At 41.7% G+C, this 47,750-nt stretch carries 50 protein-coding genes and 2 CRISPR repeat arrays (1 of these 52 cut by a window edge); of the genes, 29 read left to right on the top strand and 21 right to left on the bottom strand.

Annotated elements, in window-relative coordinates; genetic code table 11:
* Window positions 1-29 precede the first annotated feature (29 nt).
* Window positions 30-668: a flagellar basal body P-ring formation chaperone FlgA gene (gene flgA / locus PSF42_RS01410; protein ID WP_213914125.1), complete on the bottom strand. Its 639-nt coding sequence runs from the start codon at window positions 666-668 to the stop codon at window positions 30-32.
* A 238-nt stretch (window positions 669-906) separates the two neighbouring features.
* Here flgA and flgB point away from each other — a divergent pair, with 238 nt between their 5' ends.
* From flgB to PSF42_RS01315, 19 genes are all read left to right on the top strand, one after another.
* On the top strand, window positions 907-1,320 hold the full coding sequence (gene flgB, locus PSF42_RS01405) for a flagellar basal body rod protein FlgB (protein ID WP_125890807.1): 414 nt from the start codon (window positions 907-909) through the stop codon (window positions 1,318-1,320).
* Window positions 1,321-1,325: 5 nt separating this feature from the next.
* Window positions 1,326-1,730, top strand: coding sequence for a flagellar basal body rod protein FlgC (flgC, locus tag PSF42_RS01400; protein ID WP_004909868.1), 405 nt, complete (start codon window positions 1,326-1,328; stop codon window positions 1,728-1,730).
* Between the two features lie 12 nt (window positions 1,731-1,742).
* Complete coding sequence (locus PSF42_RS01395; protein ID WP_248468170.1) at window positions 1,743-2,600, top strand: flagellar hook assembly protein FlgD; 858 nt, start codon at window positions 1,743-1,745, stop codon at window positions 2,598-2,600.
* A 27-nt stretch (window positions 2,601-2,627) separates the two neighbouring features.
* Complete coding sequence (flgE, locus tag PSF42_RS01390; RefSeq protein ID WP_102139597.1) at window positions 2,628-3,887, top strand: flagellar hook protein FlgE; 1,260 nt, start codon at window positions 2,628-2,630, stop codon at window positions 3,885-3,887.
* Between the two features lie 15 nt (window positions 3,888-3,902).
* On the top strand, window positions 3,903-4,658 hold the full coding sequence (locus PSF42_RS01385; RefSeq protein ID WP_125890809.1) for a flagellar basal body rod protein FlgF: 756 nt from the start codon (window positions 3,903-3,905) through the stop codon (window positions 4,656-4,658).
* Window positions 4,659-4,676: 18 nt separating this feature from the next.
* Entirely contained in the window at window positions 4,677-5,459 is a 783-nt protein-coding gene (gene flgG, locus PSF42_RS01380; RefSeq protein ID WP_166266893.1) for a flagellar basal-body rod protein FlgG, read from the top strand.
* 59 nt (window positions 5,460-5,518) lie between these two features.
* Window positions 5,519-6,301: a flagellar basal body L-ring protein FlgH gene (locus PSF42_RS01375; RefSeq protein ID WP_375373117.1), complete on the top strand. Its 783-nt coding sequence runs from the start codon at window positions 5,519-5,521 to the stop codon at window positions 6,299-6,301.
* Window positions 6,302-6,336: 35 nt separating this feature from the next.
* Window positions 6,337-7,440 carry a flagellar basal body P-ring protein FlgI gene (locus PSF42_RS01370; protein WP_102139600.1) on the top strand — a complete coding sequence of 368 codons (1,104 nt, stop codon included), beginning with the start codon at window positions 6,337-6,339 and terminating at the stop codon, window positions 7,438-7,440.
* Complete coding sequence (gene flgJ, locus PSF42_RS01365; RefSeq protein WP_272679319.1) at window positions 7,440-8,420, top strand: flagellar assembly peptidoglycan hydrolase FlgJ; 981 nt, start codon at window positions 7,440-7,442, stop codon at window positions 8,418-8,420. Before PSF42_RS01370 ends, flgJ begins: the two co-directional genes overlap by 1 nt.
* A 141-nt stretch (window positions 8,421-8,561) precedes the next feature.
* Window positions 8,562-10,205 carry a flagellar hook-associated protein FlgK gene (gene flgK, locus PSF42_RS01360; RefSeq protein ID WP_248468176.1) on the top strand — a complete coding sequence of 548 codons (1,644 nt, stop codon included), beginning with the start codon at window positions 8,562-8,564 and terminating at the stop codon, window positions 10,203-10,205.
* Between the two features lie 28 nt (window positions 10,206-10,233).
* Complete coding sequence (gene flgL, locus PSF42_RS01355; protein ID WP_125890814.1) at window positions 10,234-11,169, top strand: flagellar hook-associated protein FlgL; 936 nt, start codon at window positions 10,234-10,236, stop codon at window positions 11,167-11,169.
* Window positions 11,170-11,447: 278 nt separating this feature from the next.
* Window positions 11,448-12,135: direct repeats of the CRISPR family, unit length 28 nt; unit sequence GTTCACTGCCATACAGGCAGCTTAGAAA.
* A gap of 155 nt (window positions 12,136-12,290) precedes the next feature.
* A complete protein-coding gene (gene cas1f, locus PSF42_RS01350) occupies window positions 12,291-13,265 on the top strand; it encodes a type I-F CRISPR-associated endonuclease Cas1f (protein ID WP_272679318.1) in 975 nt (324 codons plus the stop codon).
* Entirely contained in the window at window positions 13,262-16,732 is a 3,471-nt protein-coding gene (gene cas3f / locus PSF42_RS01345; RefSeq protein ID WP_272679317.1) for a type I-F CRISPR-associated helicase Cas3f, read from the top strand. The genes cas1f and cas3f overlap by 4 nt, the downstream gene beginning before the upstream one ends.
* A 27-nt stretch (window positions 16,733-16,759) precedes the next feature.
* Complete coding sequence (gene csy1 / locus PSF42_RS01340; RefSeq protein ID WP_272679316.1) at window positions 16,760-18,028, top strand: type I-F CRISPR-associated protein Csy1; 1,269 nt, start codon at window positions 16,760-16,762, stop codon at window positions 18,026-18,028.
* Window positions 18,025-18,969 carry a type I-F CRISPR-associated protein Csy2 gene (csy2, locus tag PSF42_RS01335; protein WP_272679315.1) on the top strand — a complete coding sequence of 315 codons (945 nt, stop codon included), beginning with the start codon at window positions 18,025-18,027 and terminating at the stop codon, window positions 18,967-18,969. The genes csy1 and csy2 overlap by 4 nt, the downstream gene beginning before the upstream one ends.
* Before the next feature lie 3 nt (window positions 18,970-18,972).
* Window positions 18,973-19,995 (top strand): type I-F CRISPR-associated protein Csy3, encoded by a 1,023-nt coding sequence (gene csy3, locus PSF42_RS01330; protein ID WP_272679314.1) that lies wholly within the window; start codon window positions 18,973-18,975, stop codon window positions 19,993-19,995.
* Between the two features lie 8 nt (window positions 19,996-20,003).
* Window positions 20,004-20,639: a type I-F CRISPR-associated endoribonuclease Cas6/Csy4 gene (gene cas6f / locus PSF42_RS01325; protein ID WP_272679313.1), complete on the top strand. Its 636-nt coding sequence runs from the start codon at window positions 20,004-20,006 to the stop codon at window positions 20,637-20,639.
* A 130-nt stretch (window positions 20,640-20,769) separates the two neighbouring features.
* Window positions 20,770-21,037: a CRISPR direct-repeat array (repeat unit 28 nt; unit sequence GTTCACCGCCATACAGGCGGCTTAGAAA).
* Window positions 21,038-21,149: 112 nt separating this feature from the next.
* Window positions 21,150-21,476, top strand: coding sequence for a type II toxin-antitoxin system RelE/ParE family toxin (locus tag PSF42_RS01320; RefSeq protein WP_272679312.1), 327 nt, complete (start codon window positions 21,150-21,152; stop codon window positions 21,474-21,476).
* Window positions 21,463-21,735, top strand: a complete 273-nt coding sequence (locus tag PSF42_RS01315) for a helix-turn-helix domain-containing protein (RefSeq protein ID WP_248468188.1) — start codon at window positions 21,463-21,465, stop codon at window positions 21,733-21,735. Before PSF42_RS01320 ends, PSF42_RS01315 begins: the two co-directional genes overlap by 14 nt.
* A gap of 491 nt (window positions 21,736-22,226) precedes the next feature.
* Here PSF42_RS01315 and fliR read toward each other — a convergent pair whose 3' ends face one another.
* The 13 genes from fliR to fliF all read right to left on the bottom strand — a co-directional run bounded on the left by fliR (window position 22,227) and on the right by fliF (window position 33,181).
* On the bottom strand, window positions 22,227-23,006 hold the full coding sequence (gene fliR, locus PSF42_RS01310) for a flagellar biosynthetic protein FliR (RefSeq protein ID WP_125890816.1): 780 nt from the start codon (window positions 23,004-23,006) through the stop codon (window positions 22,227-22,229).
* A 2-nt stretch (window positions 23,007-23,008) separates the two neighbouring features.
* Entirely contained in the window at window positions 23,009-23,278 is a 270-nt protein-coding gene (gene fliQ, locus PSF42_RS01305; RefSeq protein WP_125890817.1) for a flagellar biosynthesis protein FliQ, read from the bottom strand.
* A 22-nt stretch (window positions 23,279-23,300) separates the two neighbouring features.
* The gene (gene fliP, locus PSF42_RS01300; protein WP_125890818.1) at window positions 23,301-24,044 is read right to left on the bottom strand and encodes a flagellar type III secretion system pore protein FliP; all 744 of its coding nucleotides are present in this window, start codon (window positions 24,042-24,044) and stop codon (window positions 23,301-23,303) included.
* A 12-nt stretch (window positions 24,045-24,056) separates the two neighbouring features.
* Window positions 24,057-24,515 (bottom strand): flagellar biosynthetic protein FliO, encoded by a 459-nt coding sequence (gene fliO, locus PSF42_RS01295; RefSeq protein ID WP_272679311.1) that lies wholly within the window; start codon window positions 24,513-24,515, stop codon window positions 24,057-24,059.
* Between the two features lie 22 nt (window positions 24,516-24,537).
* Window positions 24,538-24,954, bottom strand: a complete 417-nt coding sequence (gene fliN, locus PSF42_RS01290) for a flagellar motor switch protein FliN (RefSeq protein ID WP_272679310.1) — start codon at window positions 24,952-24,954, stop codon at window positions 24,538-24,540.
* Window positions 24,947-25,954, bottom strand: coding sequence for a flagellar motor switch protein FliM (gene fliM / locus PSF42_RS01285; protein WP_195698506.1), 1,008 nt, complete (start codon window positions 25,952-25,954; stop codon window positions 24,947-24,949). Before fliM ends, fliN begins: the two co-directional genes overlap by 8 nt.
* Before the next feature lie 5 nt (window positions 25,955-25,959).
* Entirely contained in the window at window positions 25,960-26,439 is a 480-nt protein-coding gene (fliL, locus tag PSF42_RS01280; RefSeq protein ID WP_125890820.1) for a flagellar basal body-associated protein FliL, read from the bottom strand.
* Window positions 26,440-26,601: 162 nt separating this feature from the next.
* Window positions 26,602-27,969, bottom strand: a complete 1,368-nt coding sequence (locus PSF42_RS01275; protein ID WP_272679309.1) for a flagellar hook-length control protein FliK — start codon at window positions 27,967-27,969, stop codon at window positions 26,602-26,604.
* Window positions 27,970-28,413 carry a flagellar export protein FliJ gene (gene fliJ / locus PSF42_RS01270; protein WP_102139621.1) on the bottom strand — a complete coding sequence of 148 codons (444 nt, stop codon included), beginning with the start codon at window positions 28,411-28,413 and terminating at the stop codon, window positions 27,970-27,972.
* An 11-nt stretch (window positions 28,414-28,424) separates the two neighbouring features.
* On the bottom strand, window positions 28,425-29,789 hold the full coding sequence (fliI, locus tag PSF42_RS01265) for a flagellar protein export ATPase FliI (RefSeq protein WP_102139622.1): 1,365 nt from the start codon (window positions 29,787-29,789) through the stop codon (window positions 28,425-28,427).
* Window positions 29,786-30,514 carry a flagellar assembly protein FliH gene (gene fliH / locus PSF42_RS01260; RefSeq protein WP_272679308.1) on the bottom strand — a complete coding sequence of 243 codons (729 nt, stop codon included), beginning with the start codon at window positions 30,512-30,514 and terminating at the stop codon, window positions 29,786-29,788. The genes fliI and fliH overlap by 4 nt, the downstream gene beginning before the upstream one ends.
* Window positions 30,507-31,499 carry a flagellar motor switch protein FliG gene (fliG, locus tag PSF42_RS01255; RefSeq protein ID WP_004255600.1) on the bottom strand — a complete coding sequence of 331 codons (993 nt, stop codon included), beginning with the start codon at window positions 31,497-31,499 and terminating at the stop codon, window positions 30,507-30,509. The genes fliH and fliG overlap by 8 nt, the downstream gene beginning before the upstream one ends.
* Window positions 31,496-33,181 carry a flagellar basal-body MS-ring/collar protein FliF gene (fliF, locus tag PSF42_RS01250; RefSeq protein ID WP_272679307.1) on the bottom strand — a complete coding sequence of 562 codons (1,686 nt, stop codon included), beginning with the start codon at window positions 33,179-33,181 and terminating at the stop codon, window positions 31,496-31,498. The genes fliG and fliF overlap by 4 nt, the downstream gene beginning before the upstream one ends.
* A gap of 246 nt (window positions 33,182-33,427) precedes the next feature.
* Between fliF and fliE the strand changes: the two genes are divergently transcribed.
* The 3 genes from fliE to cspE all read left to right on the top strand — a co-directional run bounded on the left by fliE (window position 33,428) and on the right by cspE (window position 34,911).
* Entirely contained in the window at window positions 33,428-33,739 is a 312-nt protein-coding gene (fliE, locus tag PSF42_RS01245; protein ID WP_102139625.1) for a flagellar hook-basal body complex protein FliE, read from the top strand.
* A 454-nt stretch (window positions 33,740-34,193) separates the two neighbouring features.
* Window positions 34,194-34,406, top strand: coding sequence for an AAA family ATPase (locus tag PSF42_RS01240; RefSeq protein ID WP_248468195.1), 213 nt, complete (start codon window positions 34,194-34,196; stop codon window positions 34,404-34,406).
* A gap of 292 nt (window positions 34,407-34,698) precedes the next feature.
* A complete protein-coding gene (gene cspE / locus PSF42_RS01235) occupies window positions 34,699-34,911 on the top strand; it encodes a transcription antiterminator/RNA stability regulator CspE (RefSeq protein WP_102139626.1) in 213 nt (70 codons plus the stop codon).
* A gap of 201 nt (window positions 34,912-35,112) precedes the next feature.
* Here cspE and PSF42_RS01230 read toward each other — a convergent pair whose 3' ends face one another.
* On the bottom strand, window positions 35,113-35,244 hold the full coding sequence (locus PSF42_RS01230; protein WP_125890826.1) for an entericidin A/B family lipoprotein: 132 nt from the start codon (window positions 35,242-35,244) through the stop codon (window positions 35,113-35,115).
* A 554-nt stretch (window positions 35,245-35,798) separates the two neighbouring features.
* Window positions 35,799-36,266 (bottom strand): DUF1097 domain-containing protein, encoded by a 468-nt coding sequence (locus PSF42_RS01225; RefSeq protein ID WP_125890827.1) that lies wholly within the window; start codon window positions 36,264-36,266, stop codon window positions 35,799-35,801.
* A gap of 486 nt (window positions 36,267-36,752) precedes the next feature.
* Here PSF42_RS01225 and PSF42_RS01220 point away from each other — a divergent pair, with 486 nt between their 5' ends.
* The gene (locus tag PSF42_RS01220) at window positions 36,753-37,253 is read left to right on the top strand and encodes a hypothetical protein (protein WP_272679306.1); all 501 of its coding nucleotides are present in this window, start codon (window positions 36,753-36,755) and stop codon (window positions 37,251-37,253) included.
* Window positions 37,254-37,388: 135 nt separating this feature from the next.
* On the opposite strand, the gene PSF42_RS01215 is transcribed toward PSF42_RS01220, so the two are convergent.
* The gene (locus PSF42_RS01215; protein WP_272679305.1) at window positions 37,389-38,327 is read right to left on the bottom strand and encodes a YadA C-terminal domain-containing protein; all 939 of its coding nucleotides are present in this window, start codon (window positions 38,325-38,327) and stop codon (window positions 37,389-37,391) included.
* 732 nt (window positions 38,328-39,059) lie between these two features.
* Here PSF42_RS01215 and def point away from each other — a divergent pair.
* A complete protein-coding gene (def, locus tag PSF42_RS01210; RefSeq protein ID WP_102139319.1) occupies window positions 39,060-39,569 on the top strand; it encodes a peptide deformylase in 510 nt (169 codons plus the stop codon).
* Window positions 39,570-39,622: 53 nt separating this feature from the next.
* On the opposite strand, the gene fliT is transcribed toward def, so the two are convergent.
* The 3 genes from fliT to fliD are packed head-to-tail and all read right to left on the bottom strand — an operon-like array spanning window position 39,623 to window position 41,861.
* Window positions 39,623-40,012 (bottom strand): flagellar protein FliT, encoded by a 390-nt coding sequence (gene fliT / locus PSF42_RS01205; protein ID WP_102139318.1) that lies wholly within the window; start codon window positions 40,010-40,012, stop codon window positions 39,623-39,625.
* Entirely contained in the window at window positions 40,002-40,400 is a 399-nt protein-coding gene (gene fliS / locus PSF42_RS01200; protein ID WP_272679304.1) for a flagellar export chaperone FliS, read from the bottom strand. The genes fliT and fliS overlap by 11 nt, the downstream gene beginning before the upstream one ends.
* A gap of 18 nt (window positions 40,401-40,418) precedes the next feature.
* Window positions 40,419-41,861, bottom strand: coding sequence for a flagellar filament capping protein FliD (fliD, locus tag PSF42_RS01195; RefSeq protein ID WP_272679303.1), 1,443 nt, complete (start codon window positions 41,859-41,861; stop codon window positions 40,419-40,421).
* A gap of 506 nt (window positions 41,862-42,367) precedes the next feature.
* Between fliD and PSF42_RS01190 the strand changes: the two genes are divergently transcribed.
* Window positions 42,368-43,498: a FliC/FljB family flagellin gene (locus PSF42_RS01190; RefSeq protein WP_272679302.1), complete on the top strand. Its 1,131-nt coding sequence runs from the start codon at window positions 42,368-42,370 to the stop codon at window positions 43,496-43,498.
* A 222-nt stretch (window positions 43,499-43,720) separates the two neighbouring features.
* Here PSF42_RS01190 and PSF42_RS01185 read toward each other — a convergent pair whose 3' ends face one another.
* Complete coding sequence (locus tag PSF42_RS01185) at window positions 43,721-44,125, bottom strand: GNAT family N-acetyltransferase (RefSeq protein ID WP_272679301.1); 405 nt, start codon at window positions 44,123-44,125, stop codon at window positions 43,721-43,723.
* A gap of 382 nt (window positions 44,126-44,507) precedes the next feature.
* Here PSF42_RS01185 and PSF42_RS01180 point away from each other — a divergent pair, with 382 nt between their 5' ends.
* From PSF42_RS01180 to nanR, 4 genes are all read left to right on the top strand, one after another.
* Window positions 44,508-45,407: an N-acetylneuraminate lyase gene (locus tag PSF42_RS01180; RefSeq protein WP_272679300.1), complete on the top strand. Its 900-nt coding sequence runs from the start codon at window positions 44,508-44,510 to the stop codon at window positions 45,405-45,407.
* A gap of 54 nt (window positions 45,408-45,461) precedes the next feature.
* Complete coding sequence (locus tag PSF42_RS01175) at window positions 45,462-46,937, top strand: MFS transporter (RefSeq protein WP_248468207.1); 1,476 nt, start codon at window positions 45,462-45,464, stop codon at window positions 46,935-46,937.
* A 1-nt stretch (window position 46,938) separates the two neighbouring features.
* Complete coding sequence (locus tag PSF42_RS01170; RefSeq protein WP_272679299.1) at window positions 46,939-47,418, top strand: YhcH/YjgK/YiaL family protein; 480 nt, start codon at window positions 46,939-46,941, stop codon at window positions 47,416-47,418.
* A 90-nt stretch (window positions 47,419-47,508) separates the two neighbouring features.
* Window positions 47,509-47,750: the beginning of a transcriptional regulator NanR gene (gene nanR, locus PSF42_RS01165; RefSeq protein ID WP_272679298.1), read on the top strand. It continues 493 nt past the right edge of the window; only the first 242 of its 735 coding nucleotides appear in the window; its start codon is at window positions 47,509-47,511; the stop codon falls past the right edge of the window.

Raw genomic sequence — 47,750 nt, 5'->3', positions numbered from 1 at the left:
TAGACTTATGTATGTTCATCGGCCAATCTTTATTTTAATGCCACTTGAACACTGCCATTTTCGAGCGCTTCCCCATTCACCACTTGCCCATTTAATAAGCGCACTCGGGTATTTTGGCCAGCCGTGGCATTATTAATCGCACGGCCCTCATATTTCACTGAAAAATTATCACCATTGGCGAACACAAATACCGTTTGCCCCGCTTTTATTGCCCATGGCTGCCGCGTCATTGATTTTGTGAATGTTTGTCCGGCAGGAATATTACGCAAGGCAATCGCTCCGCGAAGTGCGATTTTATCGGTGCTCGCACCTGCAGGTAGCTTATGTAATAAGCCCTTTTTGGTTCCGATATCAACAAACTGTATGGATTCCCCTCTAGTTATATTACGTGTGGCCACGTAATACTGGCCTGTCACATTCACCGTTAGCTGAATAAACTGTTTTTTCTTGCCACATTGTACGGGGAGGGAAACATTTCCCATATTGCGTCCACCAATCGGTGGGTTGATTTGAGGGTGCTCACAAGTCGGCCAACGCTCAATTGGGGTTTTAATTTCTATTGAAATGTGCGTTTTCTTGCCATGAATTTGGTGAAAATAATGGTTAATATCTTGGGGTAACGACGCTTGAGAAAGCGCTGGAGTAAGCCCTAACAAACTGATTGCCATATATAATGGCATTTTTTTAGCGTAATACATCCCGTTGTCTTCCCCCCAACAAACAAACTTTTTCACGATTGCAGTTTACGCAGCTCCGTAATAATGAATGAGCCAAATAGGTCAATTATTTTGCCTTTATCTCGCCATTAGATTTTTTAGTAGGCCGCTAAGATATGCGGGTCGAATTTTAATTTTTACTCGCGAACGCCCAAATCCAAGGATCGCGTTATTTCCATTGAGGCCCACTATGATTGATAAATTAAACGCCACGTTTGCTTTCCAGCAACAGGCTTTGTCAATACGCGAAGCAAGGCAGACCGTATTAGCTTCAAACATTGCTAATGCCGACACTCCCGGCTACCAAGCACGTGATATTGACTTTAATCGTCAACTTCAACAAGCCATGGATAAAGGTGTGGTAGGGGGAAAAGGCGTGACGCTCGCGGTGACTTCAAAAGGGCATATTGAAGGGCGGGGGATCAAAACGCCCAATATTGACCTGAAATATCGCGTGCCTTACCAAACCTCAATGGATGGTAATACGGTAGATATGGATATTGAACGCAGCCAATTCGCAGATAACACCCTGAAATATCAGGCCGACCTTACATTCATCAATAGCCGCGTCAAAAGTATGCTGGCTGTCTTACAGCAAGGGTAACCTTCATGGCTTTACTGAGTATTTTTGATATCTCTGCATCGGCATTGACCGCGCAATCTCAACGCTTGAATGTCAGTGCGAGCAATATGGCAAACGCAGAAAGTATTGCAGGGCCAGATGGCCAGCCATATCGTGCAAAACAAGTTGTTTTTCAAATGGCACCGCAAGGGCGCCACGAAGTGGGGGGCGTGCGTGTGAGTGAACTGATCGAAGACCCAACGCCACCCCGAATGGAATATAAGCCGGGTCACCCGTCAGCGAATGAAAAAGGCTATGTGCAAATGCCAAATGTCGACATGGTTGGTGAAATGATCAATACCATTTCAGCCTCCCGTAGCTATCAAGCTAACTTAGAAGTGATGAATACAGCAAAAACCTTGCTGCAAAAGACACTCACAATAGGCCAGTAAGGGAGCGTTTTCATGGGAATTGCAGCCACAATGTACGACTCTTTGGATAATACGACAGCCGGTCCTGAGCCAGCTGCGAGCAATGTGCCAAAGAAAAGTCAAAGTGACGATATGCGCGACACTTTTTTAAAAATGATTGTCACGCAGATGCAAAACCAAGACCCAACAAAACCAATGGAAAATACGGATTTAACCAGTCAATTGGCACAAATTGCCACGCTTGAAAGTATGAATAAACTCAGCGATAGCGTGAGTGGCATTTCTCAACAAATTGGTTCAGGTCAGTCATTACAAGCCACTCAGCTTGTCGGAAAAGGAGTGCTTATTCCGCGCAATGAAATTATTTTAGCGCCTCTCAAGAAAGAGAGTACCGGCGAAGACAGCTCGGTCACTAAGCCATCAAACCCGCTTCCAGACGAAGGCATCAGCCCAAATAGTCCTTCAACGTTTGGGCTTAGCAACAAAGATGCGATTGAAGGTGAAGAGGGCGCTGAAGCGCCGCAATCTGAATATATTTCCTCGCCGTTTGGTTTCTTTTTACCGAAATTGGCGGACAACGTTGAAATTACTATTCGCGATAAAAACCGAATGGTTGTGCGAACCATTACCTATGATACGGAAGTTAAACCCGATATCTATGATATGGCGTGGGATGGTCGTGATAACAACGGCAACTTGGTCACGGATACAACAGGAAAATATTACTTTGATGTGAAAGCCGTCAGTTCGGGGGCTGAAATCGAAGTGACCAAACTGGGGTATACCCGTGTTAACGGTGTGACCCCAGGCTCTGACGCACCATTACTTGATGTTGGCATTGGGCAAAGTGTCCCGCTGAGCAGCATTTTCAAGGTTTATCCATCTTCTTAATTTACCCCCAATACTCATGGAGAAAATATGTCTTTTTCACAAGCAGTCAGTGGCTTAAATGCAGCCTCAGCGGGGCTTGATTCAATTGGTAATAATATTGCCAACTCCGCAACAAATGGTTTTAAAGGCGCGACGACCTCATTTGCCGATATGTTTGCAGGTTCAGGCGTTGGCTTAGGTGTCAACGTGGCCGCAGTGACCCAAAATTTTAAAGATGGCCCAATCACGCGTACGGATAGAGCGACAGACGTTGCCATCTCAGGTAATGGTTTTTTCCGTGTGCAAGACCAAAACGGTGACACTTACTACAGTCGTGATGGCCAATTCTTACGCGATAAAAGCGGTAATTTAGTCAATAACCAAGGGATGGTAGTCACAGGTTACCCCGCGAGTGTTGATGAAAAAGGCAATGTTACCATTCAAAGTGGTGGTGTTCCTGCTGGTTTGAATATTCCAACGGATATGATGGATGCAAAAGCGTCGGAATTAGCGAAATTAACCATTAACCTGAACTCAGAAGATAAAATCAAAGATAAACCTTTCGATGTAAACAATCCCGATGATTCAGCAACTTACAATTTCAGCACGACTATGACGGCGTATGATAGCCAAGGTAACACGCATGAAATCTCCGTGTACTTTGTAAAAAGTGCGGATAATGAATGGAAAGTGTATGCCAAAGATGCGAATGACAAAGTTGCAACGCAATTAATCAATACTGAGGATGTAGACGATACCGTTGTTGTTCATAATAAATTAATTTTTGATGGTAACGGGCGTTTGTCAGCACCGACAGATGCCACTTTTGATTTTAATTATAAAGGGCTAAATGGCGCAAATGATGGTGTTCTTCGCGTTGACCTAAACAAAACTCGCCAACAAAAAGTCAGTGAATCTTCCGTTAGTGCCATTGATGTGAATGGCTATCCAGCCGGTGAATACACCACCTTTAAAATTGAAGATAACGGTTTAATTACCGCTAACTATTCTAACCAACAAAAACGCGTGGTTGGCCAGGTGGCATTATCCGCTTTCGCAAACCCAAATGGTCTGGTATCCCAAGGTGGCAACGTTTGGGCCTCTTCCAATGCGTCAGGTAACCCGATGGACGGCGTTCCGGGTGTCGGCCAGTTCGGTAAATTAACCAGCGGTGCGTTGGAGTCTTCTAACGTGGATATGAGCCAAGAGTTAATTAGCATGATTGTGATGCAGCGTAATTACCAATCAAACGCGCAAACCATCAAGACACAAGATCAGATGTTACAGACGCTGGTTAACTTACGATAAAACAAGAGGGTGGCCATGGATCACGTCATTTATACCGCGATGGGAGGAGCGCGTCATGCGCTGGAAAACCAAGCGATTGTTTCAAATAACATTGCCAATGTGTCAACTGCGGGCTTTAAAGCACAATTGTCCGCAATGCGTGCAGTCCCCGTGAATGGTGACAGTGAGCAAACCAGAACGCTGGTGGTCGCTACTACCCCCGGTGCGGATATGAGCCAAGGGCCACTCAATTATACGGGTAAGCAAACCGATGTTGCGTTGAATGATAAGCATTTTTTGGCTGTTGAGTTAGCCGATGGCACAGAAGCTTATACCCGTAACGGTAATATTCAAGTGTCTAGTGAAGGTGAACTTGTCATTGGCGAGCGTCGCTTACAAGGTGATGGCGGGCCAATTAACGTTCCGCCAAATGCAGAATTAACCATTGGTGCAGACGGGACAGTTACTGCGCTGTTAGCCACTGACCCGCCAACGATGTTAGGGCAAATCGGGCGTTTGAAAGTGGTTGAGGCACAGCCTCAAGACTTGATCCGAGGTGAGGACGGTTTGTTTCATTTATCACCACAAGGGCAAGCGGCAAATGGCAATGTTTTGCCGCAAAGTGAACGAGGAATTGTCACTGCGGGGGTGATTGAAGGCAGTAATGTCAACGCCGCAGAAGCGATGGTTTCCATGATTGCCAATGCAAGGCACTTTGAAATGCAAATGAAAGTTGTCCGAAGTGCTGATGAAAATGCACAACGGGCGAACCAACTGCTCGCTGTTAGCTAAATACAGTAAGGAATTATTATGATCCGCTCATTATGGATTGCTAAAACAGGGCTTGATGCTCAACAAACTAACCTTGATGTTATTTCGAATAACTTAGCCAACGTTAGTACCAATGGTTTCAAGCGCCAACGCGCTGTTTTTGAAGATTTAATGTACCAAAACATTCGCCAACCGGGAGCCATGAGTTCAGAACAAACTTCGTTACCATCGGGTTTGCAAATGGGAACGGGGTCACGCCCGGTTGCCACAATGCGTATTCATGCACAAGGCGCATTAAATAAAACCGGAACAACGACAGATATCGCGATTAAAGGCCAAGGTTTTATCCATGTGCAAATGCCGGATGGTACGGATGCCTATACGCGAGATGGGGCATTACAACGTAATCAAGATGGCCAATTAGTGACATCCAGTGGTTACCAAATTGTCCCAGCGATTATGATCCCCGATAACGCTAACAGTTTGACGATTGCGCGTGACGGCACGGTATCTGTCACTGTGTATGGAGATACTCAACCGCAGCAAGTTGGCCAAATTACATTAACCACCTTCATTAATGATGCTGGTTTAGAAAGTATGGGTGAAAACCTGTATATGGAAACCGCCAGTTCGGGTGCACCAAATGAAAGTGCACCGGGTACCAATGGCGCCGGTTTACTTTATCAACATATGTTAGAAACCTCTAACGTCAATGTGGCCGAAGAGTTGGTCAACATGATCCAAACTCAACGTGCTTATGAAATCAACAGTAAGGCGGTATCCGCTTCTGACCAAATGTTGCAGCGCTTAACGCAATTGTAATTGGTAAAAATAACTCATTGCGATAGTGATGAGTTATCTGTGAGAGGGATCTCTTCGTGATGATAAAACGTACACAGCAGCAAAAGAGTAACATGATGATTGAAAGCGGCACGATTTCTCAACAGCAAAAAGCAGCGTTGTTAACGCGTTTCATAACGCCTAAACAGGCAGGGTTACTTGCCATTTTGGTCTTAGTTACCAGCGGTTGTGCACAAATCAAATCGCGTCCATTAGTGGACACCCAAACCACGGCAATTCCAACAGCACCAACAGCCCCTGCACCGAATGGCTCGATATTTCAAAGCGCTCAACCCGCTTACTATGGTTATCAACCATTGTTTGAAGACAGGCGCCCTCGTAATGTTGGCGATATTTTAACCATCAACTTACAAGAAAACGTGAGTGCGAGCAAAAACTCCTCTGCGAATGCGAATCGTAGTGGAAAAACAGGTTTCTTAGCCGCGATATTACCAGGTTTTATGCAAGGGTGGATTGGCGGTAAAAACACAGAATTAGATATTAAAGGTAACAGTGATTTTAGTGGCAAAGGCGGTGCCAATGCCAATAACACCTTTAAAGGGACGATCACTGTCACTGTAGACCAATTATTGGCGAACGGTAACTTACATGTGGTTGGTGAGAAACGTATTGCGATAAACCAAGGCACGGAGTCGATTCGTTTTTCAGGAGTGGTTAATCCCCGCACTATCGGTTCAGACAATCATGTGAGTTCGACACAAGTCGCAGATGCACGTATTGAATATGTGGGTGACGGCTATATTAACGAATCGCAAAACATGGGATGGCTACAACGCTTTTTCTTAAATGTTTCCCCTTATTAATTAAACATTAGCGAGAAAACAGCCGAGATAATTCAATGAAAAACAACGTATTAATTTTGCTATCACTATTTTTTTGCTTCGCTTTCTCAGCACACAGTGAGCGTATTAAAGATTTAACTACCGTTCAAGGCGTGCGGGATAACGCCTTAATTGGCTATGGTTTAGTTGTGGGTTTAGATGGGACTGGTGACCAAACCATGCAAACGCCGTTTACGACACAAAGTTTGAATAACATGCTGTCGCAAATGGGGATCACCGTGCCACCGGGTACCAATATGCAATTGAAAAATGTGGCTGCCGTTATGGTCACTGCGAAATTGCCTCCGTTCGCACGTACAGGTCAATCCGTGGATATTGTTGTTTCCTCCATGGGTAACGCGAAAAGCTTACGTGGTGGTACGTTGCTGATGACACCGCTCAAAGGGGTTGATGGGCAAATTTATGCGATGGCTCAGGGGAACATCTTAGTGGGTGGTGCGGGTGCCAGTGGCGGCGGTAGCAGCATTAAAGTCAATCAACTCAATGGTGGCCGTATTACTGGTGGAGCCACTATCGAACGCGAATTACCGAGCAGTTTCGGGCAAAGTGGTGCGATTAACCTGCAATTAAACGAAGATAGCTTCACATTGGCACAAGATATTGCAGATGCAATTAACCGAATGGGCGGTATGGGAACCGCGTCTGCGTTAGATTCAAGAACAGTGCAATTACTGGTTCCAGCTAATAATCGTGACCAAGTGCGCTTTTTAGCACGAGTGCAAGAACTGAATGTACGTGCGCCAGTGGCTGAAGCGAAAGTGATCCTCAATTCACGCACCGGTTCTGTGGTGATTAACCGCAGTGTCACACTAGATAGCTGTGCTGTTGCGCACGGTAGTTTAGCCGTCACGGTAGAGAGACAAACTCAAGTGAGCCAACCGGATACCCCATTTGCGGGTGGGCAAACCGTGGTGACTCGTAACACCAGTGTCGGAGTACAAGATAGGGGCGGAGCATTGCAAAAAGTCAACGCCAGTGTGCAATTAAACCAAGTCATTCAAGCGCTGAATACACTCGGTGCAACACCGAACGACCTGATGTCGATACTGCAAGCGATGGAAAGTGCAGGCTGTTTACGCGCGAAACTGGAGATCATCTAATGAGTAACATGCAGCTATTGCAAGGTGCCGCATTTGATTTACAGTCGCTGGGGCAGTTAAAAGGTGAACTGAATAAAAATTCGGCGCAAGGGCTGCGCCACGTCACGCAGCAACTTGAGGCAACATTCGTTCAATTGATGCTAAAAAGTATGCGTGACGCACTCCCACAAGATGGTTTATTTTCCAGCGACCAAACACGCATGCTCACCAGTATGTATGACCAGCAAATCGCCCAAGATCTGTCGCAAAAAGGCTTAGGTTTTGGGGATATGATGTACCAGCAGCTTACGCGAGACCAGCACACTTCAAGTGAGCCAATACCCAATAGCCTGCTACCGTTAGATGAAAAAACAGCGCAATCATTACCGCCATTTAATATGGAACAAATGATGCGCCACTTTGCCCCAATGGGCGATGCGTTATCGGCACCATTCCAAAAAATCAAAGCGTTATCGCTAAATAGCAGTAATTTTATTAGCCGCTTAATTGAACCCGCAAAAGCGGCAAGCCAAAAAAGTGGTATTTCACATTTTCTGGTATTGGCACAAGCGGCATTAGAAAGTGGATGGGGGCAGCGCGAAATTCTGAAATCAGATGGAAAAACCAGCTATAACCTATTTGGGATAAAAGCGGGGAAAAACTGGCAAGGGCCTGTCACGAATATTATGACAACAGAAGTGATTAACGGCAAAACCATCAAAATGCGTGATGATTTTCGCGTTTATGGCTCTTATGAAGAGGCGATTGCCGATTATATCAACCTATTGACCGAAAACCCGCGTTATAAAGATGTCAAAAAAGCACCGACACCAGAGATTGCCGCGCGTCGTTTACATCAAGCTGGATATGCCACAGACCCCGGTTACTCGGACAAGCTTATCACCTTGATTAATCAAATACGCGGCCATCAACCGACAAGTAGCTTCTCGACGTCAAGGGCGGTTCAGGCTTACACCATCGATTTGAACGATATTTTCTAAAAATACGGAATTATTGCGAGTTTGGGCTAAATAAATACGCTGAATTTCCGATAACCAAATATGCTCTAAATACTTTGCGTTGCTATCGCTTTCATTGTGTCAGCCAATGGGGGCGACGAGCATCCAGAACAGGAAAAGCTTATGCTGAACAATGTAATGAATAATGCGCTCAGTGGTGTGAACGCTGCACAAGGCGGGTTAAGTGTGATTTCTAACAACTTAGCCAACGCAGGTGTAGGTTACTATCATCGCCAAAGTGCTGTTTTCGGGGAGAATCCCGGTACGATGACACCTAATGGCTATTTTGGTAACGGCACTTATTTCAGCCATGTTCGCCGTGAGTTTGATGAATTTGTCAATGCGCAGTACAGCCAATCCCGCGCGCGTAGCGGCGACTATGAGGCGTACGTTAAGAACTGTAATAAAGTTGATGATTTGCTTACTAATGATATTGAAGATATCTCGAGTAACATTGGCAGCTTTTTCACCGCGTTAGATGCGGCCAGCAGTGATGCCAGTGATAAGACGTTGGTTGATGTTTTTTTAGGCAACTCAAATGCATTATTGAGCCAGTTTAAAGAAGCAGATCGTCGTTTGCAGGAAATGGAACGGGATACAAATCATCAGATAGAAAACAAAGTTAAAGATATCAATATCTATGCTGAGAAAATTGCCGGTTTAAACCAGCAAATTTCGCGGATCCGTTCTGTGAGTGGTTCCGAGCCAAATGACTTACTGGATGTTCGTGACCGTTTAGTCAATGAAGTTAACTCATTGATTGGTGTCAAGGTTATTGAGCAAAACGGAAACTATAACGTGACGTTTGCTAATGGTTTACCGTTGGTCACGGGTGAAAAAGCGAATCGCCTAGAAGCCGTTCCGTCTTCTAAAGATGATAGCCGTTTTAGTATAGGTTTTGTGGGCGCGAATGGGCAAGCACGTGAAATTCCTGATGAATCATTCCGTGGTGGGGAACTCAGTGGTATTTTGCGTTCTCGTCAAGAAGTCATGGACCCGGCTTATCAAAAGCTCAATAAGTTAGCATTGGTTTTTGCGACCAAATTCAATGAAGTACACAGCAAGGGGTACGATGCCAACGGCAACACCGGTAAAGACTTTTTTGAAATTGGTAAAGGTTCTGTTGTTAGTAACACCCATAATAGTGGCAAAGCGGATTTTGATCTCAGTTATAGCGATGTGTCTAAAGTGACAGGCAATAACTACGAAATGCGTTTTGATGGCACTGAATGGAATGTCACACGTTTACCCGAAGGCATTAACGTTCCGGTTGATTCAAATACGGCAGGCACACTGAAATTTGATGGTTTAGAAATCAAAATCAGCAATAGCACTGGTATGTCAAAAGGCGACTCATTTCTGGTGAAGCCAGTGAGTGGTGTGATCAACGGTATGCAGGCTTTGGTGAGCAATGCATCCGATTTTGCAGCCGCGGGAAGTAAAGACAGCGGCCCTGGTGATAATGAAAACATTAAACAACTGGTGAAATTGCAAGATGAAAAACTCATTGATGGTAGCTCCACATTTTCTGATTTCTATGCAACGTTAGTGAATGATGTGGGCAGCAAAACCAAACAAGCGCAAATTGATTCTGAAACACAGAACAAAATGACAGAAAGCTTCTATGAACAAGAGCAAGCTATCTCTGGCGTAAATATGAATGAAGAAAGTATTCAGATGCAGAAAATCCAACAGTTTTTCAATGCCAATGCGCAAGTGTTAAAAACGGTGGATGATTTATTTAACGCATTGATGCGTGCATTCTAAATATTAGCGATAGAATAAGGATTTAGCGATGCGTTTAAGTACCAATATGATTTACCACCAACGCTTGCAAGACATGAATAGCGCGCAAGCGCGTTGGATGGACGCCGGAAGCCAATTAGCGTCTGGTAAACGTGTAAGCAAGCCTTCTGATGACCCGCAAGCGTCTTCGCAAGCGGTGCGGATTAACCAATCAGAGAACCGAAATCAACAGTATGTGGCGAGCCGTGGATTTGCTAAAACAGGAATGACCCTGCAGATGAGTATTTTGACTCAGATGACAGATGTGACCACGCAAATCGATACCACCATTATTCAGGCATCAAACCAAGGTAGTTTAAGCGATAAAGACCGTAATACCTTGGCAGAACAACTCACGGGTTTGAAAGAGCAGTTAGTGGCGTTGGGTAACTCGACAGATGGCAATGGCCGCTATATTTTCGCGGGTTTTAAATCAGATAAACCACCATTTGAAATCGATGCTAACGGCGAAGTGCTTTATCACGGTGGCGACAAAGCGATTATGCAGAATGTGGCGAGTGACCGTGAGATGACGACTTATTTCACTGGCGCGCAAGTGTTTGATACGGACAGTAAAGGTGTTGTGAATATTTTCAAATCACTGAATACGGGTATTGAGTCACTGAAAAAACCACTGCAAGGCGCACCACAAGCAGATTTAGACCAAGCGCAATCTGAGTTGGGTGAAGCGAACCGTGCCATTAAATCGGCATTAGATCAAATTTCCAATATTGAAGCTAAGCAAGGTTTACAATTACAAGAAATTGATAAATTGAATTTTTTAGCTGACACGCGCTCGATTCAAAACGCAGCCCGTAAAAGTGAGTTGTTAGAAACTAATTGGACTGGCACCACCACAGATTATTATAAAGAAAAAGCGATGTTTGAAGCTTCACAAAGTATTTTCAAAGACTTAAATAGCATGTCGCTTTTCGGCAGCCGTTAATTATTTAATATTCTTTTTACTCACCGCGCTTTGGAGCCATTCAAGCGCGGTTTTTTGTTTGGTTTTTTTAGTCACCACTTCAAAGTTTGAGTTCACTATTTGTGTTTTTCATATTGCATAAATTTGCGTTTGTTTTACCCTAATTTGACCTTTGATTTTTGCTCTTTAAAAATCCATTGACTAAACAATAAGTTACAACCAGTACTGAAAATAAAGGTATTTTTCATTTTTTAAAGCTAGCACGTTGTTTTTATTTGTTTTAATCTACGAAAGTTATAGTTCACTGCCATACAGGCAGCTTAGAAAAAACCAATTCTGCCCAGCATTCGCCATTGCTGGTTCACTGCCATACAGGCAGCTTAGAAATTTAGGTTGTAGCGGGGAACCTGCTCCAGTGCGTTCACTGCCATACAGGCAGCTTAGAAATCTGAATCCGATAGGTTGCGGCTTCGCATTTCGTTCACTGCCATACAGGCAGCTTAGAAATCAAAGAAGTTCTAGCAACAAACCAACCTCACGTTCACTGCCATACAGGCAGCTTAGAAATTGTTACCCGCTCTTGGTTTTACTTCCGTGAGGTTCACTGCCATACAGGCAGCTTAGAAATCAAAGAAGTTCTAGCAACAAACCAACCTCACGTTCACTGCCATACAGGCAGCTTAGAAAATTCGGCACACTCACAAACATAGTTTCAAAATGTTCACTGCCATACAGGCAGCTTAGAAATGCCATTGAAATGAATGACGCCATGATGAGTGGTTCACTGCCATACAGGCAGCTTAGAAATCGTACTGAAGAAAATCCAGGCTTTACGAAACAATCACTGTCATACAGGCAGCTTAGAAACTGACTTGGCAGATTGCACATCTTGCGATAGTGTTCATTGTCATACAGGCAGCTTAGAAAACGGCAACGCAAGCCGATTATGAGTGATGGAAGTTCACTGCCATACAGGCAGCATAAAAAAATTATCAAAGCGTTTTTTTTACGCACCATTTTGTGAAACCCTTCGCAGATTGGACTTTAGTCATGGATTAAGGCTTGTTTAGTGGGAGAAAGGTTATTTTAATAGGATTAATTGATTTAAAAATCTTATTATTTAAGGACGAAAATTAGCTCATATGGATGATTTTTCACCGAATGACTTAAAAACTATTTTACATTCGAAACGGGCCAATATGTATTACTTGGAACATTGCCGGGTAATGCAAAAAGATGGTCGAGTGCTCTATTTCACCGAAGCCAAAAACGAAAATCTCTATTTCAATATCCCAATAGCAAACACCACCGTTTTGTTACTGGGAACAGGAACCTCCATCACTCAAGCTGCGATGCGAATGCTATCCCAAGCAGGGGTGCTTGTTGGTTTTTGTGGTGGTGGGGGAACGCCACTGTATATGTCCACCGAAGTTGAATGGTTAACACCACAAGGAGAGTATCGGCCAACGGAATATCTGCAAGGCTGGTTATCCTTTTGGTTTGATGATGAAAAACGTTTAGCAGCAGCTAAAGTACTACAGCAATCACGCATCAAATACTTACAACAAGTATGGCAAAGTTCACGAGAACTCCAGAACGAGGAGTTTATCTATCACGATAATACCATTCAATCCGCATTGAACACCTTTCACCAACGCACTGACGCAGCTCAAGATACACAAGAATTATTACTCACCGAAGCCCAACTGACTAAAACCTTATATAAGTACGCAGCGAATAATACAGGGCAAACGAATTTTACTCGTCAGCACCAAGCGACGGACAAAGCTAATGACTTTTTAAACCATGGTAATTATCTGGCTTATGGGTTAGCTGCAAGTTGCTTATGGGTATTAGGTATTCCTCATGGCTTTGCTGTGATGCACGGTAAAACTCGTCGTGGGGCTTTAGTATTTGATATTGCTGATTTAATCAAAGATGCCATTGTATTGCCATGGGCGTTTATTTGTGGCAAAGAAGGAGCGAGTGAGCAAGAATTTCGCCAGCAAGTTTTGCAATCTTTTGTTGAGCATCAGTCCCTTGATTTTATGTTCGATACCGTTAAATCACTGGCTTTGCCAGCAAAGAAAAATCCACAACAGGCCATGCCACTATGATGGTTACCTTTGTTTCCCAGTGTGAAAAACATGCCTTAAAGCGAACTCGACGAGTGTTAGATGCATTTGCGAACCGAATTGGTGATAACACTTGGCAAACGCTGATCACTCAAGAAGGCTTGCAAACGCTACAAAAATTATTGCGGCGCAGTGCCAGCCGCAATACTGCGGTGAGTTGCCACTGGATACGCTCTCGATCGCGCAGCCAGTTACTTTGGGTGGTTGGGAATAAAAGTAAATTTAATGCACAAGGGCATGTTCCCGTTAATCGAACAGAAAAATCCCTACTGGGTAGTGAACGTGAAAATAATTGGAGGTATTTGCCACTCATCAATGGGTTTGCTCGGTTGGCCGCGTTGCTCCATGACTGGGGAAAAGCTTCGCGACTTTTTCAAGACAAGTTAAATCCACATGTTAAAACCCATTTTAAGGGGGATCCCCTGCGCCACGAATGGGTATCTTCATTGCTATTTAGCGCGCTGGTAAAAAGCCAAGCCGAACCACAACGGGATGAAAGCTGGCTTGACGCGTTAGTTACCTCCTCATGGCATGAGCAGCAACTGCAAGCTTGGGTAAGGGAAAACAATCAGTGCGAAACACCACTGAGCCAATTACCTGATGCCGCTTCACTTCTGGTTTGGTTGATTGTTTCACATCACCGATTGCCCTTTTTGGCTAGTAAACAAGCTCGTTTGCGATATGAGGGTAAAAGCTGTGATTCATTAGCCGAATTATTAAAACTGGTGGATAAACAGTGGGGCTATCAAAATTATTATGATGAGGCTGAATATTCACAGCGTATCCATCAATGTTTCGAATTTCCTCATGGGTTATTGAGTGAGTCAAAAATTTGGCAACAAGCGCTCAGTCAGGCGGCAGAACACCTTAAACATCAACTGCCACTGTTGAATGAAGCACTCGAAAATGGCTGCTGGCGGCTAGTCGCAGAACAAGCACGCTTGTGTTTGATGCTAGGGGATCATAATTATTCCTCAAAAGAGGCAGACTCAACATGGCAATCAGATATTGCACTTTACGCGAACACGCAACGAGTCAATAAAGATGTTCAGTACAAACAAAAACTCGACGAACATTTGCTGAATGTCGCTAATATTGCAGCCAATGTGTCAGAATATCTTCCTTTTTTCGAATCTGAACCGCCAGTCGCTAATGATATTCCTGAATTAAAACATAATAAAAATGCGACTGGAAAATTCAGTTGGCAGGAAGATGTGGTTAATACCATCAATCAGTATCGGGATGATCAACACGATAAAACGCAAGGGTATTTTATCGTTAACATGGCGAGTACTGGCTGTGGCAAAACAGTTGCCAATGCCAAGATTATGCAGGCACTCGCGGAAGATAAACAAAGTTTACGGTTTATTCTTGCTTTAGGGCTGCGCACATTGACACTACAAACTGGGGATGAATATCGTCACCGTTTGGGGCTAGAAGATGACAACCTGGCCGTATTGATTGGCTCTAAAGCGGTACTAAAACTGCATCAAGAACATCTCAGTGAGCAGATGTTTATTAAGGATGCTCATCAATTAGCCGAGTTTGGTTCTGAATCTCAAGAAAGTCTTTTTGATGATGAAGGGCTCGAATTGAACTGGCAAGGCAGTTTACCAGAAGAAGAACTTTCGACTGTATTAACACGACCAAAAGACAGGGCATTGCTCTATGCCCCTATCTTAGCCTGCACCATAGACCATATGATGGGAGCAACAGAAACCACTCGAGGTGGGCGCTATATTCTTCCCTATCTGCGCTTAATGTCATCTGACTTAGTTATTGATGAAATTGATGATTTTACGGGAGATGATTCTAAAGCCATCGGGCGTTTAGTCTATTTAGCGGGCGCATTGGGTAGAAAGGTCATGATCTCATCCGCAACTATCCCCCCTACATTGGCTCTTTTCTATTTTAAGGCTTATCAACTGGGTTGGCGGGTTTATGCGCTTAGCCAGCAAAAATCACCGCAAGTGGGCTGTATTTGGGTGGATGAGGGACAATATGACAGTAAAAAAGATAAATGTACCCACTCATGCCATATTGCAACGATCACTGCGGCAGATGAAGAAGAAACACTCAATTATTATCGCCAATACCATCGTACTTTTATTGAAAAACGTATTAAGACGCTTAAATCACAAGTTGCACGACGTAAAGCATTTATTGTACCTATGCAAAAGGAACAAGGTTCTGACCAACAAACACACTATTTTTCTCACATTCAGCAAGGGATCTTAAGGCTGCACCAAGCGCATTCATGTACTGAAATGCAAACTCAGCTTCAAGTTTCCTTTGGCGTCGTGCGTGTCGCCAATATTCCGGTTTGTGTTGCATTAACCCATCATTTATTAGCGAGTGAATGGCCGGACGGGGTAGAAATTCGCACCATGGCCTATCATAGCCAGCAAGTGTTGCTATTACGTCATGAGCAAGAAAAACACCTTGATGCCGTATTGAAGCGTAAAGAAAAAGTGGGAGAGCAACCTAATGCTTTCCAAAATCCAGTTATTCGGCAGCATATTGACCACGTTCACCAGCAAGGCCAAGCGAAACACCTTATTTTTATTCTAGTGGCGACGCCTGTTGAGGAAGTTGGACGTGATCACGATTTCGATTGGGCGGTGATCGAACCTTCATCTTATCGCTCTATCATTCAGATGGCAGGGCGGGTTCGTCGGCACCGAGAGGGGGAAATAACCGACCCCAACGTCGCTTTGCTGCAATACAACTGGAAAGGATTCATTGAAGAAAAGCCGCAGGATGTTTTTTGTAAACCGGGTTATGAAAATGGCAATCTAAGTCTTCGTTTGTCCACCCATGACTTGTGTGAGCTAGTGGATGAACAGCAACTATTAAAATCTGTCGATGCAGTACCTAGAATTCAACAAATCGCGAATTGGAAAAATCAGCAAAATAACAACTTGGCTTGTTTAGAGCATGCATTCATCGAACAATTGATGGGGGATGTGGCAGAAACGCCTATGTCTAAAACAACTGTGAAAACGCGATCTTCTCATTTATCAAAAATAGAATTATCTAAAAATAGGCCGCCTGTGCTTTGGGGGTATACCTCTGGGGCTTTGGGGCTAACAGCGCTTTCTCAGCAATTTTTTTCATTTAGACAAAGTGAGCCGACAATTTGTTTATCTCTAATTTTATCAGCAAAAAATAAACTGCATTTTTGTGAATATGAGAAGGACAGTGGTTGGGTAAAAATTGATGGGGCATACGGGATAAATTTGCAACCACTTGCAGAGTCATTAAAACGCAGGCTATGGCTAGTGCGCGATTATCAGCAATCTTTAGAAAACCGTGAAAATGAATACCAGTCAGCGGAACAGCTTTCTCAGCGCTATGGGGAGATCAGTTTTATACCACGTAAAAAAAGTGGCATTCATTTTTATTATAACGACCAAATGGGACTCAGCACGTTTAATAATTCCAAGTAAAAACTCCAGTCACAAGGACCATTTACTATGTTAGATCCAGCAATAGAGGCCTTTTTTGCAGAGCGCAAAGAGGGATGGCTTAAAAAAAATACAAAAGCATCAATGAGTGACAATGAAATGCGGCAATTGCAACAGGAATGTGATGCCATTTTTTCATTGCCACAATGGTTGCCGAATGCGGCAAAGCGAGCAGGGCAAATATCGTTATCAACCCACCCCTGTACTTTTAGCCACCCAAGCTCTAGAAAGAATAAAAATGGTTATGTTACTGCGATATTAGCGAATTCAGCTTGGAAAAACGAAGGGTTTTTACGCACTGGAAACGTGATTGTGCAAACGGATGCATTAGGTAATGCAGCAGCCCTTGATGTGTATAAATTTCTTACGCTTGAATTGCAAGATAGCAAAACATTATTGGCTCATATTGAGGATGAAACCGCATTAGCAAAAGAGTTGCTTAGCCATGGAAATGAACACTACCAAGTTCTTAGGGATGGGTTTCTTGAGATGATTGGGGTAGATAATACGGTAGTGACTAGTTCGAAAATCAAACAAGTTTATTTTCCTGTTTGGCTAGAGGATAGCGAATATCACTTATTATCACCATTAACACCATCAGGCTTAGTTTTCGAACTGCGTAAACGCATTGATGCTATTCGATTTTCTGAACAAACTAAAGCACTGCGAGACTTAAAACGTAAAGGGGAATTTAGCGACATTGGCTATCAAGAGATTTATGGTCTTACAACCATTGGCTATGGGGGAACTAAGCCACAAAATATTTCCGTGCTCAATAACCAAAATGCGGGTAAGGCTCATTTGTTACCCTCACTCCCTCCTAAAATAGCGCAACGAAAGCTGCGTTTGCCTACCTTCGATTTCTTTTCAAATACATTGGACCCTTGGCAGGTAAAAGAAAGCTTAGAGGCTTTTCATCGCTTAATTTCACTACCAAAAGAGCAGCGTGGTAGCCGTTTTATTGAATATCGTGATAGACGTATTCAAGAATACTTAGACTACATTATGTTAACTATGTGGGAAGTCCGGCGTGAATTTGAACAAAATGGTATTCAATTACCAGCCCAGCTTGTAAAAGAGCAACAGATTTGGTTGTTTCCTGATCAACAGCGGCGCAATAACTCAGATGAATGGTTAGAAGGGGTGATTGCCCTTATTGCTCAGCAATTTATGTGGCATTACAAAAAAGTGTTGGGGAAAAAAGCGATTCGTTTAGGGAATGATGAACTTGCGGCTATCGCGGAAGTTATTGCCCTCAATAAGGAGCTATTACGATGACGCCAACTTATATACTCAAACTTCCTCGCATCAAAATACACAATGCCAATGCGTTATCTAGCCCTTATACCATTGGCTTTCCTGCCATGACGGCTTGGTTAGGGTTTATGCATGCCCTAGAACGAAAACTCCGCGCTGCAAGTGAATTGGATATTATTCTTGATTCTCTGGCCGTGATCAGCCACCGCTGTGACTTACAAACCTACCGTGGCGCTAATGATTATGTGAGTTCCATTGTGGGGACGGGGAATCCATTAAATAGCGATGGGACTCGTTCAGCATTTATCGAAGAAGCCCGTTGCCACTTAGAGGTTTCTTTATTGATTAAGTATGCCATTAACCAAAATGGTGAGATTGAAGCACTGCCTGAGCATTCAGCCATACTGGATATGATCCATGACTTGGTAATGACAATGAAATTAGCCGGGGGCGATATTCTGTCACTGGCGAAGCCAACGACACATATCCTGCCGTTTGAAGATGCAGATGGAAAAGATAGGCAAGCTTTACTGAATAGTGTCATGCCCGGCTATGCCCTGATTGAACGTCGTGACTTAATGATTGAGTCTATGGATAAAGGACAAGATGCAATGGATGCCTTACTGGAACATGTGGTTGTGGAAAATAATTGTGTTGAAGTTGAAGAGAAAAATGGGCACAAGGCGTCATTTGAATGGCGGACTCAACGTAAAACAGCAGGCTGGATTGTGCCTATCTCAACAGGATATCAAGGTATTTCCCCGTTAGGGCAAGCAAAAAACCAGCGAGATCCAGAAGTCCCTCACCGATTTGCAGAAAGTATCGTCACACTTGGCGAATTTGTTTTGGTAAACCGTATTAACAACATCAATGCAATATTATGGGAATACGGCTATGACGAACTTAATAACCTTTATTTATGCCAACAAGTGGCAGCTAACTTTATTTTGAGTGGAGAGTAACGAATGGCGAAGAATAATGATGTTGCATCGGTTTTAGCATTTGAGAAAAAATTGGTTCCATCGGACGGTTATTTTTATGGCACTTGCTGGGATAATAAATTGCAATTTTCACCATTGTCGTTACAGGAAAAATCTGTACGAGGGACGATTTCAAACCGCTTAAAAGGCGCGGTAAAAAATGACCCGTTGAAGCTCAACTCTGAAGTAGAAAAAGCCAACTTACAGACGGTGGATGCCTGCGCGTTAGGGACTGAACAAGATACTTTAGTTCATCAATTCACTTTAAAAGTACTTGGTGGCGTTGAAACCCCATCGGCTTGTAATAACGCATTATTCAAACAAAGCTATGCAAAAGCGGCTAAAGATTACATTGAAAAGCAAGGCTTCCAAGAACTAGGTCGCCGTTATGCACAAAACATCGCCAATGGGCGCTTTTTATGGCGCAATCGCGTGGGAGCTGAACAAATCGAGGTGGTTGTCAACGTCCTCAATAAAGGGCAGCCCATGGAATGGGTGTTTGATGCCACACAATATAGTATTCATCAATTTGATGCTAAAGATGAAAAAATCACACAGTTGGCGGAAAAAATTTCGGCGGCCTTAGCCCATCCTCAAGGAGCCTTATTACTGGAAATCACCACTTATTCTCAACTCGGTAAAGCGCAAGAAGTCTATCCAAGCGAAGAGTTGGTGATGGATAAAGGCAAAGGGGATAAAAGTAAAATTCTCTATCATGTGAATGGGCATGCTGCGATGCACTCACAAAAAATTGGTAATGCTTTGCGATCGATTGATACATGGTACCCTGCGTATGGTAGCGAAAGTGGCGCCGGGGCTATTGCAATTGAACCCTATGGTGCGGTGACTAACCTCGGTACGGCTTATCGCACACCAAAAGATAATCAGGACTTTTATACTCATTTTGATAAATGGGCTCGGGGTGAAAAACTGCCACGTATTGAAGATGAACACTATGTAATGGCGGTTTTAGTGCGTGGCGGTGTATTTGGTGAAAGTGACAAATAAGGTGGGCTATGAATTATTATCAGGAGGTCACTTTATTGCCGGACACCACTATTCCATTGGATTTTCTCTGGCAAAAAGTTTATCAGCAAATACATATTGCGCTAGTGGATAATAAAACGTCTCAGGGGCAAAGTGCGATTGCAGTTGCCTTTCCTGAATACGGTAGCGTGGGGTTTCGCTTAGGTAGAAAAATTCGTTTGCATGCGACAACACAAGGTGAACTTGAACAGTTAAATGTGCAAAAGTGGTTAGTACGGTTAATGGATTACGTGCATATTAAATCGATTCAAACCGTACCTGAACAGCATATTCAAGTCAGTTATATTCGAAAGCATGTAAAAGGCCAGCGCCGAATTGAAGCTGATATGCAGCAAAAAGCACGGTTATGGTCCGAAAAGTCAGGGCAACCATTAGCACAGTGTTTACAGGCGTTGTCTGCGAGCAAACCGAAAGCGAACAATCGCTTGCCATTTCTTTGGGTTGAAAGTTTACATGCCAGAGATAAGCAAGCAGACAGCCGACCTTTTCCTTTGTTTATTGAACGGTTAGACGCAGGGCAAATGCAAGTTGGGGGATTTAGTTGTTATGGTCTGAGCCAAATAACGGGTGATACTGTTTGTTTAGCAACGGTTCCACATTTTTGACCTTTGTTTTTTGCTCTTTTAAAATAAGCTAATAAATCAGTAAGTTATAATTATCAGCAAATAAAAGGGTATTTTTCAATAAATACCCTTAACTGATTGTTATTACTTTATTTTTATTTTAAAGTGCATAGTTCACCGCCATACAGGCGGCTTAGAAATTTGCCCACAAACAGCAAAACACGCTCAATTTGTTCACCGCCATACAGGCGGCTTAGAAAATTTGCGCCTTCACCGTACATCACGATTGCATGTTCACCGCCATACAGGCGGCTTAGAAATAGAGTCAGACAGAGAAAGCCTTAACAATATCGTTCACCGCCATACAGGCGGCTTAGAAAACTACGATGTAAGCATGGACATTAAAGAGTTGGTTCACCGCCATACAGGCGGCTTAGAAATGCATTATGACAATGTATTTACTGTGGTTGGTATGTAATACAGACGATACAATGGAATGTGATTTGCACTAAAAGACAATTTGCATTACAGTGCAAATTGCGATGAGGGAATATGTATACAGTAAAATATCATTCTGAGGCTGAAAAAGAAGCAAATGCACTACCTTTAAAAATCAAGGTAAAATATGACCGTCTAATTAAAAAATTAGAGTTATCAGCTAATAACTTAAGAGAGCCAGCGACTAAATCGCTGGGAGAGGGTTTATTTGAAATAAGAACCATGGGAAGTGAAATAGCTAGGGGGCTATGGGTTTATCACAAAGGTAAAACAATTTTTATGCTCAGGATCTTTATCAAAAAGTCACAAAGAACCCCAAAATCAGAGTTTTATTTAGCTAAGAAACGTTTATTGGAGCTACTAAACGATGAAAACACATAAAGAGCTACATGATGAATGGATGACAGATCCAGAATACCAAGCTGCTTATGAAGAAGAAATTAGAACTGAAAAATTGCAGGCAATGCTTAAGGAGTGGAGAGAGTCAGCTGGGTTAACGAAAGTTCAAATCGCTGAAATTATAGGGGTTAATCCATCAACGATCACAAGGTTGGAGAGTAATGTGAATAATGCGAGCATTAAAAGCATTGTAAAGTATGCTGCTGCATGTGGTATTAAACACCCAATAATAGCCCTTTAAGATTATCTGTTTTTATTATAATGACTGCACTGGCAGCTAAGAATTCAGTACTGACATGGTAAGTGTAGAAAAATAGTTCACCGCCATACAGGCGGCTTAGAAATTATAAGAAAATACCCATTATTTATTATTGTCTACGCTATTTTAAGATAAATTTTATTTACTTTTAATTAGTCATCCCATATTAACTTTTAATCTTTACGTCAAAAACAATTCATCTTAGATTTCTCTGCGTACCGCATTAATTAAGTAAATAGATAACTGTCAATTGACAGCTTAGAAACGAAACAAGTAATGGGTATGTTCACCGCCATGCAGGCGGATTTTTATGAGAATCGCCCGAAAAAAGTAATGGGTATAATATGTCGGTTTAATAATAGGAGAAATCAATGAATATTGAATTCAAAATAAGTTTTTATAGCTTTACCTTAATAATTAGAATTACCAAATGGTTTTATTAACTAATTAATTCATAACATATGTATCGATACTCAAACAAACAAATTAAACATCAATGATAGCTGCTCGAAAGCTTGGTGGATAAGTCGTTCGGTATAGCGGGGAAGGATCGAAATAATCACCCCTAACATACTGATACCAATGGTTAAGGTGAGGGGGAAACCCACTACAAACACCGACAATTGCGGTGTCATGCGGTTTAGAATACCTAGGGCAAGGTTAAGAATGAGAAATAGTGTAATGAACGGCAGTGCTAACATTAACCCATTAATAAATATAGTATTAGCGAATTGAACAAATACCCAAAAACCATCACGATTTAATGGGGCAGTTTGAATTGGGATAAGCTCAAATGAATTGACCACAATATAGATAAGCCACAAGTGCCCATCGAAAGCGAGAAATAATAAAATAGTGATGACGTTAAATATGCGGCCTAAAATCGGCATGTTGGGCCCACCTGTCGGGTCAAAAAAGGTGGCGAAGGATAACCCCATTTGTAAACCAATCACCTCCCCCGCATGGCGCACAGCAGCAAACGCCATTTGCATTGTTAAGCCCATCGCAATACCAATCACCATTTGCTGCACAATAACCCATAACCCCATGGCAGAAAATAAGGGAATATTCACAACAGGAAGTTGGGGGGAAACAATCAAGACGACAAAAAAGGCCAATGCGACGCGAACTTTGGTAATTGCCTGTTTTTCATTAAAAAAGGGCGCTGTACCAAGCAGCGCCAAAAGGCGTATGAAAGGGTAGAAACCTTGGCTTAGCCACAATGTGAGCGTTTCACTGGTAATGGTTAACATTGTTAGCCAATAATAAACGGTAAATTGCTCAACAACGAGCGCATATAGTCGATGAGCAAATTCAACATCCAGGGCCCTGCAATAATGATCACAGAAATGACCGACAAAATTTTAGGAATAAAAGACAATGTCATTTCATTCACTTGCGTGGCGGCTTGCAGTAAGCTGATAATTAAACCCGCGGCTAAAGCGGCTAATAACAAAGGAGCCGCTAGCATCAGTGCGATTTTCATCGCCTCTGTTCCCATCGCCATCACTGATTCAGGTGTCATGACTACTCCAAGTAAAATAAACCTAATTAAAAAAGCTTTGCGATAATGAGCCAAGCAATAATTGCCAGCCATCGACTAATACAAACAGCATTAATTTGAATGGCAATGAAACTGTTGCGGGGGGAACCATCATCATCCCTAATGCCATCAAGACACTAGCCACCACTAAGTCGATGATTAAAAATGGAATAAAAATGGTAAAGCCAATTTGGAATGCGGTTTTGAGTTCGCTGGTAATAAAAGCTGGCACTAAAATACGTAAAGGAACATCTTTCGCTTCTTGAATTTCACCCACTTTCGCTATTCTTGCAAACAGGGCTAAGTCAGATTCCCGTGTTTGTCCTAACATGAAGGTTCTTAATGGTGCGGTTCCTTTCTCTAAAGCCGTTTCGAGGCTAATTTTGTCTTCGCTAAACGGTTGGTAGGCTTCGCGGTAAACTTGGTCAGCAACGGGGGACATCACAAAAAAGGTTAAAAATAGCGCCAAGCCTAGCAAGACTTGATTGGGCGGTGCGGAGGGCGTTCCGAGTGCGTTACGCAATAAACCTAAAACAATAATGATGCGGGTAAAACTGGTCATCATTAACAATAAGGCGGGAATAAAGCCTAATAAAGTTAAAAATAACAGTGTTTGAACAGGTAAAGACCAAGTTTGCCCACCATCAGCAAGGGAGTGACTGACGATCGCAGGCAGCGCCGCAGAGGCGGAATTTGGCAATAAAAACAAGAGGGCAGTAATCGTAAATAGAGATTTAAAAGATAACATGAGCGTTTCCGATTACTTATGCATAGGTGTCACTGAAGCTGAAAATCTTGCAGCCTCTTGTTTTTTCTTTAATAAAGACTGAAATGTGAGCGGTTCAACTGGCAATACCGTTGTGTTCTCAGGTTCTGGTGAGTACTGGTGTAAGAGGCTGATATTGTGTGCGGTGACACCTAATACCAAACACGCATTGTTCACCTCGACAACCACAACTCGCTCTTTATTACCTAATGAGCAGCTACTTTTGACGTTTATGATTTGCGCTTTACCCATTTTCTTTGGCGCAAATCCTAATTTTTTCACCAACCAAGCACCGGCTAATATCAATAAAATGATCCCCCCCAAAGTGCCCGATATCTGCGTTAAGCTATTATTGTGGTCAATAGCCGGTACATTAGGTTCACTGGGGGAAATGGTTGTTGATAAAAAAGGCACAGATGTTGGTGCCTGCTCAGCTTGATTGGATATTGCCATTATTAGCGACTCATGTTGTTATTTAACGACTTAAACGGCGCATACGTTCGGAAGGCGTAATGATGTCAGTAATACGAATACCGTAATTATCTGAAACCACGACCACTTCACCTTGTGCGATTAAATAGCCATTGATTAAAATATCCAATGGTTCACCCGCTAAGCCATCCAGAGACACCACATAACCTTGGGATAAGCTCAGTAATTTTTTTATGGTCATTTTAGTGCGACCCAGCTCCACTGAAAGGCGCACTGGGATGTCCATGATCATATCGATATCGGACAATTGGTTTAGTGGGTTTTGTCCATCAAAGTTATCAAAAGCCTGTGCACCAGCTGAGGCGGATTCCGCTTTTTTTTGCTGTTCCAGCGCTTCAGCCCATAGGTCTTCACTGTCGTGATTGGTTGATGCATCAGGAGAATTCTTCGCCTCACTCATTGGTACTTTCCTCATCTAGAGTGTTTAATACAGGGTTAATCAAATGTTCTACACGCAATGCATACTGGCCATTTTGAGTACCGTATTGACTGGTTAATACGGGAACGCCATCAACATTAACGATGAGACGGTCAGGCTTCTCAATTGGGAGCACATCCCCTTTTTGCAGTTGCAGTAAACGAGAAATTCGCATTGGAATGTCAACAAAGTTGGCGACCAATTCAAGTTCAGAGCGTTTCACTTGGGTAACAAGGTTGGTTACCCAAGTTTCGTTTTCTTGGTGACCTTGTTCCATTGGTGGGTTAATTAAGCGCTCACGCAATGGCTCAATCATGGCGATCGGAATACAAATACTGAATTCACCAACGGTATTGCCTATCTCCACTAAAAACGGTGTGGTGACCACGATGTCATTTGGGGACGTCGTGATATTGGTGAATTTGACTTGGATTTCAGAACGCACATATTCCACTTCAATATCGGCAATCGGTTTCCATGCATCGCGATAAGCCCCTAAGGCCAGTTTCAACATGCGATTGATAATGCGTTGCTCAGTATTGGTGAATTCTTTACCTTCTTGGCGCACCGGAAAACGGCCATCTCCACCAAACAGGTTGTCGACAGCGATATAAACTAACGCAGGCTCAAAGGTAAACAATGCTGTGCCCCGTAATGGCGGCATATGAATTAAGTTCAAGTTAGTCGGGACAGGTAAATTACGTGCAAATTCGTGATAAGGTTCGATTTTAATCCCACCCACCGTAATATCTGGGCTGCGACGTAACATATTGAACAAACCCATACGAAATTGGCGAGCAAAACGTTCATTAATGATTTCGAGAGACTGCATTCGTTCCCGAATAACTCGGCGTTGAGTATTCGGGTCGTAAGGGCGAACATTATCTTTCCCTTGCGTCTCTGGTACAGGCGTACTGCTTGATGGCGCATCGTCATTAAGCAGCGCATCAATTTCGGCCTGAGATAAAATATTATCGCTCATGAATATTACCGCAGAATAAAAGTAGTGAATAACACATCAGAAATATCCTGATCGGTATCCCCCGGGATCAGGGTAGGGGTGAGGGTTTGCTTAATATCTTTCATTAACTGCAACTTACCTTCATGTGTCTCGATATTTTTTGCTTTTTGCTCCGAAAGCAGCAGTAACAACCGGCTACGGACTTCAGGGAGATATTCATGAAGCTGTTTACGCGATTTTTCATTCGCGAGTCGTAAAGTCACATGGATATAGAGCACGCGATCAGGCGCATCAGCAGCACCAGTTAAATTGACGGTAAATGGCTCTAATTCCATAAAAATAGGTTGTGGCATATTCGGACGCTTTTCTTCCTCACTATCCGTTTGTGCACCTTGTTGTGTCGTCCACCAGGTATAACCCCCAAACCCTGCGCCAGCAAGGGCTAGAAGGGCAAATAGAATAATCAACCCTTTGTTGGAACTGTTTGATTTTTTGCTCGACGACATTTAGCTGAATTCCTGTTTCTTGGGTGCTAAACCCAGATGGGTTTTTACGTTATGATCTCTAGCATTATGGCTTGGTTGCCAAGAGTTAAAGGAGTGAAAAACGAAACAAAAAGGCGGTAACTCGGCGCTTTAGCTAGGAAATTACCGCAATTTGTTTGTTTTTTATGCAAAAGTATTAATGCCACCTTGTCGTAATGCGGTAGTTATTGGTGAAGCAGTTGCATTTGCTTCGCTAATACCAACAGCTCCCATGGATGGATGTGTTGCTTGAATTTGTCCATCTGGTTGGTGGGTACCTTGTTGCGGATTATCTGACTGATGGTTCAAATTATCTTGACCGACAGAGCCCTGAGCAAGGTGGATGCCGCTTTCTTGTAGTGCGCTACGCAAAACTGGCATCATGGATTCCATAGCGGCTCGCACATGACTGTGCGGGGAGACAAAGTGCATCACGGCTTGGTTATCTTCGATACGTAAATGTACATTGAGTGAGCCTAACTCTTCTGGATGCAAACGAATTTGTGCCTGAGATACCCCTTGGCGAGAGAAAAACAGCATATGTTGGCTTAATTGCTGCTGCCACGCTTCGCTGCCTAATTGACTGGCTAAATGCATAGTTGGTGTTGCCGTGGGCGCATTCATTGCAGCGGCCTGTGTGGTCGTTGCCGTTGGCATCATACTAACTGGCATCGTTGTTGTGTGCTGTGAAGATGCGGTGGTAAACGCACCCGTTTCAGTTTGTAGCGTAAATGCACCTTTTGCGGTCTGGTTTAGGGCATCGCTTGATACGTTTTGTAGGTTCAATATGGGCTCTTTATCACTCACTTTTTTATTCAATGGCATAAAATCCGCAGTTAAATTTTTGCCACGTATTTCGCGTTGGTTATCAAGGGGAAAATGAGATTGGTCACGACGCTCTTCTTTTTCATTCTTAATAAATACCCCAAGTTCCGGGCTGTCTTCTTCGCCTGCTAACTGTAGCTGTGAACCTTCAAGGTGTTTGCCATCATCGTCATTAATGATGCCATTGGTATTATCCGTTAAATGCTGCATTTTTTGAGTAAACGCGCCTAACACTGGATGGGATTCAGTTTTGATTGCCGTATTCGCCACCGTTTGCACTTGGCCAGTTAATGACTGTTTTAAGTTATTTAGCCACGCTTGCTCGTTGGCATCTTTGCCTGTCAATAACTCAGTATTAAGTGCAGTTTGCACGCTATCGGCACGCAGGCTACGGCTAAAATTCAGTTGTTCAATCGTGTTTTCAGCATTTTTTTGCCCAACTTGGGTTTGTTCAACCGTTTCTTTACTCGCTATTGCCAGTTTGTTGTCAACAATGTCTTTGTTAAGCGCTTCTTCATTGACTGGTTGATTGGCGACATGTTGTTTTTCAATCGGTTGCTGGTTATCAAGCATGGCTTGGAAGGGAAGCGCAGGGGCTTGATTTTCATCAGTGCGCGATTCATTTTGTTGGGTATTATTGTTTTTAGTTGATGACGCAGTTGGCACATTCAGGGCATTGATATCCATTTATTGAGGTCTCCGTAAAGTCGCTCGCTGAGCAAACTCGTCCATTTGTTTTTGTTCTAAGCGGTTTTGACGTTGGTATTCAGTATGTTCAGCACGTTGAATTAATGTGTCGAACGCATTGACACGCTGTTGTTTTTCTTGCCAATGACGATTAGCTTCACTAACGCGTTGTTCCCATAAATTTAGCTGCTGTTGCTGTTGTTCGATGGTCAGCTCCAATGTGACCAAAAATTGCTGATAATTCTGCCACTTATCCGATTCCATACCCGTATGTAAAGTTTGGTTGAGCTTTTGACGATACTCGGATTGGTAGTTTTCCAACATATTCAGTTGCTGCGCCATTTGTGTATGGGTTTGGCGCACTTGGGCTAACACCTTAGCCGCTTCTTCTGAGGCTTCGACGGCTAAGGTGAGTAATGTTGTTAAGGCATTATTTTTGGCCATTTATCCCCTCGTTATTCGTTGGGAACCACTTGAGTGAGCTGATCACATGCGGTTTGATAGTCACATCGTTCATCAATATCCTGCTGCAAAAACGTCGACATCCGCGGATAATACTGAATTGCCGTATCTAACATAGGGTCACTGCCCATGGCATATGCGCCTACGTTAATTAAGTCTCGGTTACGTTGGTAACTGGAGGTTAACTGTTTGAAACGTTGTATTTTTCGGTAATGCTCTTTAGGAATGAGTTCAGTCATTGCTCGGCTGATGGATGCCTCGATATCAATCGCAGGGTAGTGCCCTGACTCTGCCAAGGAACGTGAAAGGACAATATGGCCATCCAAAATCGCCCGAGCTGAGTCGGCGATCGGGTCTTGTTGGTCATCTCCCTCAGTTAAAACGGTATAGAAGGCTGTAATTGACCCACCATTTTTCCCATTCCCCGCACGCTCAACTAAAGCAGGTAATTTGGCAAAAACAGAAGGTGGATAGCCTTTGGTTGCAGGGGGCTCGCCTACGGCTAACGCAATTTCACGTTGCGCCATACTGTAGCGGGTGAGTGAGTCCATAATCAGCAACACACTTAAGCCTTTATCGCGAAAATACTCTGCGATACGCGTGGCATAAGAGGCGCCTTGCATGCGTAATAGAGGGGACACATCGGCGGGTGCCGCAACGACAACAGCACGTTTTAAGCCATCAGCCCCTAAAATATTTTCAATGAAATCTTTAACTTCACGACCACGTTCACCGATCAACCCAACGACGATAATATCGGCTTGAGTAAAGCGCGCCATCATGCCGAGTAATACACTTTTACCTACACCAGAGCCAGCGAATAGGCCCATACGTTGGCCTCGACCAACCGTCAATAACGCATTGATTGCCCGAACACCGACATCCAATACACTGCTAATAGGCGTTCGTTCCAATGGGTTTATGGGGGGGGTAATTAAAGGGGCGCGTGTTTTTACCTCTAATGGGCCTTTCCCGTCTAATGGGTTGCCTTGGGCATCAAGCACTCTGCCTAATAATTCATTACCAATGGGTAATAAGCGGCTGGTTTGCCCGTCATCTCCGGTTGATTGCGCATAAACACGCGCACCAGGAGCGATCCCCTCGAGGTCAGCTAATGGCATCAGTAGCATTCTTGGGCCGTTAAAACCGACGACTTCACAGACCACCTCGTCTGAGCCGCCATTAATTGAGCGCTCAATAAAGCAAGTTGCCCCTAAAGGCATTTTAATGCCTTCGGCTTCCATCACTAAGCCGGTGATTTTTGTGAGGCGGCCATAACGGCGCACCATCGGGATCCCTTTCATCCGCGACTCTAAATCGTCCAACGAGGCAATCCAGCGTCCCAATCGTGCAGTCATGAAAAGCTCTCCGGTGCATATAAACGGCACAACTCTTGCCAGCGTGTCGCCACAGTCATATCGATTTCACCGTCTTCTGCGACGACTCGGCAACCACCAATATGCAATTTAGGATCTGCTACTAAGCGCCAACCATTTAAGTTGAGCAGGGAACCGAGATGCTGTTCAATCAATTCAAAATGATTTGGGTTGACGTGCAGTTCAGGCTGCCCTGCAAAAATCGGTTTTTGCTGCAGTAAGTGGCTGATTTCTTCCAGCAAAGCGGTGCCATCACAGACGGTAGATTGCCCTAAGACTTGCTTCGCTGCGGTTAAAGCTATCTGCAGCAGCTTTGTGGTCACCACCGTATCAAAGGTATCAAGTGAATAATTAAATTCAGACAGCAATTTTTGCCATGTTTCAATCACGGGTTGTTGCATAGCGAGCGCTTGCTCACGCCCTTGTTCTTCTCCAGCTCGCAAGCCTTGCTCAAAGCCTGCTTGGTAACCTTCTTGCTGGCCTTTTTCATGCCCTTGTTGGAAACCAGTGCGCTGAGCATCTTCTTTAATGTTATCGAGCAAGTTAATTTGCTCTAACACTTCTTTTGGCTCAAGGCACGGGACTTTTGGCGCATCAGGCTCAGGGACATCGCTTAGTGCAGGGATACCTGAGTTGAGGTCCCATTGATTAAGCTCACGCAGTTGCCAAGGCTGCCATTGGTCATTTGGAATTGTTGACTTAGACATAGACATCGTCTCCACCACCTATAGCGATTTCGCCTTTTTCGACTAAACGGCGAACGATAAGCAAAATAGCTTTTTGTTCGTTTTCCACTTGGGACATACGCACAGGAGAGCGCGATTCCAAATCGTCGCGCACGATTTCTGCAGCACGAGCGGCCATATTGTTGAGGAAGTGGTCGCGCAGAGCTTGGTTGCTGCCTTTCAGGGCAATAACCAGTGAGTCTGTCGAAACATCCTGCAAAATACGTTGAATGCTGCGGTTGTCCACCTCGATAAGGTTTTCGAATAGGAACATTTCGTCAATAATGCGTTGAGCCAGTTCACCATCGTAATCACGCATTGCATCGATAACGCTTTCTTCTTGCTGGCTTTTCATCAAGTTGATGATTTCTGCCGCAGTTCTCACGCCACCCATTTTGCTGCGTTTGAGGTTTTGGCCATCCAGTAAGTTGTTCAATACCTCGGTTAATTCCGCTAATGCAGCAGGTTGAACCCCCCCAAAGGTGGCGATACGTAACATAATATCGTTGCGTTGGCGCTCTTCGAATAATTCGAGGACATCCGCTGCAAGGTTGCGTTTTAAGTGAACCAAAATGGTGGCGATAATTTGTGGATGTTCATCACGGATGATATCGGCAACGGTTTGGGGTTCCATATAGTTGAGGCTTTCGATCCCTGAAGTCGTTTCTTGTTTTTCAAAGATATCCTCAAGTAGGCTTGCAGCGCGTTCTTCGCCAAGTGCTTTCACCAATACAGAACGCAGATAGTCATTCGTGTTGATATTGAGAGCCGCGAATTGGATCGCTGACTCTTCAAATTCCGTTAATACTTCTGCCAGTTCGTTATTTGAGATTTGGCGCATGTTTGACACCGCCATACTCAATTGTTGAACTTCTTTAGGATTCAGGTGCTTAAAGACTTCTGCAGCCTGATCTTCACCGAGAGTCATTAACATCACGGCGCTTTTTTCTGTTCCACTTAAACTCATTGGGATTTTCCTAACCACTGACGGATAACCATTGCCACGATTTGTGGGTCTTTTTCTGCCATTTCACGTATGCGTTGGCTTTGGATCTCAGCGCTAACGCGTTGACGAGTCAGGCGACGGCGTGTTTGCTCATCCATTTCTTCATCAATCGCTTCATCAACCACGAGCGGAGTTTTCAGTTGTGTAGCAACAAAAACCTCAGCTTCGGCTTGGGCTTGCTGTGTTTTACGGTATTTAACCCATTGTGGTTTGATACCAAAACGCCACATAAACCAAGCAATAATGGCAATAAGCAGTATTTTTCCGTAATCCAGAAGCTGAGCAATAAATTGTGGGCTTTCAAGTAACGAAGGCATTTCTTCAACTGGGGTTTCATTGGTAAACAATGAATTCGTAATGTTGAGAGAATCCCCACGTGCAGTGGAAAAGCCCATTGCTTCGCGTGTTAATGCTTCAATTTGTTGCAGCATCTCTGGCGGCAATGGCTTCATTTCTGGACCATTTTCACCATCTTGGGAATGGTAATTGACAATAACTGCGACCGAGAGCCTATCGACGACACCAATTTGCCGTTGAGTGTGACTAATTTTGCGATCGACTTCGTAATTTGTGGTTTCATCGCTTTGTGAGTTCGAAACGCTATTACGGTTATTTGCCGTTTGAGCGCCATCTTTATTGTCTTTATTGGTTTCAATTGGTGCATTTGGCGCACTAACGGGTTGATTGGAAAGCGCACCGGGCACTCCACCTGTTCCGCCATTGTTATTTTGCATACTTTGGCTGTTTTGGCGGGAACGAATAGCAGCGCTGTCTGGTGTTTGGTTGGGCTTATATTCCTCTGAAGTTTGCTCAACTTTCGAGAAATCCATTTGTGCGGTGACTTGGGCATGAATATTGGCACGACCGACTAACGGAGACAGAATATCTTCGATGCGTTGTTTGAGATGGGATTCCATCTCTTTGGTCATTTTAATTTGTGCGCTGTTTGCCGATTGCTGGCTATTATCGTTATTGGTGAGTAAGCGACCCGCTTGGTCAACAATAATGACATTACTGGCGGTTAGGCCTGTTACGCTACTCGATACCATATGGACAATGGCGCTGATTTGTCCCTCATCAAGCATTCTTCCCGGTAATAAACCGACCGTCACCGAAGCGGTTGGTAGCTTTTGCTCTCGCACAAATAAGGTCGGTTTAGGAATGGCTAAATGCACCCGAGCACTTTGTACTGGGCTTAGTGATTCAATAGTTCGAGAGAGTTCACCCTCTAATGCGCGTTGGTAGTTGATTTGCTCACTAAATTGGCTGATACCAAATTGTTCTTTATCTAATAATTCAAAACCGGTATTGCCGCCTTTGGGTAAACCTGATTGAGCGAGTTTTAAACGTAATTCATGCACTTTATCTGCAGGAACTAAAATAGCGCTACCATTATCAGCAATTTGATAAGGCACATTCATCTGAGTTAACTGGCCAACAATATCGCCACCATCTTTAGCACTTAAATTGCTAAGAAGCACACGGTAGTCAGGGCTGCGTAACCAGAGGAGAAGGGCGACAATAATTGAAACAGCCGCAGCCGCCGCAATCATTAACGGTATTTTAGGATCAGCTTTAATCCTTTCAACTATAGAGGCAAAACCCTTTTTGGCCTCCCCCGTGTCTTTAGATGCGGCACTCATAAATATTCCCTGCTTGGCAGACTACTAGACGGATGAAAATACTTTTGGTGAAACAATGTTATTTCCCTCTTCGTAACGTCACTTTTTCACTTTGCTATTATTTCTTGTTTTTGAGGGTTCTAATGACGGAATCAGCCTATAAAATTGGTGTTATTTATCGGCTTCAAGTTAAAAAGGGTGTGATAGGGTAAACTGGCCAATATAGGTTAGTGAAAAATTCACAGTAATTAATGAGAAGAGAATCGAATGACAGTTCAAGCGATTGAAGGGGTTATTTCACAATTAAATGTCGTGGCAACCCAAGCCACTAACCCAATTAAACCAGCAATTGAGCCTGTTGGATTTGCGGATCACCTGGTTGCTTCGGTAAATCAAATTAATAAAACGCGTAATGATTCAGCGAAGCAAGTTGAAAACTTTACGTTAGGAAAGCAAGATATTTCCTTGAATGACGTGATGGTTGATATGCAAAAAGCGAGTTTAAGTCTGCAAATGGGAATTCAGGTGCGTAATAAGCTGGTGGCAGCGTATCAAGAAATTATGTCTATGCCAGTGTGATTTAGCTATCAGTTTGAATATGATAAATTGATTGCCTTGCTATTACTCTTTTGGGGAAGTGGTGGGGCATTTTTATTGCCAATAATAATTGGTTCGCATATTGTAATTAGGTACTAAAGTATAGGAAGAACAGTATGAAACAAATTATTGATAAGTGTTTTGTTATGGTTTCATTCGTGATTGTTGGGTTATCATTTGTATTTGCTGGCGGGCTTCCGTTTGAGCCAACTGATAAAAATAGCCAATCATAATTATAATGGATTACAAAACTAGAAAGCTGCGTGATGCGGCTTTTTTGTTATCTTAAATCCTACTTTATATATTGTTATGGGTCATTAACACTCATTTTACCAACGAAATATCGAAATAATAATTTAGAAAGCTGGGAAGTGCTGGTATGATCAATAAGTATTTATACTTATTATTTATGCGAGCAAAAACACAAGCAATCATTATGAAACTAATTACCGCACTATTTTCTCTTTTCTTAATTACAGGCTGTACATTCACACCTTCTTTTGAACCTAATAAATCAACATGGCCTAAACCGCATAAAGATATCCGCTCATCGGAACAAATAAAAGCTGATAGAGAAGCGGTTCGTGAACAACAGCGAGCCGTAATGAGAGGTGAAAGACCGGACTATGGTGTTTTTGATAGGTACTAAACCTGAAAGTGTGCCATTTTCAAACTTTAAAAGGTTCAGATAAACAGCAAGTTATTTGTTTAGTGAACTGAGGTTAAAATAAAATTTGCCATTTAATTATAAGTGTGGCTTAATGTGCTCACTGGTTTGGATGTACAGGCCTATTTATGTTAGTCAGTTTTAAGATGTTCACCATTAAGCGTTATCTCAGATACCTCTTCATTGCGAATTCCTTCTAATTAATTCCCATAAGTACCACAAGAACAAACCGCAACATGCCTTATGGCAATTTTAAAATATTAAAGGAAATTCTATGTCTAATACAATGACTGGTTCAGTAAAATGGTTTAACGATGATAAAGGTTTTGGCTTCATTACACCTGCAGATGGTAGCAAAGATGTATTTGTTCATTTCTCTGCAATCCAAAGCGAAAGCTTCAAAACTTTAGCGGAAGGCCAACAAGTTACATTCACCATTGAAAATGGTGCGAAAGGCCCTGCAGCAGCTAACGTTATCGTTAAATAACGATAAATTAAAAGCTAAGCATTCAAAACCTCGCCAAGTGCGGGGTTTTTTCGTTTTGTTGTGTGCACTTTTCAATAAGTATTAAATTAATATCACTTATAATGGATATCTATATATCAAACAGTGAAACTGTCACCGTTTGATATACATGTAATTTTTACTAGAGAGGTGTTCATGTTTAAGGATGTTGACTATTAAGGGTCATTCAGCTGCTTTTTGTATGGCTTCGCCACCCGCTTCTATGTCTTCACCAACCCCTTTAGTGGTATTACACGCACTTAAAGAGAATACAACCGCTAATGAACAGGCTAAAAAACAAATTTTTTTAATCATATCTTCTTCCTTTCGTTATGTTCAATTACAGGCCATAAGATATTTATTGTTCAAGTATAGCAGATGGATCAGAATGCAATTTTAACTTCACGTAATTTTATGATTTAATAATGCAAATTCCACCAGGCTATCATCCTATTTTATCTCAATTTCCAGTTTTATAATCCAGTGATTCAGTTATTAAAAGTGAATCACATTAATTTTTTTAAAAAATAGGGGTTGTCTATTTTTGATAAAAGAAGGATGCAGAAAAATCCGAATTACACTTTGCAATTGTATTAATGAATGTTGATAAGGTCGATATTTGACCAGTTATATAAGCTTGGTTAATGTAAAATGAAGCTTAATCTCAGAGGATTATCATTTTATTAACAATATTATCATTATTATATTTGTAAATATAAGTAAAGGTACTTAAGGTTCCTATCTGGTTAATTATTAGTTAAATCAAAATGTTATATCTTGCCGTTGAGGAAATTTAATGTAATATCGAATTCGTTTGAAATTCCCTTGGTTTCATTGATTTATTTAAACCGCCATATTGGCGGTTTTTTTTAGCCGTTATCTGATGAGAATTTTTCAAATAACCAAAGTCCACTCCTCTTCATTGCAAAACCAAATAACACCCCGATAAGCAATGATTGAATGGTTACCAACCAAGCACCTTCAGCAGCAAAAATAGTACAGGTACCGACAAACGTACCGGGTATATAAGAAAGCCACTGTTTTTTCGCTTGTATGCACATCAAAAAGGCAACTATACCGGTAACAAAGTACCCTACAAAGTGAGGTAATTGTTGCAGGTAGCCACCGCTATGAAGGATCACTAACCCCCAAAATACGCCGCTACTGACAGTTAATGCGGTAATACCTAAGCCTTTAAGCCCATCTTTGGGGTAAGCAAAATACGCAGTACAGCCTAAAAAGCCGGCCCAGCCGATTAAGCCTAAGCTATCAGCAACCCAAGCCCATACTCCAGAAAGAATGGCGGTTGTTAAAGAAAGACAAAATAGTAATTTCACAATATATACTTTACGTTATGGTTATTTATTAATAATGCCGCTAATGAATGATTATCTGCAGTTCACTTATCAGTGACAAAAACCATCAGTGACAAAATCGAACAGCTACAAAATCAATTCATCATAGAGCGGAGTTGTAACGATTCAGCTATGTTATTATTCAAGGGCCATCTAGGGGTTTTAGGTATTACTAGAGGGGGAACTGATTAATAATATGGTGGTTATCTGTCATTGTCGTGACACTGGGGCTGTATAAAGCAGAGCATTGTATAGAGCCAGCGGAAATCTGGCAATGAGTATACGCTGATTTATATGTTTTAACTTTATCTTATTGATAATGATTAATTATATGTGAATTTCGTGTTAAGCAAATCACTTGAAATTTGAAAATCAATTTGTGAGTGAGTTACTGGTTGATGGTTTTTTTACTTTAATTTAACCACGTCCCCCTGTAGCATAAAGTAAATTGGCGAGTGAGGTGAGAGTATGAAATGGATGATAGCTGGGGCTGCTGCGCTGTTGTTGGTCGGGTGTGATGATACATCGACTGCGCCATTTGGCTTAAACTGGGGTCAAAGTATGGATAGCATCAGCTTTATTAAGGCGGGGGATTGCCAAGTCAGCGGTAGTAAAACGGTTTGCACTTTTGGGCAACAAAAGCCGTTTAATGATTGGAGCTATGAAAACCAACTCACTTTTGATGGCGGTGCACTCATTCAAGTCGCAACCACACTGGTTGGAGTCGAAGATTATGCTTCACCCAAACCCGATTTTGCTAACTTTCAACAAAAGCTAGAAAACGAAATGGGCTATTTGACAAAACTGGGCTTTAACTCGCAAATTGCCAGTGAAGTTCTCACCCAATGCCAGTCTGAAACCAGCTGTAATAAAGTGAGTGAGTCATCGAACACGCGTATTGGTATGTCTAACCTTTGGGTTACTATTAACTCAACACCAATCGCGATTGTGACTTATCAGCAAAATTAATTTTAACTCAGCGCGAGTTAATTTAGATATAGGCCAATTAGGGCGATTAAAAATAGTACCAATATATCATTGGTACTATAGGTTAATGTTATATAAATAATTTATAAGGTTATATGAAAAATAGGCGTTAGAGAGTTACCAACCGAAGGCCACACCCGCTCCGATAACGGCAGCATCTGAATTGTTCCAAGAAACAGAACTGCGTAAGTTGATATTTTCTTTTAATTGATATTGAGCGCCAGCAGCAATTGCTGAGCCATTTTTGTAATTCCCCACGCCAACCCCAGCACTAAAGCGGGTATTTGTTGCGTAAGGGATATTGCTCATTGCAGCAACGGATGCAATACCCGCATTGGCTTCTTGGGCACGCTTATCTATTTTGCTCTCAAGCTGGCTGACCCGATGGTCAAATTTATTTTCTAACTTTGTGAATTTAACTTCGTTCGCTTTTTGTGTTTTTGCTGCATCACTTTTTAGAGTCTTGATTGATGACGTGTTTCCAATGACTTTTTTATCGAGATCCTGAATATTAGTATTTAATTGTTCAGTGACTTGGTCAGCTGCATTTACACCAATTAATGCACCTTGTAAAAACAGTTCCACTTCTTTTAATTTTGAGTCAAATGCATGGTGTTTTTTTTCTCTGTCTTTGTTTATTGATGTAACTTGGTCATTAATTAAATCAGTGTTGTTTTGTATTTTATCAGCGTTAACATTGTAATAAGCAAATATAGAATCATCTATGGTGTCTCGTAATTTTGCTAACTCATTTCGTATATTCGCAGTTTCTGATTTAAGCCTATTGTTATTATTTTTCTTTAACTTCTTAATGTTATTATCGAAATCTGAATTCATTTGGCTAACGTTGTCTTTAATTTCATTAATTTGTCTATTGATGTAAACGATCCTTCTAGTATTATTATGAACACCTTTAGTATTATTGCTAATCCCTTGTGCATTGATATCACTTAATGTTGGCGCGGGCTTTGTCTGTGTAGTGTCGGCTGCTGCATTATAAGTCAAACTGCTGAGTAATATGGCCGCTAAATAACGGACTAATGCTTTCTTTTCCATGTGTTAATTTCCGTATTATTTAAATTATTATCTAAAGAAGAGTGAAGAGGGGATTTGTTTTCTCAACTTATTTATAATAGGGGCATTTCTTTGGCGGGTAAAATCGATTTTTTAAATTATATTTATTCGGGATATTCGTGTTTGATTGGAATAAATACAGTGCTATCTATTTTTTATATGGAATATAGGATTATTTATTTGAATGGATTATAAAATGCAATACTTATTATTTTTTATATATTAATTTAATTTAAAATAATCTCAATGTAGCCTAAATATAATTCGATGATAAAACTGTAAAATACAAAAAAGTAAAATAGTAAAGCGAACAAGTAAAGAAATGCCATCAGAGGGGGGAGCCCAAAATGGCAGGAAGTCGACAAAAGAGCGCTCTTTTTTCTATTTTAGATGTTTTTTTTCCAAATAACGTGTTATTTTTCTGTAAAATTTTATGTGTCTGGTGTTGCATCAGCAGATAGGTTAAGTAGACTAGCGTTAACTCATTGATGTTTAAATAAAATTATCTTTCTGGTTAATAATGCCACTTTTTGCATGTTGTTGATGAAATAGAAAGACGATAATATTTTGTCTGTTCGCCATACTTCACTGGCAGGGCTGTGACGGCAGTTAACGGCGTTAAAACCGTGGTTATTGCATGTCGTCACTGTAGTTTAAAGTATTTTGAATTATTGATATTTGAATAAAAGCAATCGAATTTATAGGGTTTAAATTATGGCAGTAAGAGAAATTATTGAAATTCCAGATGAACGACTGCGCATTAAATGCAGCCCAGTGACAGATTTCGCTGCAGTACAAACCTTAATCGACGATTTGTTAGATACCATGTACAGCACCGATAACGGCATTGGCCTCGCTGCTACGCAAATTGCTGAAACTAAATCCATTATGGTGATTGATATTTCAGAAAACCGTGATGAGCCGATGGTATTTGTTAACCCTGAGATTGTCGAAAGTGAAGGGGAAACCAGCTACCAAGAAGGGTGCTTGTCAGTACCGGAGATCTACGCGGATGTAGAGCGTTTCCTGCGCGTTAAAGTGAAAGCGTTCGATAGACACGGTAAAGCGTTTGAAGTGGATAGCGACGAGTTCTTAGCGATTGTCATGCAACATGAAATCGACCACCTACACGGTAAAGTGTTCCTCGATCACTTATCACCGCTAAAACGTAATATGCTGTTGAAAAAACTGAAAAAGCAGCAACGCTTAAAACAGCAACAGTAGGCTGTGATCCGAAAGGGAAGAGGGTGTCAGGTTTGTTGGCCTGACACTTAAATTCATTCCATGGGGCGAACGACTAACGGGGTGTCTGGCTCATCAAATTGGCCATAGCTATTATTGAGTACCCGTTTTTGGTCTAATTGCTTAATTTCTTTGCTTAAAAAGTTTAAATGCTGTTGTAAATATTCTTTAGTAACACGTTCATTTTCGATAATTTTATGCAGTAACTGAATAAACTCTTCAGTGATGGGCTGCTGTTGTTCGAACGCTTGCGTTAACTCGGTGAGGTTTTCCACCGCAAGGACATATTCTGTCTCTCGGGAGACCAACGTCTCCCATTCCCCGGATTGCGCTAAGGCAACTAAATTTTCACTTAATACTAAGACATTACGGTATATTTCTTGTAAATCGATAGGATTTTTATTGTCCACCTGATTATCTTTCATCCACATTTGCACCGATTTGTTGCCACGCAGAGGCGATATCGGAGAGTAACTGGTAAACTTCTTGGACATAAGCCACGTTGTTTTCGAGGTTGGCGCGAAGTAACTGCATTGTCATGTACTCATACAAACTTGCTAAATTTTCCGCAAGTTCGCCGCCAGCTTCATAATTTAACGACTGCTTTAACCCTGTGTCAATGATGTCGATAGCTTTTGAGATTTCTTTACCTTTTTCCGCCACCTTATCCTGCTGCATAAAAATTTCCCCGCGTTTTAGGGCACTTAGTGCCCCTTTAAACAGGATTTGGATCAGTTGGTATGGGGTCGCGTTGGTGATTTCACTCTCCAAGTCGACCTGCTGATAGGCTTGCTGTGCGTGTCGTTGATACATGTTTTTAACCTAAAAGTATTAGCCTAATAATCGGCCTAATGAATTACTGGTGCTGTTCAGTGACGTCATCATTTTATCGAGGTTTTGGAATTGACGACGGTACATGTCCATGGTGTTTTCGATTTGTTTATTGGTCTGCTCAATGCGTTTGTCTAAGCTTTTCTTTTTCTTTTGGATACCATCGGTGGCGTTGTGCAGGGTACCTTCTTTGCTGTCCAAGGTGTCTTTCAAGTAGTTAAAGTTTTCAGTACCAAAACCGGTTTCTTTACCGTCACCAGCAAAAAACACTTTGACGCTCGATGGGTTTTCTTTGAGGACTTTATCCAACACTTTATTATCAATTTCTAAGGTGCCATCCAGTTTTTGCTTAATCCCCATTTTGCCGAGTGTATCAATTTCACCACTGGCTTGGGGCATACGAACTTGGGTACGTAGGGTGCTCTGGATCATGCGTAAAGTGGAATCACCAATCAGCGGGCCATTGGTTTTATCTGGCGCGGTGCCTTTTTCCGTTGGCGTGTATTTGGTGAGTTCTTTGGCTAATGTTTGGAATTCGTTATAGGCATCCACCCACGCTTTAATTTTACCTTTGGCGGGTTCGATATCTTCAGAAACGATCAGGTGGTCAGCTTTACCGTCTTCGCTTTCTTTTTTCAGCGTTAAGGTTAAACCGGGAAACAGGTCTTTGGCTTCATTGGTTTGTGATTCTAATTTGAAGCCATCAATTTCCAGTAAGGCGGTTTGTGGGGCTACTTTTTGCACCATACCATTATCTGCATCGGTATTTAAGGTAACCACACCTTTATCATCAATAACTGACTCAACATTTAGTATCTTAGCTAGCTCATCATCGCCTTCCACATTGATGCTAATACGGTTTTCACTACCTTCTTTTTTAGAAGTGACGACAAGGTGGTAAATATTGTCTTTGTCTTTAATGACCGATGCAGAAACGCCTTTATCGGTTTTATTGATGGCATCCGCAATTTCTATCAATGAAGTGTGCTCGTTATCCAATTTGATAACGATTTTATCTTTATCTTCTTTTTGTGATGGTTGCGTGATGGTAATGGTTCGCTCAGGTGCACCATTGCCCAGCAATTCTTTATTGCTATTGTTAGGTGTGCCTTTGGTGGCGATAGTTTGCGCTTTTGCTAACTGAGTGACTAACACATCATGTACACCCGCTACCGCTTTACCATCGGTTTTCACGTCAAAGGCTTTATATTCACCATTGACTTTGGTGGTGCTGATATCGCCGTATTTTTTTAAGTCCTCGGCGGCTTTTTTTAGTTTTTCTAAGGACGATTGCATTTTGCCAAAGGCGCTAATTTGTGCATCATAACTGGCTTTTTGGGTGGTTAATGGCTCTAAACGACGGCGCTCCATTGCTTCTAATTGGTCCATTTGTACGTTTAAATCTAAGTTCGACCCGATACCGAGTGTGGATATGCCTGCCATGTTTTCTCCTACGCTATTCTCGTCATCCTTCAAGCTGCAGGGGTGTTGACTTCGTTCAGCTAGCCGAATCACATACTTGTGTATGCTCATCGGTCTATCTTCACTTGTCGCCTACCTGCAACCCGAATGATTTAGAGTCTATGCCTGTGTTATTAACTCTGAAATAAAATTTATTTACAGTCTTATCGGCAAAACGGAGCAAAATTTTAGACTATTCTGAAAAAGAGTGATGGCGAGAGCTGATAAGAGAAAAGTAGGTAATTATCCCTATTGAAATTAAATAATAAGAAAATTAATAAAAATTAATGGGTGCGTTAAAAACGAAAGTGTTAAAAAATAATGGCATTAAAAGCGGGTTGTAAAGCCATTTCCAACCTGACAGATAAAAATTTTCATCAAAAAGCCTAAAGGGGACTTTTTTGTAGCCGATAACCTAGTTGCTGACGAAATTCATCAAGTTAAGCATTTTGGCTTAACACATTAATTTGAATAATAAGGATCACATCATGGCACAAGTTATCAACACTAACATTTTGTCTCTGACTACTCAGAACAACTTAAACCGTTCACAAGGCGTATTAGGTTCTGCAATTGAGCGTTTATCTTCCGGTTCACGCATCAACAGCGCTAAAGATGATGCGGCTGGCCAAGCAATTGCTAACCGTTTTACTGCAAACGTCAAAGGTTTAACTCAAGCTTCACGTAATGCTAACGACGGTATCTCTATCGCACAAACGGCTGAAGGTGCAGTTAACGAAATCAACGATAACTTACAACGTATTCGTGAATTAACAGTTCAAGCGAAAAACAGCACTAACTCAAAAAGCGATGTGACTTCAATCCAAGAAGAAGTGACTGAACGTTTAGCTGAAATTAAACGTATTTCTGACCAAACTCAGTTCAACGGTATCCAAGTTTTAAAAGAAGGTAAAACCATGGATTTCCAAGTTGGTGCTAATGATGGTGAGACTATCTCATTAGAAATGAAAAAAATGGGATTAAAAGAGCTAGAAATTGAAGGTTTTAAAGTACCAGGCGCAGCAGATACTATTCTTAAAGATAGTCCTAAACTGACACCAGCAACAGCAAAAACAGCATTAAAAATTACTGATGCAAATACTGATGTTGCTATCGGCAAAGGCATTGCAGATAACACTAAAGATTTGGAAATTTTTGAAACAGAAAGCGGTTCATTAGTTGCTAAAGACACTGACGGCAAATTTTACAGCGTTAAACAGGATTCTGTCTTAAAAGATACGGCTGACCCAACACAAGGTGCAACAATCACACTGAATGCAGATACTGAAATCAGTGGTCGTGTTGGTACGCAAGCACAAATTGATGCAATGCCTCCAGCTCCAGTTGATGAATCACTGAAAACTTTAGATGATGCGTTAGCTAAAGTTGATACTTACCGTTCTAAGCTGGGTGCGTTCCAAAACCGTATGCAATCAACCATCAACAACCTGAACAACTCTGTTAACAACTTAAGCGCAGCACGTAGCCGTATTCAAGATGCTGACTTCGCTACAGAAGTTTCTAACATGAGCCGTGGTCAGATCCTGCAACAAGCAGGTACTGCTGTGTTAGCACAAGCTAACCAAGTTCCACAAGGTGTTCTGAGCCTGTTACGTTAATTCGTAATTGGTGAGTTATAAAGGCCAACATCGCTGGCCTTAGACTACCGACAAAGCCCTAACTTATTCGTTAGGGCTTTGTTTTAATAAGGCGAGTACCAATAACAAGCTAACCAATAGGTTAAAAGAACCTTCTTGTTATGTTTATTTACGGTGGTTTTGTGGTTTAGGGAACATACCAAGTTTGTCGTTAACTAAGTCAAACACTAAAGCTAATATCTGCTAATCAGTGTTAAATTTTTTCGTCATGCCTTCCGATTTCGGCCCTACAGATTGGTATCCCATTTTTTGATAAAACTCAGGCTTATCCGCAATCATAGAGACGTAAGAACCTTCTAAGACGGCCGAATTTAAATAGCCTTCAATATGCTCCATCACCACTCGTCCTAAACCTTTCCCTTGCCAATTAGGGTCAACCGCAATATCCACAATTTCAAAATTACAGGCACCATCCCCAACCACTCGCCCCATCGCAATTAAAGTCTCACCATCTCGAATCGAAACAGCAAATAAACTATTAGGTAAACCGATTTTCGCCGCAGAGAGTGATTTCATCGATAACCCGGCTTTAATACGTAAATCACAATATTCTTGTGCAGAGGGGGGAAACTTTTCAATTTGGTACATGCTATTTTTTAACCTTATGTTTTTAATCGTTATTAGAGATGGGGGAGCGGTTGAAATACATTTTTTATTTGACGACTTAAGCTAGATAAACGCCGTAGTATTAAAAAACGACCTATTCAAAACCCATTTGTAGTTTATCAAAGATCCTCATTTCACGACAAATGGCACTCTTATATCTTTTGGCGACTCAAGACTAACTACACCATAGTAAATTCATCTTAAATCACCTTATATATCAGTTAGATGATAGCTTGTTTTTACAATTCTCTTTTTACTTAAATAGATAATTAATGTCGGTTCGATCACATTAATTAACTATTCTTGTGATCATCTCAAACTAATTATGGTGTACTAGGTATACAAAATTAACTAGGGGATTACGATGAACGCAAATCTAAAAGGTATTTATTCTGCACTATTAACACCATATCGCAGTGATGAAAGCATTGATGAAGCGTCTTTGCGAAATTTAGTTCAATTTAATATGCGACTTGGGGTTGATGGCCTATATGTGGGGGGATCAACAGGGGAAGCGTTTATTCAATCTGTTGATGAACGTGCTGAAATTCTAGAAATCGTAAAAGACGAATCCGCAGGAAAATTAAAACTTATTGCACATGTCGGGTGTATTAGTACCAAAGAAAGCGAATACTTAGCGAACATTTCATCAAAGCTTAAATATGATGCAGTCTCTGCGGTAACGCCGTTTTATTACCCGTTTGGATTTGATGAAATTGCAGAACACTATAAAAATATTATTAGCTCAGCAAATGGCTTGCAAATGATTATTTATAATATCCCTGCTTTAAGCGGTGTTAAATTAACACGTCAGCAGATCCTAGATTTACTTAATCTAGATAAGGTGGCAGCGATAAAGCAAACATCAGGTGATTTATATCAACTTGAACAAATAAGAAGGGATGCGCCAAATAAAGTTATTTATAACGGCTATGATGAAATATTACTGTCTGGCTTAGTTGCAGGTGCTGATGGCGGGATAGGAAGTACATATAACATCATGGGGGCGAGATATTGTGCAATATTAAAAGCCTTCAAAGAAGGTGACATTACCAGCGCAAAACAACTTCAATCAGACTGCAATGAAGTGATTGATACATTAATTGAAGTGGGTGTTTTTAAAGGATTAAAACAGGTCCTTAAAAATATGGGCGTTATCGAAAACGCGATATGTAGAAAACCATTTAGCCCAATTAACCCAAAGCACCATGAAAAATTAACGTTAATTAGTGATACTCTTTCTAAAGAGCTAAACCTTAAATAATAAATATATTAACAATGAAAGGTGTTGGAAAACACCTTTCTGAGGTTACCTTTTATGTTAAATAAAATAGAACTACCCTGGTATAAGCAATTAACAAAAACACAGTGGAAAGCGTTCTCAGCGGCTTGGATAGGCTATGTGTTAGATGGTTTTGATTTTGTCATTATCACGCTAGTATTAACAGAAGTAATACAAGAGTTTGATTTATCTACAGTACAGGCAGCAAGCCTGATTAGCGCAGCATTTATTTCTCGATGGTTTGGGGGTTTAGCTTTAGGGGCGCTTGGCGATAAGTATGGTAGAAAGATAGCCATGGTCACAAGTATCTGCCTCTTTTCGGTAGGGACATTAGCTTGTGGTTTAGCGCCAAGCTATACGGTACTGTTTATTGCACGGCTTGTCATTGGTTTGGGAATGGCTGGGGAATATAGTTCCAGTGCAACCTATGTCATTGAAAGCTGGCCTCAAAAAATGCGAAATAAAGCCAGTGGCTTTCTTATTTCTGGTTTTGCGGTTGGTGCTGTTGTGGCGGCTCAGGTATATAGCCTCGTTGTTCCTATATATGGTTGGAGAATGCTTTTTTATATTGGTATCTTTCCTATTATATTTGCACTTTGGCTTAGAAAAAACATTCCTGAAACTGAAGATTGGATAAAACACCAAGCGAATAGCGCGAATATGCCAACAATGGTAGGGATCCTCTATAAAGGGAAAAATAAATACATCAATGTTGTATTAACAATTTTAGCGGGTGCTGCACTCTACTATTGTTTTAGTGGGAAGGTTGATTCATCACTTATTATTATTTTATTGGGTATTTTGGTTTCGATTGTTTTTATTAGTTTTATAGTTCAAAGTAACGGAAAGCGATGGCCTACTGGGTTGGGCTTAATACTCGTTGTGCTTTCAGCGTTTTTATATTCTTGGCCTATACAATCGTTATTACCGACTTATTTAAAAACAGACCTTGGGTATACCCCCGCCAGTGTCGCTGATTTACTTTTTTTTAGTGGGTTTGGCGCCGCTATTGGTTGTTGTGTTGCTGGCTTTACCGGTGATAAATTCGGGACGAGAAAGGCATATGTCTATAGTTTATTACTGTCACAGCTCTTTATTATACCGGTGTTTGCTATTGGCGGTGAGAGCTTATGGTCGCTAGGTATTTTAATATTCTTCCAACAATTATTTGGTCAGGGGATTTCAGGTTTATTACCTAAGTTGGTTGGTGGTTATTATGATACGGACCAACGAGCAGCAAACCTGGGCTTTATCTATAATGTTGGGGCGCTCGGTGGTGCATTAGCTCCGATAATAGGCGCATTAATCGCACAAAATCTCAGTATGGGGGTTGCATTAGGATCGCTGTCTTTTGGCCTGACATTCATTACTATTTTGGTTATTGGTTTTGATCTCCCATCGAGATTACAAAAAGCAATTTACCCTGAATATCTCAGAATGAATGATGCGGTTGATGGTAAACCTTTTACTGTAGCAATTAACTACGCTGCAAAATTAGAAAAGAATAAATAATATGATATTACAAAAATATGAAAATTTAATTAACTCTAATATATTACCTATATCAGTAAGAGAATTACTTTCTCAATATACGATAAACGACTTAAAGCGGCTTAATGATGGTTTTTACAGTTTTGATGGCATAAGTTCCGAAGATATAAATTTAACGCGAAAAACATTGACAACCGAGCCTAAAGAAAAACGTGTCATTGAAATGCATTCTAAATATATTGATATTCATATTCCATTATCTGGAGATGAGAAAATATTACTCTCCATTGATGATGGTATTGATAATATATGTTTTGAATCTTCTGAAAAAGAAGATTACAAACTATTCAAACAGATGTGTTGTGAAAAAGAAATTATATTATCAACCGGTGATGCTTTAGTTATTTTTCCTGGAGAACTTCATGCCACCCAATTAGAAGTGGATAAATCACAAGAACTCTCTAAAATTATTATCAAAATAAGGTATGACAAGTTTTATTGATTTGTAGAAATCGCTATTTCGATTGTGTTTATGAAGAAAAAGGGATGTGTTATAGTTCTTCTTAATAATTTGATTATTAGGGAGATAACAATGACATCGCTAAATGACGAGAAAAAACACAACATAAAAAGGCCCGTTAAACGGAGAAAGTTATCAGATGTTATTGAAGAACAATTAGAAGGCATGATCCGACAAGGTGAATTTAAAGAGGGTGAGCGCTTGCCTTCTGAACGAGCTTTGATGGAAATGTTTGATGTTGGGCGCCCATCGATACGCGAGGCAATTGCAGGTTTAAAGCGAAAAGGACTAGTCCAATTATCAAATGGTGAAAG

Origin of the sequence: Providencia sp. PROV032, from assembly GCF_028484875.1 — a bacterium.
Classification (GTDB): domain Bacteria; phylum Pseudomonadota; class Gammaproteobacteria; order Enterobacterales; family Enterobacteriaceae; genus Providencia; species Providencia rettgeri_E.
This window is presented reverse-complemented; position numbering and strand designations above follow the sequence as displayed.

Coding starts and splice junctions, on each gene's coding strand:
- flgA (WP_213914125.1), bottom strand. CDS start 668: ATGGCAATCAGTTTGTTAGGGCTTACTCCAGCGCTTTCTCAAGCGTCG.
- flgB (WP_125890807.1), top strand. CDS start 907: ATGATTGATAAATTAAACGCCACGTTTGCTTTCCAGCAACAGGCTTTG.
- flgC (WP_004909868.1), top strand. CDS start 1,326: ATGGCTTTACTGAGTATTTTTGATATCTCTGCATCGGCATTGACCGCG.
- PSF42_RS01395 (WP_248468170.1), top strand. CDS start 1,743: ATGGGAATTGCAGCCACAATGTACGACTCTTTGGATAATACGACAGCC.
- flgE (WP_102139597.1), top strand. CDS start 2,628: ATGTCTTTTTCACAAGCAGTCAGTGGCTTAAATGCAGCCTCAGCGGGG.
- PSF42_RS01385 (WP_125890809.1), top strand. CDS start 3,903: ATGGATCACGTCATTTATACCGCGATGGGAGGAGCGCGTCATGCGCTG.
- flgG (WP_166266893.1), top strand. CDS start 4,677: ATGATCCGCTCATTATGGATTGCTAAAACAGGGCTTGATGCTCAACAA.
- PSF42_RS01375 (WP_375373117.1), top strand. CDS start 5,519: ATGATAAAACGTACACAGCAGCAAAAGAGTAACATGATGATTGAAAGC.
- PSF42_RS01370 (WP_102139600.1), top strand. CDS start 6,337: ATGAAAAACAACGTATTAATTTTGCTATCACTATTTTTTTGCTTCGCT.
- flgJ (WP_272679319.1), top strand. CDS start 7,440: ATGAGTAACATGCAGCTATTGCAAGGTGCCGCATTTGATTTACAGTCG.
- flgK (WP_248468176.1), top strand. CDS start 8,562: ATGCTGAACAATGTAATGAATAATGCGCTCAGTGGTGTGAACGCTGCA.
- flgL (WP_125890814.1), top strand. CDS start 10,234: ATGCGTTTAAGTACCAATATGATTTACCACCAACGCTTGCAAGACATG.
- cas1f (WP_272679318.1), top strand. CDS start 12,291: ATGGATGATTTTTCACCGAATGACTTAAAAACTATTTTACATTCGAAA.
- cas3f (WP_272679317.1), top strand. CDS start 13,262: ATGATGGTTACCTTTGTTTCCCAGTGTGAAAAACATGCCTTAAAGCGA.
- csy1 (WP_272679316.1), top strand. CDS start 16,760: ATGTTAGATCCAGCAATAGAGGCCTTTTTTGCAGAGCGCAAAGAGGGA.
- csy2 (WP_272679315.1), top strand. CDS start 18,025: ATGACGCCAACTTATATACTCAAACTTCCTCGCATCAAAATACACAAT.
- csy3 (WP_272679314.1), top strand. CDS start 18,973: ATGGCGAAGAATAATGATGTTGCATCGGTTTTAGCATTTGAGAAAAAA.
- cas6f (WP_272679313.1), top strand. CDS start 20,004: ATGAATTATTATCAGGAGGTCACTTTATTGCCGGACACCACTATTCCA.
- PSF42_RS01320 (WP_272679312.1), top strand. CDS start 21,150: ATGTATACAGTAAAATATCATTCTGAGGCTGAAAAAGAAGCAAATGCA.
- PSF42_RS01315 (WP_248468188.1), top strand. CDS start 21,463: ATGAAAACACATAAAGAGCTACATGATGAATGGATGACAGATCCAGAA.
- fliR (WP_125890816.1), bottom strand. CDS start 23,006: ATGTTAACCATTACCAGTGAAACGCTCACATTGTGGCTAAGCCAAGGT.
- fliQ (WP_125890817.1), bottom strand. CDS start 23,278: ATGACACCTGAATCAGTGATGGCGATGGGAACAGAGGCGATGAAAATC.
- fliP (WP_125890818.1), bottom strand. CDS start 24,044: ATGTTATCTTTTAAATCTCTATTTACGATTACTGCCCTCTTGTTTTTA.
- fliO (WP_272679311.1), bottom strand. CDS start 24,515: ATGGCAATATCCAATCAAGCTGAGCAGGCACCAACATCTGTGCCTTTT.
- fliN (WP_272679310.1), bottom strand. CDS start 24,954: ATGAGTGAGGCGAAGAATTCTCCTGATGCATCAACCAATCACGACAGT.
- fliM (WP_195698506.1), bottom strand. CDS start 25,954: ATGAGCGATAATATTTTATCTCAGGCCGAAATTGATGCGCTGCTTAAT.
- fliL (WP_125890820.1), bottom strand. CDS start 26,439: ATGTCGTCGAGCAAAAAATCAAACAGTTCCAACAAAGGGTTGATTATT.
- PSF42_RS01275 (WP_272679309.1), bottom strand. CDS start 27,969: ATGGATATCAATGCCCTGAATGTGCCAACTGCGTCATCAACTAAAAAC.
- fliJ (WP_102139621.1), bottom strand. CDS start 28,413: ATGGCCAAAAATAATGCCTTAACAACATTACTCACCTTAGCCGTCGAA.
- fliI (WP_102139622.1), bottom strand. CDS start 29,789: ATGACTGCACGATTGGGACGCTGGATTGCCTCGTTGGACGATTTAGAG.
- fliH (WP_272679308.1), bottom strand. CDS start 30,514: ATGTCTAAGTCAACAATTCCAAATGACCAATGGCAGCCTTGGCAACTG.
- fliG (WP_004255600.1), bottom strand. CDS start 31,499: ATGAGTTTAAGTGGAACAGAAAAAAGCGCCGTGATGTTAATGACTCTC.
- fliF (WP_272679307.1), bottom strand. CDS start 33,181: ATGAGTGCCGCATCTAAAGACACGGGGGAGGCCAAAAAGGGTTTTGCC.
- fliE (WP_102139625.1), top strand. CDS start 33,428: ATGACAGTTCAAGCGATTGAAGGGGTTATTTCACAATTAAATGTCGTG.
- PSF42_RS01240 (WP_248468195.1), top strand. CDS start 34,194: ATGAAACTAATTACCGCACTATTTTCTCTTTTCTTAATTACAGGCTGT.
- cspE (WP_102139626.1), top strand. CDS start 34,699: ATGTCTAATACAATGACTGGTTCAGTAAAATGGTTTAACGATGATAAA.
- PSF42_RS01230 (WP_125890826.1), bottom strand. CDS start 35,244: ATGATTAAAAAAATTTGTTTTTTAGCCTGTTCATTAGCGGTTGTATTC.
- PSF42_RS01220 (WP_272679306.1), top strand. CDS start 36,753: ATGAAATGGATGATAGCTGGGGCTGCTGCGCTGTTGTTGGTCGGGTGT.
- PSF42_RS01215 (WP_272679305.1), bottom strand. CDS start 38,327: ATGGAAAAGAAAGCATTAGTCCGTTATTTAGCGGCCATATTACTCAGC.
- def (WP_102139319.1), top strand. CDS start 39,060: ATGGCAGTAAGAGAAATTATTGAAATTCCAGATGAACGACTGCGCATT.
- fliT (WP_102139318.1), bottom strand. CDS start 40,012: ATGAAAGATAATCAGGTGGACAATAAAAATCCTATCGATTTACAAGAA.
- fliS (WP_272679304.1), bottom strand. CDS start 40,400: ATGTATCAACGACACGCACAGCAAGCCTATCAGCAGGTCGACTTGGAG.
- fliD (WP_272679303.1), bottom strand. CDS start 41,861: ATGGCAGGCATATCCACACTCGGTATCGGGTCGAACTTAGATTTAAAC.
- PSF42_RS01190 (WP_272679302.1), top strand. CDS start 42,368: ATGGCACAAGTTATCAACACTAACATTTTGTCTCTGACTACTCAGAAC.
- PSF42_RS01185 (WP_272679301.1), bottom strand. CDS start 44,125: ATGTACCAAATTGAAAAGTTTCCCCCCTCTGCACAAGAATATTGTGAT.
- PSF42_RS01180 (WP_272679300.1), top strand. CDS start 44,508: ATGAACGCAAATCTAAAAGGTATTTATTCTGCACTATTAACACCATAT.
- PSF42_RS01175 (WP_248468207.1), top strand. CDS start 45,462: ATGTTAAATAAAATAGAACTACCCTGGTATAAGCAATTAACAAAAACA.
- PSF42_RS01170 (WP_272679299.1), top strand. CDS start 46,939: ATGATATTACAAAAATATGAAAATTTAATTAACTCTAATATATTACCT.